The organism is Labrys miyagiensis (assembly GCF_030160835.1).
Lineage (GTDB): Bacteria > Pseudomonadota > Alphaproteobacteria > Rhizobiales > Labraceae > Labrys > Labrys miyagiensis.
Genome location: NZ_BSPC01000048.1, coordinates 1 through 57459, shown reverse-complemented (window position 1 = coordinate 57459; position 57459 = coordinate 1). Strand labels below are relative to the sequence as shown.

The following is a 57459-nucleotide window of genomic DNA, read 5'->3' as shown; positions in this document are numbered from 1 at the left end:
CCGAAGCGCTTGTCGCGGAAGAGATCGAAGACAAGCTGGTGGGAGGCGGCGCACCAGCAGCCATATTCCTCCCAGAAGAACAGCGGCGCGACCTCGCGGATCGCCCGATAGGTCGGATAGGGATCCTGCACGAAGACGGGATCGGCCGGGCTGAGGGCTACGCGCGAACGGGAGGTGTCGATCTTGAGGCTCGGAGGCAGGGGCATCCCGAAAGGCTAGGACATTCCCGGCACTGTGTCATCGCCATGAAAGCAATCCGCAGGAGAAGCTTGATCGACAGCGCCCATGCCAATCTGCCGGCGCAAGGCCGAGAGTTCAATTGACTCGCCACCCGGCGGATGGTGCAACTTAGATTTCGGGAAGCGGGGTCCCGTAATAATCCCGCAGCAGACGAAAGGGAGGACGAGATGAATAGATTTCTACGAACGGCCACCTATGTCACTGTACTTTGCGGCACCGTTGCGTATGCGCACGCTGACACCCTGACGATCGCCACGGTCAACAATGGCGATATGCTGCGTATGCAGAAGCTGACCGACGATTTCACCAAGGCCAACCCGGACATCCAGCTGAACTGGGTCACGCTCGAGGAAAACGCCCTGCGCGACAAGGTCACCCAGGATATCGCCACCAAGGCCGGCCAGTTCGACATCCTCACCATCGGCACCTATGAGGTGCCGATCTGGGCCAAGAAGGGCTGGCTTGCTCCGCTCGACTTCAGCAAGGACTATGACGTCGACGACCTCCTGCCGCCGATCCGGGCCGGCCTGAGCTATGAAAACAAGCTCTATGCCGCTCCCTTCTATGGCGAGTCCTCCTTCACGATGTACCGGAAGGACCTGCTGGCCAAGGCCGGGCTCACCATGCCCGACAAGCCGACTTGGGACTTCGTGGCCGAAGCCGCCAAGAAAATGGACGACAGGGCCAACGGCGTCTATGGCGTGTGCATGCGCGGCAAGGCCGGCTGGGGCGAGAACATGGCCCTGATCGACTCGATGGCCAACTCCTTCGGCGCCCGCTGGTTCGACGAGAGCTGGAAGCCTCAGTTCGATTCGCCGGAGTGGAAGAAGACGCTCACCTATTACGTCGACCTGATGAAGAACTACGGTCCGCCCGGCGCCTCCTCCAACGGCTTCCAGGAAAACCTCACTCTGTTCAACCAGGGCAAGTGCGGCATCTGGATCGACGCGACCTCGGCCGCCTCCTTCGTGACGGACAAGACCCAGTCGACCGTCTCGGACAAGGTCGGCTTCGCACAGGCTCCGAATGCGGGTCTGGGCAAGAACGCCAACTGGCTGTGGTCCTGGGCCCTGGCCATTCCCGCCACCTCCAAGAAGGTCGATGCGGCCCAGAAGTTCCTGGCCTGGGCCACCAGCAAGCCCTATCTGGAGCTTGTCGCCGCAAGTAACGGCTGGTCCAATGTGCCTCCGGGCACCCGTACCTCCCTGTACAACAACGACAATTACGTGAAGGCGGCCCCCTACGCCAAGATCGCCCTCGACTCTATCAATTCGGCTGATCCGACCAAGCCGACCGTGAAGCCGGTTCCCTATGTCGGCGTGCAATTCGTCGCCATCCCTGAGTTCCAGGGCATGGGCACCCGCGTGGGTGCGCTGTTCTCCTCGGCTCTCGCCGGCGCCGTGTCGGTCGATGATGCGCTGTCCCAGGCCCAGGAAGATACGACGCGCACGGTGACCAAGGCGGGTTACATCAAGTAGGCGTTCTGCGAAGACAAGAGGCTGTCCCGGTCTTCTTCGTGGCCGGGGCAGCCGGCCCCTCCTCGACCTTCTGGCCGTACGGCTGTTCATCGGCTGCCGAACTGCCAAAGAGCCTTGGCTGAGAGGTTAGGAATTCCTGGCGCCCAGTCATCACCACGAAAGATGTTTGCAAGCAGCGGAATCCGGCCTCCAGTGCACTGCAAAAGTCTCGTAGAAATCGGAACTTTTGCGACACATGGTTGAATCGCAGGGCAATGAATTGGGATGACTTGGACAGCTTTTGGCAACGGCAGCTCAATCGGCCTTATCGGCTCCGAGGGAGGGACAATTCTTCGAGACGAGGAGCATTCAGTGGGAGCGCGCATTACATTGGAGCAATGCAAATACTCTCCATTTGCAATAACGTGCGGCCTCTACGGCAATATGGTCCATACAATTTTCGTAGGGACCGAGAATGAAGGACAGACGAAGTTCGACGGTGTGAGATCCGAATTGGACTATCTGATTTCAATTTGGCCGAATCAGGACGCCCCACAGGAAGCTATTGATAGGTTCCATGAAGCGATCAACGGGTTTGTAGAGCGCTACCCGTAGCGACGCGATTCCGCGCGGGTTCACAGAACGCGGGAATTTTGCAACAGTGCCGTGAGGGTTCGGATGTTTGATTACAAGATCAATGACAACCATGCATTTAAGATTTTCCTGATATGGTTGCTGTTCACTTCTGTTGGGTTTATTGGCATGTACAGAATTTATCTTGGTAAAACAATAAGTGGAGCGATACTAAGCATAACTTATATTTTTTCCATCTTTCTATTGTTCAAATACGATTCATTAGAGGTCGCAATTTTCCCGATGTTGGCTATAATAATTTCTTCAGCGATCTGGCTCTTCGACGGCATTAGAATGTTTTTTCTAAAAAGCTGGCCAGCTTCGCGAAACTCCTGACTTTTGCCTCCTCAATTCCAATCCCTAAAATCGCTCGGCTTTCCCTGTCGCAATAGTCGGACGCATAAGTGCCGTTTTGCGAGCGACTTTTGCAGCTGGCCAAATCCGGGTTTCCGATCTCTGTCACGAATGTCTTTCGCAAGCCCTTGCCAGCCCGATATGCCGCAGGCAAGAAAGGGCCATGAGCACTCGCCCCGCGATCAATCCTGATCTCATCGACACCGCCACGCCGCCCATCCCGGAGGCTCAGGCCTGGGCTCGCGCCTATGACGGGGCGGCCGGCCCGCTGATCGATCTCTCGCAGGCCGTGCCGGGCTATCCGCCGCACGCCGAACTCCTGGAACGCCTCAGCCGCAACGCCGCCGAAGCAGCGACGGCAAGCTACGGGCCGATCGAGGGTGACACGGCCCTGCGCCAGGCCTATGCGGCGCATGTCTCCAGCCTCTATAGCGGGTCGGTCGATTGGCGCGATGTCGCCATCACCACCGGCTGCAATCAGGCCTTCTTCGTCGCGGCCCTCGCCACCGCCAAGGCGGGCGACTCCATCCTGCTGCCGAGCCCCTGGTACTTCAACCACAAGATGACCCTCGACATGCTCGGCATCGAGGCGCGGGCGCTGGCCTGCCCGCCCGAGAACGGCTTCGTGCCTGATGTCGAGAGCGCGGCCGAACTGATCGACGCCACCACGCGGGCGATCGTGCTGGTCACGCCCAACAACCCGACTGGTGCGGTATACCCGCCGCAGACCATCGAAGCCTTCGCCCGCCTTTGCCGAGAGCGCGGCCTCTTTCTCATCCTCGACGAGACCTATCGCGACTTCGTCGACGGCCGCCCGCACGACCTCATCGCTTCAGGCGATGCCGCCAACACGCTGATCTATCTCTATTCCTTCTCAAAGAGCTATTGCATTCCCGGTCATCGCCTCGGCGCCCTTGTCGCGTCGCAGACGGTCCAGACGCAGATCGGCAAGATCCTCGATACGCTGCAGATCTGCGCGCCGCGCACGGCGCAGGGGCCCGTGGCCTGGGCCATCGACGGACTGGCCGACTGGCGCGAGGCCAACAGACAGGAGATCGCCCGGCGCACCGACGCCTTCCGTGCAGCCTTCCAGGGGCTCAATGGCTGGAAGGTCGATTCCATGGGCGCCTATTTCGCCTTCCTGCGCCATCCCTTCCCCGGCCGGCCCGCGGCAGCAGTAGTGAAGGAGCTGGTCGAGAAGGCAGGCGTGCTCTGCCTGCCTGGCCCCTATTTCGGCCCGGGCCAGGAAGGCCATATGCGGGTTGCCTTCGCCAATGCAGGCGTGGAGCAATTGCAGGCGTTGAGGGAGAGGTTTTCGCGTTTCGGGGGCTGATAGCGCCGACTCTTCACCCTCCCCTTGATGGGGAGGGTCGGACGAAGTCCGGGGTGGGGCGACCCGCTTTCGTGCAGCAATCGAGTCGGGAATGTCGCGCTTCCCGCCCCACCCCGACGCTTTGCGTCGACCCTCCCCATCAAGGGGAGGGTGTTATGCGCAATTTCCATTGCCCTTCCGCGCCCGTCGCGATAGCCAAGCAGCATGCTCGAAGGTCTTCACCCCAACAATCCCACCCATGTCGCCCGCATCGTCACCGACGAGATGCGCGCGCGCCGCATCGCCGATTTGCTCGGCGAGAGCTTCGATCCCACCGAGACGGCCATCGCTGCCTTCGAGAGGGAAGACGGCACGGCCAAGCCGCCCTGGCTGGTCGAGGTGTATTTCCGCTCTCCACCCAATGAGGACTCGGTCAGGGACCTGATCGCTCTCGCGGCAGGGCCCGACATGGAGGTCGTCTTCGACAGTTTCGGCGACAAGGACTGGGTCGCGGCCTCGCTGGAGGGCCTCGCCCCGGTCCGTGCCGGCCGCTTCACCGTCCATGGCAGCCATGACCGGGCTGCCGTCCCAGCCAACACGATCGGCATCGAGATCGAGGCGGCGCTCGCTTTCGGCACCGGCCATCACGGCACCACGCGCGGCTGCCTGTTGGCCCTCGACGATCTCCTCAAGCGCCGGCGCCCCAGCCGCCCGCTCGACATCGGCACAGGCACCGGCGTGCTCGCCATCGCTGCCGCCAGGGCGCTGCATCTGCGCGTACTGGCCTCCGACATCGACCCCGTCGCCATCGCCACGGCGCGCAACAATGTCCGCTTCAACAAGGCTGGCGCCTATGTGCAGAGCTTCGTCGCCCGCGGCACCACGGCTCATGCCATGCAGGCGAACAAGCCCTTCGACCTCGTCTTCGCCAATATCCTGATGGGCCCGCTGGTGCGCCTCGCCGCGCCGATGAGCCGGCTGCTCGCCCCGGGCGCCACGGTGATCCTCTCCGGCCTCCTGCATGCCCATGCCAATGCGGCGCTCGCCGCCTATCGCATGCAGGGTCTCCATCTCATTCGCCGCATCCGGCTGGATGAATGGACGACGCTGGTGCTGTCCCATGGCGGAGGCAAGCCGAGGAAGGTCTGACCGGGAGCGCGGACTTCCAGTCCGCTCTTCCTCCTCTGCAAACGCATCGTTTACAGCATTCGCTGACCACCAAGAGCGGACAGGATGTCCGCGCTCCCAGGGATATCAACCAATGCCTTTTCAGTCCTTCGATGAAGTTTCCCAACCCTCTCTCGGTCCCGACCGCGTCAAGGCCCTGCGCGACAAGCTCGGCGAACTCGGGCTGGACGGTTTCGTGGTTCCCCGCTCCGACGAGCACCAGAACGAATATTGCCCGCCCTCGGAGGAGCGCCTGTCCTGGCTCACCGGCTTTGCGGGCTCGGCCGGCATCGCCATCATCCTGAAGGACCAGGCCTCGATCTTCGTCGACGGACGCTACACCGTCCAGGTGCGCGAGCAGGTCGACACCGGCCTGATCACCCCGCGCCACCTCATCGAGGAGCCGCCGGAAAAATGGCTGGGCGAGGTACTCAAGCCGGGCCAGAAGCTCGGCTATGACCCGCACCTTCAATCGATGAGCGAGGTTGAACGGCTTCGCACCGCCTGCGAGAAAGCCGGCGCAAGCCTCGTTCCTGTCAAGGAAAATCCGATCGACACGGTCTGGAAGGATCGCCCCGCGCCACCCCTGGCCCCCATCGTGCTGCACGATGTGGCCCTCGCCGGCGAAGATTCCGGCTCGAAGATCGGCAGACTCCAGGCCAAGCTGCGCGAGCAGAAGGTCGATGCCGTCTTCACCAATGACGCCCATGCCGCCGCCTGGCTCTTCAACATCCGGGGCGGCGACGTCTCCCATACGCCCCTGCCCCTCTCCTATGCCCTGGTGCCGGCCGAGGGACAGCCGACCCTGTTCGCCGATGGCCGCAAGCTCTCCAACGCCGTGCGCGACGACCTCTCCCACCACATGGCCATCGCCGAGCCGCGCCAGATCGAGGCCGTGCTCGCCGAGACGATGAAGGGCAAGACGGTGCGGCTCGATCCCAACATGGTGGTGGAGCATTTCGCGATCCTGGTCGAGCGCGCGGGCGGCAAGATCCAGAAGGGTGGCGATCCCGTGGCGCTGCTGCGCGCCGTCAAGAACGAAGCCGAGCGGGCCGGCACCCGCGCCGCCCATATCCGCGACGGTGTCGCCTTCGTGAACTTCCTCGCCTGGTTCGACCGCACCGTGCCTGGGGGCCAGGAGACCGAGATCTCGGCGGCCGAGGCGCTGGAGCGCTGCCGCACCGAGACGGGCGTGCTCAAGGATCTCTCCTTCCCGTCGATCTCGGCCGCCGGACCGAATGCGGCCATTCCGCATTACCGCGTCAGCCACAGCTCGAACCTTGCCATCAGCCCCGGCCTCTATCTCATTGATTCCGGCGCCCAATATGTCGACGGCACCACGGACATCACCCGCACCATCGCGGTGGGCACGGTGACGCCGCTGATGAAGGACCGCTATACCCGCGTGCTCAAGGGCCACATCGCCATCGCGACGGCCCGCTTCCCGAAAGGCGCCGCGGGCTCGCAGCTCGACAGCTTCGCCCGCGCGGCCCTGTGGGAGATCGGTACCGATTTCGACCACGGCACAGGCCACGGCGTCGGCTCCTATCTCTCCGTGCACGAGGGTCCGCAGCGCATCTCCAAGCTCGGCACCACCCCGCTGGAACCGGGCATGATCCTCTCCAACGAGCCCGGCTATTACCGCGCCGGCGAGTTCGGCATCCGCACCGAGAATCTCGTGCTGGTCGAGGAGGTCGAGATCGAGGGCGCCGAGCGCACCATGTACGGCTTCGAGACCGTCACCCTCGCGCCGATCGATACGCGGCCGATCGAGGTTTCGCTGCTGACGAAGAGCGAGATCGATTGGCTCAACGCCTATCACGCCCGGGTCTATGACGCGATCGCGCCGCTGGTCGACGATGCCGAGCGCGCCTGGCTGGAGCAGGCGACGGCGAGGATCGGGTAAACGGCGGCGGGTCTTCAGACTCGCCCCCCAATCAAGGCATCATCATCCGCAGCACCACCACGCTGACGACGCCGATCACGATCGTTACCAGCAGCGGCATGCGCGTGGCCGAGATACCCGCGATCACCGTTGCCGTGGTCTCTGCCGGGCCGGTGGCAAGGGCGACGGGCGCGATCACCGAGACGAGTACGGCCGCGGGGATGGCGTCGAAGGCGGCCTTGGGGCGTCCCGCCAGCTTCAGGCGGCCGGAGAGAAAGATGCCGGCGATGCGCGTACCGTAGGTCACCAGCGCCATGACGAGGATGGCGGCGACGACGTCGGGGTTAAGCGACATGGAGAGCCTCCTCGCCGTCGCGCCTGCTCGCCTCGGGCTTTGCCGCCAGATAGGCGGCCGCGATACCGGCCAGGGCACCGGCCGGCACATGCCAGGGCGCGCCGACCTTCGCATAGACGAGGGCCGCGACGGTGGCGCTGGTCAGGATGGTGGCGGCGGTGGTGCGCCCTTCCCAGAAGCCGGCGATCAGGCCGATGAACAGCGCGGTGAAGGCGAAATCGGCGCCGTAGCGGGCGGGATCGCCAAGGAGCTGGCCGACCAGGCTGCCGGCCGTGCTCCACACCAGCCAGTTCAGGTAGAAAAAGATCGCCATCGAGAAATAATAGAGTGGCGTCAGCACCGTCTGGCTGGCGCGCCGTTCGGACATCGCCCAGATCTCGTCGGCCAGGAAGAAGAAGCCGAGGAAGCGCTGGGCGGGCGAGAACAGCTTGGTCTTCGGGGTCAGCGAAGCGCCCATCAGGATGTGGCGGCAGTTGATCAGCAGCGTGCCGAAAGCGAGCGTCAGGATCGGTGCCGGCTGTGTCCATTGCTGCAGCGCCGAGAACTGCGCGCTGCCGGCAAACACGCTTGTCGACATCAGGGCGACTTCCGTGGGCGACAGGCCTTTCGACACGGCGATGGCGCCGAACAGGAAACCGATCGGCACCGCGGCGAGAGCCGGCGGGGCGATATCGATCAGGGCGGAACAGATTTCGGATCGGACAGACAAGATGGGGCTCCTGCTAGAGCCGCCTGATTAAGCACATCGGGATGCGGGGTCTTGGACAAAAGTTGCAATGTGATGTTAGACGCTACCGGTCGTGGCGTTCCTGGGACCGCAGGCGTCTCGCCTGCTCTTGGAAACGATGCACGTGTCGGAAAGGACGCCACTCGGAGTGCCGGCCTTCAGACCGGCATCTTGCCACATAAGCACAGGGCATGCCGGTCTGAAGACCGGCACACCGATCCTGCCTGCGCCTTGGACAGAGGAGAGGCGAGACGCCTGCGGTCCTGCCAGGAAGGACTCGCCGGTCGGCGCGAACTGGTGTGCCGATCTGCAGATCGGCACCTCTTCCCGAAAGGACACCGTTTCCGTGCCGATCAGGAGATCGGCACACTGTCACTGCGCCCGGAAAGCCCCTGGCGTCACGCCCATGCGAGCCTTGAACACCCGGTTGAGGTGGCTCTGGTCGCAGAAGCCGCAAGCGGCGGCGACTTCGGCCGGCCCCTCGCCGGCGGCGAGCAGGCGGCGGGCGGCGCGGTAGCGGCGGTCGAGCAGATAGGCGTGGGGCGTGGTGCCCATCGCCTTGCGGAAGGAGCGCACGAGATGGCTGCGGTTGAGCCCCGCCACCTGCGCCAGTTCGTCCAGCGCGACGTCGCGGTCGAAATGCTGGTCCAGATAGTCCCGCGCCTTGGTGAGCGGTCCGCTCTCATGGCCGAGCTTGATAGGCTCTCCCAGGCCGCCCCAGCGCCCCAGCATGGCGGAGAAGAAGCGCCCCAGCCGCGCATCGCGTTCGAGCAGCGTCACCTCGGGATCGGTGAGAGCGATCTGCAGTTTCACGAGCTCTCCGGCAAGATCGGCATCATCGACCACGGAATGATCGAACCAGGGCGTCCCCGGCACCGGGCGCCCGAAGGCATCCTCGGCAACCGAGCGCATCAGATCGATGGTCGGGTAGAGCACGCGATAGACGAATCCGTCATCGGCCGGTTCACCGTCGTGCAACTCATCGGGACAGACCACCGCGAAGCTACCGGGGCTGACATAATGGCGCGCACCGCGGTGATGGAAAGCCTCGCAGCCATCGAGAACGGCGGCGATGGCATAGGTTTCGTGGGTATGCGGGACGTAGCGGTGCCGACGAAACACGGCGCTCAGGCATTCCAGCCCGTCATAGCGCTGCTCGCGCCAGAACCGCACAGCGTCTCCCCGTTCGGCGGCATCTTCAAGCGTCGTAAAGGCGGTGGATTGCGGCTGCATGCCCTTAAGATAACGCAGCCGGCAACCCATTGCTTGGACGAAAGTTGCATCCGGCCGAAAAATCGACCCGACTTATTTCAGCGACAGGATCTGGCGCAGCGACCAGGCATCCTCGGCGCTGCCCTGTTTCGAGATGTTGAAGACGCGCCACTGGCCGCCTTCCTTCACCAGGTCGTAGAGGAGCTCGTCACGCTTGGGATCGTAGGTGTTGAAGCTCACCTTCACCTGCGCCTTGTCGCCCTGCACCTGCAGGGGCTCGATCTTCAGGTCCTTGATCATCGGATCCTGCGAGTCGCTCACCGGATCGAAATCGAGAGCCCCGACATCGCCCGACTTGGCTGACTCGTCGTTATCCTTCTTCACAGCCGAGGCGAGATCCTTGCTGAGATATTTCGCACGCAGCTTGGCATTGTCGATGATGTCGAGGCTCTTGGTGGTAGGCGTCTTGCCCGAATAGATCTGCTGCACTACCGCCTCGGGTGTCGTCTCGGCAGCCAGCGCCGGCGCCGCGAGGCCCAGCGCCAGCATCAGGCCGAAGGCAAGTTTATAGGTTCTGGTCATTTGCTTTGTTCCCTGCTCCATTCACGAGCTCGAACCATTCATCCTCATTGATGACGCGCACGCCGTGCTTTTGCGCATCTGCCAGTTTCGAACCGGCGCCAGGGCCGGCGACGACGAGGTCCGTCTTCTTCGACACCGAGCCAGAGACCTTGGCGCCGAGGCGGTCCGCCATGGCCTTGGCTTCGTCGCGGCTCATGCGCTCCAGCGAGCCGGTGAAGACCACGGTCTTGCCGGCAACCGGGCTTTCGGCCCGTGGCTTTTCGGCGTCGATGATGCGGACTTCCGCGGTCAAGCGTTCGAGGATGGCCAGATTGTGCGCTTCGCCGAAATAGGCGCCGATCGCCTCCACCACCGTCTCGCCGATCTGATCGATGGCGTCCATCTCGGCCGCCGCTTCCTCGTCCTTGGCGGCGATGCGCAACGCCGCCTGTTCGAAGGCCTGCCAGGAGCCGTAGGCGCGGGCGAGCTGGCGGGCCGTGGTCTCGCCGACATGGCGGATGCCGAGCGCATAGAGGAAGCGCTCCAGCGCGATGTCGCGGCGGGCATCGATGGCGGCGAAGAGATTGCGGGAGCTGGTCTCGCCAAAGCCTTCGCGATCCCTGAGCTTTTTGAGGTTCTGCTTGTCGCGTGCCGCCAGAGTGAAGATGTCGCCGGGCTCGCGGATCGGCAGCTCGGCGTCCTCGAAGAAGAAGGCGATCTGCTTCTCGCCGAGGCCCTCGATATCGAAGGCGCGGCGCGACACGAAATGACGAAGATGCTCGATCTTCTGGAAGGGGCAGGCAAACTCACCCGAGCAGCGCCGCACCGCGCCCTCTCCGCCCGTGACGGTCTCGTCGCGAACCACCGGCGTCTGTAGCGAGCAAGGGCAGAGTGCCGGGAAGACATAGGGTACGGCCTCGGCCGGACGCTTCTCCAGCACAGGTCCCAGGATCTGCGGAATGACGTCGCCGGCGCGCTGCACGATCACGGTGTCGCCCACACGCACGTCCTTGCGGGCGATCTCGTCCTCATTGTGCAGCGTCGCGTTGGAGACGACCACGCCGCCCACGGTGACGGGCTGGAGCTTAGCCACCGGCGTAAGCGCGCCGGTGCGGCCAACCTGGATCTCGATGTCTCGCAGGATGGTCGTGGCCTTCTCGGCCGGGAATTTGTGCGCGGTGGCCCAGCGCGGCGAGCGGGAGACAAAGCCAAGGCGCTGCTGCAAATCGAGCCGGTCGACCTTGTAGACAACGCCGTCGATGTCGTAGCCCAGGCTCGCGCGCTGGTCCTCGATCATGTGGTAGTGCCTGAGCAGGTCCTCGACGCCGTGGCAGCGCACCATCAGCGGATTGACGGTGAAGCCCCAGTCGGCAAAGGCCTGGACCACGCCGAACTGCGTATCGGACGGCAGCGTGCTCACATCGCCCCAGGCATAGGCGAAGAAATGCAGAGGACGGCTCGCGGTGATCGAGGCATCGAGCTGGCGCAGCGATCCGGCGGCGGCATTGCGCGGATTGGCGAAGAGCGGCTTGCCCGCCGCCGCCTGGCGCTCGTTCATGGCGCTGAAGTCGCTGTGGCGCATATAGACTTCGCCGCGTACCTCGAAACGGTCCGGCGCCCTGCCCTTCAGCGTGTTGGGCACGTCGCCGATGGTGCGGACATTGTTGGTGACATCCTCGCCTTCGGCGCCGTCGCCGCGCGTTGCCGCCACCACGAGCTTGCCGTCCTCGTAGCGCAATGAGCAGGACAGGCCGTCGATCTTGGGCTCGGCGGTGATGACCAGGTCATCCCCCTCGCCGAGGCCGAGGAAACGGCGGATGCGGCCGACGAACTCCTCGACATCCGCGTCCAGAAAGCTGTTGGAAAGCGACAGCATCGGCACGCGGTGGCGAACCTTGGCGAATTTCTCCGACGGCGCCGCGCCCACCTTGTTGGAAAGGCTTTCCGCCGTCCTGAGCTCAGGAAACTTCTGCTCGATGGCGCCGTAGCGCAGGCGAAGCGCATCATAGTCCGCATCGGAGATGACGGGCGCATCATCCTGGAAATAGGCCTGCTCCGCTTCCAGCAGCCTGGCGGTCAACGCCCCATAATCGCTGCGGGCTTCCTCGAGGGTGAGTTCGGAGACGGGCTTTGGATTGATCATGGAAATGCTTTACCGGCACGGAGAGTTGGCATTGGCTTAACACAACCATTCCAATCGGGGCAGAGGGTTGGTGGAGCGCTGGTTTGGTGTTCCGATCTCCAGATCGGCATCCTATCCTCACACGCCACGTCTCCATGCCGATCTGGAGATCGGCACACCAAACCAGCTCCTCATCGCCCACGGGAACAAGCGCTCGAACGGTGCCCTCCAAGGACGCGTAGTCAGCGCAGGCTTCGCCGACAGGGCGCGGCCTCGGTGTGCCGACCTCCAGGTCGGCATCTCTTTCCTGCTCACGTTGCGGTTCTCGTGCCGATCTGGAGATCGGCACACCGAGGCAATGCTTCAGCGCTACCGGAAGTGAGCACTCGACCAACGCCATTCAGCTGGCTCGCGGCACAATCCAGCCTGAACAGGATTCCGCTCGATATAGTCGATGGTCCTGGCCATCTGTTCTTCGTTGCGCATGTAGCGATCGAAGTAATCGCGCTGCCAGAATGGCCCGTCCAGCCGAAGTATGCGGTTAGCGCGTATCGCCGTGTAGCCTTTCCACGATTTGACGATATCGCCCAGCCTGTTGCCCTCGATCATCTCGAACAAGCTATGCACGTGATTGGGCATGACGCACCAAGCCCAAAGCCGATAACGCTCGCCATCGAACGCCAGCAGCGACCGTTCTACGAGATCAGCGATTTCGGGGATTTTCAACCAACAGGCCCCGCTGCCTCTATCAAGCTCTCGCTCGACACGTCGTCTATTGAACTCGTTGGTTCTGTCGGGATTGACGGCATTGGCCGGCAGGCTGTCCGCCAGGCGAAACGTGACGAACTGCGTTATTTCTGGTGAATCGAAGTGAGGCAGCGAATGCGGCTGATGCCATCCGAGATGGAGTGTTTCCTCAGTCATCGAGCCTCACGCAGGCTTGGTGTGCCGATCTCCAGATCGGCATCCTATCCCCACACGCCACGTTTCCATGCCGATCTGGAGATCGGCACACCGAACTACCCCTGCACCCCGCCCCCCAGCAGCCTGTCCGCGGCGGCCCTCGCCTCCTCCGTCACGTGCGCGCCGGCGAGCATGCGGGCGATTTCCTCCCGCCGCCGCGCGACATCCAGCGGCGAGACGCGCGTGGCGACCTTTTCCTTGCCCTGGGCTTCCTTGGCGATGAGGAAGTGGGTGGAGGCACGGGCGGCGACCTGCGGGGCGTGGGTCACGTTGATGACCTGCACGCGCTCGGCAAGCCGCGCCAGCCTCTGGCCGATAGCGTCGGCGACCGCGCCGCCGACGCCGGAGTCGATCTCGTCGAACACCAAAGTGGGCGCCGAGCCGCGGTCGGCCAGCGCCACCTTCAGGGCCAGCATGAAACGGGAGAGCTCGCCGCCGGAAGCGACCTTCATCATCGGGCCGGGGCGCGTGCCGGGATTGGTCTGTACCCAGAATTCGACGCGGTCGAAACCATCGGGCGAGGCCAGGGTCTTGTCGCTGTCGACATTGGTGGAAAACCTGGCGCGCTCCAGCTTGAGCGGGCCGAGCTCGCCATTGACGGCCTTGTCGAGATGGCTGGCCGTGGCCTGACGCTTCTGCGAAAGGGTGGCGGCCTCGGCCTCATAGGCCAGTCGGGCGGCCCGGTCTGCCTCCTCCAGCGCCCTGAGCTGGCCCTCTCCCTCATCGAGAGCCGCGAGATCGGCGGCGTAACGCTCGGCGAGGGCCGGAAGCCCCTCGACCATGACGTCATATTTGCGGCTTGCGGCCCGCAGGGCGAACAGGCGTTCTTCCAGCCTCTCCAGCTCGGCAGGATCGAAATTCGCCTCCTCCAGCGCGGTCTGCAGGGCGATGCGCGCCTCCTCCAGCGCATTCAGCGCCTGGTCGAGCGAAGCGATGGCGGGCTCCACCAGACGCGGGGCCTGGGCACCGCGCCGCTCGAGTCGACGGATGATGGCGGCCAGTGCCGGGCCGGGCGAGTCATGGCCGCCGACCCCGTCATGGGCCTCCTTGAGATCGACGGCGATCTTCTCGGCCTGCATCATCAGGGCGCGACGCTCGGCCAGCGCCTCTTCCTCTCCCGGCTGGACGTCGAGCTTTGAGAGTTCGTCCACCGAATGGCGCAGCCAGTCCCCTTCCGCCCTCGCCTTTTCGAGGCGCGCCCGATGCTGGGCCAGGGTCTGCGTCGCCTTGCGCCAGGCTGCGTGCCTGGCGGCGACACTGTCCGCCAGTTTTTCAAGGCCGCCAAAGGCGTCGAGCAGGGCGCGATGCGAGGCGGGATCGGTCAAGGCGCGGTCGTCGTGCTGGCCATGGATCTCCACCAGCGCCGCCCCGGTGGCCCGCAACACCTGCACGCTGACAGGCTGGTCGTTAATGAAGGCACGCGTGCGGCCGTCGGCCATCTGCACGCGGCGCAGGATGAGGTCGCCGTCATCTTGTATGTCGTTGGCCTTCAGCACGGCCCGCGCGGCATGATCAACGGCAATGTCGAACACGGCCGTCACCTGCCCCTGGCTCTGGCCGTGACGGACGAGCGTGCCATCGCCGCGCCCGCCGAGGGCCAGCGAAAAGGCATCGAGCAGGATCGATTTGCCGGCGCCGGTCTCTCCCGTCAGCACCGAAAGCCCCGAGGCGAAATCGAGGTCGAGCCGGTCAATCAGGACGATATCGCGAATGGCGAGCTGGACGAGCATGCGGTCTTATATCGTTCTTGGCGCTGCGTCGCATGCCAAAAGAGCGCGTCGCACACAAGGAAAAGGCCGGTCTCTCGACCGGCCCCTTCAACAAATCGAGATGAAAGCGCTCAGAGGGTGATGGCGTTGCGGAAGGTACGGCTCAGCCAGGAATCGGTGTCCTCGCGCGGCTCGAGGCCATGCGACTTCACGAGCGAATAGGCGTCCTTGTACCACTGGCTGTCGGGATAGTTGTGGCCGAGAATGGCGGCAGCCGTCTGCGCCTCGTTGCTGAGGCCCAGCGCCATGTAGCATTCGGTCAGGCGGCTCAGCGCTTCCTCGATCTGGCGGGTCTGCGCGTACTGCGCCACCACCGTCTTGTAGCGGTTGACGGCGGCCGTGTAGTTTTCCTGCTTCTGGTAGTAGCGGCCGATTTCCATTTCCTTGCCGGCCAGCTGATCCTTCACGACCTGGATCTTGAACTTGGCATCGTCAACATATTCCGACTTCGGATAGTCGGAGAGGATCATCTGGAAGCCGGCCAGGGCCTGGTTGGCGCGGTCCTGGTCGCGCGTAACGTCCGGGATCTGCTTATATTGCGAATTGGCCCAGATATAGGTGGCGTAAGCCGCATCCTTGTCCTTCGGCCACAGTGTCACATAGCGGCGCGCAGCCGAGATGGCATCGTCATAGTTTCCGGAGGAATAATTGGCGTAGGCGCTCATCAGAACCGCCTTCTTCTGCCAATCCGTCTGCGGATATTGCTTGTCGAGCGAGTCGAAGCGCTTGATCGCCTTGGAATAGTCGCCCCCCTTCATGGCCACGAGGCCCTGATTGTAGAGCAGGTCCGGCGGGTCGGTGGCCTGGGTGGTGTAGACCGGATCGTCATCCCACAGGCCGCAGGCAGCCAGCGGGATCGCCAGCATGGCGACCGCGAAGACGCGGACCGCAAGCCGCGTCGCGATCGCGCGGGAAGACGAGAGGGAACGCAGCGGCATCACTCAAACCTCTACTTCGACGAAAACCGGCGTCGCGGCACGCTTCCGGTGGATGATCCCATCCATCAGATTCGCACCACAACGTTAACACTTCGTGGCTCGACCTTGGCAGGCAACCATGGCCCCTCCATGGCGGAAAGGCCATTTGCCCGGTGGCAATTCACGCGCCCTTCTAGCCGATTGTAAGGCCAAGCGCCACCGCCTCGATCGATTTGTACAAAGCTTTGCTGCAATATCGCCAAAGAAGGCAAACGCCTTCGCGCTCAATTGGTATCGGGCGCGAAAGCGGCGGCTGCGAGCCCGCTGCTCAATTCGGCGTGGCCGCTCTCGCGGCGTACCGGTGCATCGACCATGGTCCAAGCGCTGTCATCGGCGAAGAGCGCCTCGAGCATCATGAAGTTGACGCGATGGCCGCCGCAATAGGAGCGGTACAGACCGATCAGCGGTGCACCGGCAAGGGCGAGATCGCCGACGGCATCGAGCATCTTGTGACGCACGAATTCGTCACCATAGCGCAGCCCTTCCGGATTGAGGATGCGATCCTCCCCCAGCGCCACCGAATTCTCCAGCGAGGAACCGAGCGCGAGGCCCCGCTCCCACAGCTGCTCGACATCCTTGACGAAGCCGAAGGTGCGCGCACGCGACAGTTCGCGGCGGAACGAGTCCGGCGTGAGGTCGAGAATGCGGCGCTGACGGCCGATCAGCGGCGACTCGAAATCGATCTCGACATCGAGACGGAAGCCGGCCGCGCTCTTGTCAGTGGGCAGGAGTTCGGCCCAGGCACGGCCCATCTCGACCCGCACCGGCTTGAGCACCTTGATCTGGCGACGGCGCGTCCGCAACGTGGCGATGCCGACCTGGTCGATCGCATCCACGAACACCGCCGAGGACCCGTCCATGATCGGAATCTCGGGACCGTCAACCTCGACCGTGACATTGTCGATGGCCAGCCCCCGCAGGGCAGCCATCAAATGCTCGACGGTGGCAACAGAACCGCGCACAGGGTCACCCACGACAGTGCACAGGCGCGTATCGATGACATTGGGATAATGAGCCAGGATCTCCCGCTCGCGCCCATTCTCGAGATGGGTGCGCAGGAAAACGATCCCGCTATTGGCCTCGCTCGGATGCAAGGTGATTGAGACAGGCTTGCCAGAATGGACACCGATCCCTTCAAGGGATACCCGGTCATTCAAAGTCGTCTGGAAACCAGATTTCATGTTCGTATTCCACAAGCCATCCGCCAACTGGGCGAAACTCAACCAAAACCAGACTGGCCTGTTTTCTCTTTTGACCCTTGGTCCTTGTCGACCACATCTGACGACGTGGACTCGGACCTTTCTTCAGAAATACGTAAAGCAGAACCCAAAGGTTTAGCCAAATCACGCTTTCTTACGGTCTGTAACACAGGCCTGCCTCATTCAGGCCGCTCACCCTAATTTCCGAATCCTTAATCATTTCAAAAGACTACGGCCCGGGTGGCGAGCCCGGGCCGTCGATGTTCAGTTGTATGGTTACAAATTCCTCACAGGCTGGAATTTGGTCTCAATTGGAGTGACGGCGCAAGAAGGCCGGAATCTCGAGCTGCTCGTCCTCAATCGAGCGAACCTGAGGAGCCGGGCGCGGGGCCGGCGGACGGCGCTGGGCTTCCGGCGGACGCGGCGGGGCCGGACGGGGCTCGGGCTGGCGCGCCACCGGCGCGGGGGCCGCTTCCACCTCCTCCGTCTCAGGACGGCCGAGACCGACAGCAGCAAGGCGCTGCAACAGCGTCATGCGCTTCTTGTCGGCGCTCGGGCCCTGATGAGCTTCGGGAGCACGCTGGGCGGCGATCTGGGCCTGCACGGGCATCGGCAGGTCCTGGATGCTCGGCATGCGAGGCGGACGCACCACGGCCTTTTCGGGCGCGGGCGGCACGAAATGGTCGGGCTCGGCATAATGCTCGGTCGGGCGCGGGGCTTCCTCGACCACCGGCTCACGGAAGAGAGTGGGCTTCGGAGCCAAAGGGCGCAGCGTCACGTCGTTGGCGACGGCCATCGGCGCGGGCTCGACTGGAGCCGGCGCGAGGACAGGCTGGGCGATCTCTGGCTGCACGGCTGCCGTCTCGACCATGATCGGGGCGGGAGCCGGAGCGGCCGGGCGGGGCGCAGCGACACGGGCAGCTTGAGCGGCCTGGGCCGCAGCCTGCTCGCGCACGCGGGCTGTCATTTCGGCGAGGCGCAAATCGTCCTTGGAGGGCGCGGCCTGCGGCGAGAGGGCCGAGTCGATGCCGGTGGCGACCACCGACACGCGCATGGTACCTTCCAGCGACGGATCCTGCGTGGCGCCGAGAATGATGTTGGCTTCCGGATCGACTTCCTCGCGGATGCGGGTGGCGGCTTCGTCGAGCTCGTAGAGCATCATGTCGGGGCCGCCGGTGATGGAGATGAGGAGGCCGCGGGCGCCCTTCATCGAGACATCGTCGAGCAGCGGGTTGGCGATGGCGGCTTCCGCAGCCAGGATGGCGCGGCGCTCGCCGGAGGCTTCGCCGGTACCCATCATCGCCTTGCCCATCTCGCGCATCACGGCGCGGACGTCGGCGAAGTCGAGATTGATCAGGCCAGGCTTGACCATCAGGTCGGTGATGGAGGCAACGCCCGAATAGAGCACCTGGTCGGCCATCGCGAAGGCGTCGGCGAAGGTGGTCTTGTCATTGGCGACCCGGAACAGGTTCTGGTTCGGAATGACGATGAGGGTATCGACGCTCTTCTGCAGCTCGGCAATGCCGGACTCGGCCAGGCGCATGCGGCGCAGGCCCTCGAAGTGGAAGGGCTTGGTCACCACACCGACGGTAAGGATACCGACCTCTCGTGCCACGCGGGCGATCACGGGGGCAGCGCCGGTGCCGGTGCCGCCGCCCATGCCGGCGGTGACGAAGACCATGTGAACGCCATTCAGATGATCGCGGATCTCGTCGATCACCTCTTCCGCAGCGGCGCGGCCAACTTCCGGCTGCGAGCCGGCGCCGAGGCCCTCGGTGACCTGGATGCCCATCTGCACGATGCGGTCAGCCTTCGAGAGAGTCAGCGCCTGGGCGTCGGTATTGGCGACGACGAAGTCGACGCCTTCGAGCCCAGCCTCGATCATGTTGTTGACAGCGTTGCCGCCAGCCCCACCAACGCCGAACACGGTGATACGCGGCTTCAGTTCCCGGATATCCGGCATCTTGAGGTTGATCGTCATGGTTCGCCTCTTTTGCAAAGGCCGCGTCTCCGCGCCCCTTAATTGACGTTCTTCAAGGCCTTACGACCCCTTCCTACCCCTTGAATCAGAAAGTTACTGATTTGCGAAGCAGGCTTTTGTGTATTCCGGCCGAAATTGACCGGTTTTTTTAAGTTCAAGCGGCCTTGAAAAACCGCTCGACCTTAGTAGTTCAAGGTACCCGTCCTGATTCGAAACTGGATTTCCTTTTTGAAATCAAGACTTAGAAACTGTGCTTCAACCACCGTCCCATCCGACCGAAATAACCGTCTGTTCCAGTGGCTTGAGCGCGCATCCGGACCTGCGGTTCGAAATGCTCAACTCCTGCGATCTGCGGGTAGACCAGAAGGCCCGCTGCCGTAGCGAAAGGTGGTCCCTTTGCGGCCTCCGGCATACCCGCGATACCGAGCGGGCGGCCGATGCGGACCTGACGGTCCAGAATCTTGCGCGCAAGCTCTACCGTGCCGGTAAGCTGGCAGGCGCCGCCCGTCAGCACGACGCGGCGGCCGGCCTCGGCCCAGGCGCCGGAATTGCGCAGGCGGTCGCGCACCATTTCGAGGATCTCCTCGATGCGCGGGCGGATGATGCGCACCAGGCGCGAACGCGGCACGTGATGGATGCCGTCGCCATGATCGTCCCCCACAGGCGGCACCGCGATGGTCTCGCGATCGTCGGACGGGCTGGCGATGGTGGCGCCGTAGAGGACCTTGAGGCGCTCGGCCTCCGAGAGCTTGGTCGACAGGCCGCGCGCCACGTCGGTGGTGACATGCGCGCCGCCGACCGCCAGGCCGTCCGCATGCACGAAGGCGCGATTGGCGAACACGGCCACCGAGGTGGTGCCGGCGCCCATGTCGATCAGGGTGACGCCCATCTCGGTCTCGTCGTCGACCAGGGCCGAGAGACCGGCGGCATAGGGCGTCGCCACCATGGCCTCGACGTGGAGATGGCAGCGCTCGATGGCGAGCATCAGGTTCTTGGCGGGCGAGGCTTCCGCCGTCACCACATGCATGTCGACGCCGAGCTGGCGGCCGAGCATGCCGCGCGGATCGCGGATGCCGCCGACACCGTCGAGCATGTGGCCGATGGGCAGGGAGTGCAGCACGGCACGGCTGTCGCGCACCGAATGGTTGGCGCCGGCATCGAGCACGCGATGGATGTCGTGATCGCAGACCTGATGGCCGCTGAGCTGGACGGAAGCGGAGTAGTGCTCGCTGTTGATGCGGCCGCAGGAGACGTTGACGATCACCGACTCCACGCGCACCCCGGCCATGCGCTCGGCGGCATCGACCGCGTGGCGGATGGCCTGCTCGGCCGCTTCCATGTCGACGACGGCGCCCGACTTCATGCCGCGCGAACGCTGATGGCCGATGCCCAGGATCTGGGCCTGGTGGCTGCGCCCTGGAAGCAGGTCCGCACCCTCCAGCGGGCGTAGGCGGGCGATCAGGCAGACGATCTTGTTGGTGCCGACATCGAGCACCGACATCACGCTGGTCCTGCGCGGCGCCAGCGGCTTCAGCTTGGGGGTCAGGCCGTTCTCGAAGGGGCTCATACCTTGTCCCCCTTCTTCTTCTTGGCAATGGCATCGGCCCGGGCCGCGGCGGCCTGTTCACTCAAACGAAAAGTAGCGCGATCGGGCATACGCATATCGACTGCCAAGATATCTTTTTCCAAAACCTTGGCGTTCCGTTCGAGGGCCGCCAAATTCTTCAAGGCCTGCTCGGGGTTTTCCTCCGGCAGCTTCACCACCACGCTGTTGTCGAGCGTGAGATTCCAGCGGCGCTGGGAGACCAGCGTGACGCCCTTCACCCGCCCGTTCAATTCGGGCGTGTCGGCCAGGGCGGCGATGATCTCATGGGCGTGCTTGTCGGCCCCCTCACCCACCACCAGCGGCAGGTCGGCGAAGCGCTGGTCGACGGCATTGTCGATCACCGTGCCGTCCTCGGCGATCACCATCACCGAGCCATCGCGCTGCCAGAGGGCATAGGGCTTGCGCTCCTCGATGGTCACCGAAAGCGTGGAGGGAAAGAGCTTGCGGACCTGGGCGGATTGGACGAGCGGCAGCTTCTCCAGCCCCTCGCGCGCCGCCTCTGCGTCCAGGAACAGCAGGGAGGAGGTGTTGGTGACGCCGGCCGCCGCAAAAATCTGCTGGTCGGTCAGCTCCCGCTGCCCCGTGACGGCCACGGTTTCGATGCGAAAGCCGCAGGCATTGGCGGCCATGTCGAGCGGGGTGCCGTACTGGGCCTGCATCTGCGGCCAGACCGGGCCTGTCTCGGCGCCATAGACGATGGTGCTGGCGAGAAAGGCGAGCGCCAGCGTCAGCCCCAGGCCGCGCGGCGGATTGGAAGCAAAGCGCTGCAGGCGCGTCGAGCGCAGATCCACCCAGGTACGGGTCGTGAATCCGGCTTGGCGCAAATCGGGCAGATTGAACAAACGCAGCATATGCTCGAAGCCAACGCTCTCTTGAGGAACCACCCGCGCGGGATGATCTTTTTGAAGGGCGGTTTCAGGAGCCCGCTCATTCTCCTCAAGCGGAAAATGTCACACGCCCCATTAAGGTTAGCTTTCGGACAAATCGGTAAACAATCGGTTACCAGCGCTTAAGGATTGCGTCTTTAGCGGCTGGAGGCGTTCGGAAAATTGCACGCGGGACGCTGCGACATGCCGTTACGGCAGATGAGCCGCGCGGGCCTCTCAGGCAGGCGTGCCGACGCGTTTGATCTCCCATTCGAGCTCGATGCCCGATTGGTTCCTGACACATTCGCGAACTGTCTCACCCAGAGTCTCAATATCGGCGGCTGAGGCATTGCCGAGATTGACGAGGAAGTTCGTATGCATCGGCGAAACCTGGGCACCGCCAATGGTCAGCCCGCGGCAACCGGCCTCATCCACCAGCTTCCAGGCCGAGTGCCCCGGTGGGTTCTTGAAGGTGGAGCCGCCCGTACGCGTGTTGACGGGCTGGGTGGAGGAGCGGGATTCGGTGATGCGCTGCATCTCGGCGAGGATCTCCTCGCGATCGCCCGGCACGCCCCGGAACACCGCTTCGGTAAAGACCACGTCCGTAGGAACCGCACATCTGCGGTAGGTGAAGCCCATCGCGGCGACATCGTAGGTGACGCGCGAACCATCGCGCGCAACCGCCCGCGCCGACACGAAAACGTCCTTGGTCTCGCCGCCATAGGCGCCGCCATTCATGCGCAGCGCCCCGCCGATGGCGCCGGGAATGCCGCGCAGGAAGGAGAGCCCCTTGATGCCGGCCTCGGCTGCCGCTCGCGCCACCTTCACATCCGGCACCCCCGCTCCGGCCTTGACGGCGAGGCCATCAACCTCGATGCCGCCGAAGCCCTTGCCGAGCCTGATGACGACGCCTTCGAGTCCGCCGTCGCGCACCAGGAGATTGGAGCCGAGCCCCACCACCATCCAGGGCACCTCCGACGGCAGAGCCGCCATGAACAGCGCGAGATCGTCCTCGTCCACCGGCGTGAACAGCACCTGCGCCAGGCCGCCAGTGCGGAACCAGGACAGCGGCGCCATCGGCGCATTGGCCTCGAGCGCACCGCGCAGGCCGGGCATCAGGAGACGCAGGGAGGAGGTGATGTCGGGAAAAGTCATCGAGGCGATCGGCGATTGGGAACGCGCGCTTTATTGCTTACATTCGGGGAAAAGCCCAGCGATTCTGCCGTGGAGTGCCATGAGCAAGCCTCAGACCTATGAAGAGCGCCTGCGCGCCATCCTGAGGGCGGATGAGGACCTCATGGTCTTCCTGCGCATCGCCCGTTCGCTCGGCCTGCCGCAATGGCGATTGGCAGCGGGCAGCATCTACCAGACGGTATGGAACCATCTCACCGGCCAGCCGAGGGGTACGGGCATCAAGGATTACGACCTCATCTATTTCGACGATGGCGACCTGAGCTGGGAGGCTGAGGATGCGATCATCAGGCAGTCCGAGGCAGCCTTTGCCGGCCGCTGGCCGGTGGAAGTCCGCAACCAAGCCCGCGTGCATCTGTGGTTCGAACAGCGCTTCGGCACCCCCTACCCGCAACTCAGGTCGGCGGACGAAGCCTTCCTCCATTATGCGGCGATCGTCCACGCCGTGGGCGTGCGGCTGGAAGCCGACGACTGCCTCGACATCGCCGCGCCTTTCGGGCTCGAAGATATGTTCGGCATGATCGTTCGCCCCAACCCCCATCGGGGGCTCGACAAGGGATTGGCCGCCAAGGCGGCCAAGGCAAAGGCGATCTGGCCGGAGCTTACCGTGATCTCGTGGGATTACCCCAGCGCCGCCAGTTCTCCCGGCAGCGCGTAAGCCCACTGGGTGATGTTGCCAGCGCCGAGGCAAATGACGTAATCGCCGGGCTTGGCCACCGAGGCGACGATGCCGGCGAGCGAGCCGGGACGGTCGAGGGCCACGACATGACGATGGCCGCGGGCGCGGATGCCGGCGACGAGGCCGTCCTTGTCGGCGCCTGGGATCGGGCTCTCGCCCGCCGCATAGACATCGGCGACGATGACCATGTCGGCATCGTTGAAGCAGGCGGAGAATTCGTTGAAGAGGCTGGCAAGACGGGTGTAGCGGTGGGGCTGCACCACGGCGATCACCTGACCGTTGGTCGAGGCGCGCGCGGCCTTGAGCACGGCGGCGATCTCCACCGGGTGGTGGCCATAATCGTCGAAGATGGCGACGCCGTTCCACTCGCCGGTGCGGGTGAAGCGCCGTTTGACGCCGCCGAAGCTTTCAAGGCCCTTGCGGATGGCGTCGGCATCCATGCCGAGATTATGGGCGACAGCAATGGCGGCGGTGGCGTTGAGGGCGTTATGGCCGCCCGGCATGGGCAGGCCGAGATCCGGGAGCTCGACGCTCGCGCCAGTCTTGCGGTCGCGGATCACCACGCGGAAGCGCGAGCGCCCGCCCGAAAGATCGAGATCGGTGAGGCGCACATCGGCCTGCGGGTTCTCGCCATAGGTGACGACGCGGCGGTCCTCGATGGTGCCGACGAGTTCCTGCACCACCGGGTGGTCCAGGCACATCACGGCAAAGCCGTAAAACGGGATGTTCTCCACGAAGGCGCGGAAGGCGTCCTTGATGGCATCGAAGGTCTTGAAGTGGTCGAGATGCTCGGGGTCGATATTGGTGACGATGGCGACATCCGTGGGCAGCTTCAGGAAGGTGCCGTCGCTTTCATCCGCCTCCACCACCATCCAGTCGCTGGAGCCGAGACGCGCATTGGTGCCGTAGGCGTTGATGATGCCGCCATTGATCACGGTGGGGTCGAAATCGCCGGCATCGAGGAGCGTCGCCACCAGCGAGGTCGTGGTGGTCTTGCCGTGGGTGCCCGCGATGGAGACGCAAGTCTTCAACCGCATCAGCTCGGCCAGCATCTCGGCGCGGCGAACCACCGGCAGGCGGCGCTCGCGGGCGGCGGCGAGCTCGGGATTGTCGCGCTTGATGGCGGTGGAGACGACAACCACCTCGGCATCGCCGAGATTCTCGGCGGCATGGCCGATGAAGGTCTTGACGCCCTTATCCTTGAGGCGCTTGACGTTGTAGTTGTCGGCCGCGTCCGAGCCCTGCACCGTATAGCCGAGATTGACCAGCACCTCCGCGATACCGGACATGCCGATGCCCCCGATGCCGACGAAGTGGATGGGGCCGATCTCGCGGGGCAGCTTCATGGAATCTCTCGGAAAGTTGGAATTTCGGTTCGTATAGGGGCGCGGGGAGCCGGAGGCAACAATGGGGGGCGGGTCTTCAGACCCGGCTCTTCCCGGCGGGAGGCATCAGACAGCAGCAGGGTCTGAAGACCCGCCCCCCCGAAGACTACATCGCGGCCAGCTTCACCACCCATTCCGCGAGGCGGTCCGTCGCGTCGGGAATGCCGGCCTGCCGGGCGTTCGCCGCCATATGCTCCAGACCGACGGGATCGGCGAGCAGCGCGGTCAGGTCGCTTGCCAGCGTTTCGGGTGTGAAGTCCGACTGCATCACCATCCTCGCCCCGTCGACGGCCGCCAGCGTCCGTGCATTGGCAGCCTGATCCTGATCGAGCGCTCCTGGCAACGGCACCAGGATCGACGGACGCCCGATCACCGAGAGCTCGGCGACGGTGGAGGCGCCGCTGCGGCTGACCACGAGATGGGCCGCGGCGATGCGGGCCGGCAGGTCACGGAAGAACTCTTCGATCTCGGCGCTGACGCCAAGCCCCGCATAGATCTGGCGCACCGCGGCCAGATCCTCCTTGCGGGCCTGCTGGACGATGTGCAAACGGCGTCGCAATCCCTCGTCTAGGCGGGCAATTGCCGGCGGCACGATCTTCGACATCACCGCCGCCCCCTGGCTGCCGCCGAAGACGAGCAGGGTGATGCGATCGCCCGTCGCGGGATAGGGCATTGCCGCCGCCGCGATCACAGCGGGGCGCACGGGATTGCCCGTGTGGATCAGCTTCGACTTCGGGACATTGTCCATCATCGACACTTCGGCAAAGCCGGTGGCGATGCGCGTCACCTTGGGCGCCAGCATGCGGTTGGCCCGGCCCATCACCGCATTGGCCTCGTGGATCATGGTGGGGATCTTGCGCCAGGTCGCGGCCGTCAAGGGCGGCACGGTGGGATAGCCGCCGAAGCCGATCACCACGGCCGGCTTCACCCGGCCCAGCATGCGCCAGGCAGCGAGGGTGCCGCTGCCGAGGCGCCAGAGCGTGTTCGCCATCGCCATGGGCGAGCGCGAGCGTACCGTCTCGGAGGGAATGACATGGATGTGCTGCCAGGCAAAGGTGCTGGTGTAGCGCTCCACCCTCTCATCGGTGGCGAGCTGGACGCTGAAGCCGAGCGGTACCAGGGCACCGGCAAGGGCCTCGGCCGGGAAGAGGTGACCGCCGGTGCCCCCCGCACAGAGCAGGATGGTCTTGCCGCTCACGATGCCAGCCCCACGCCGGCCTCGGAGGGACCACGATGGCGGTCACGGAAGGTGAAGGCGCTTTCCAGCATGTCGGTGCGCGGACGGCGGCGGGTAAGCGCGAGCACCATGCCCATGCCATAGGCCACCGAGATCAGCGAGGAGCCGCCATAGGAGATGAAGGGCAGCGTCATGCCCTTGGCCGGCATCATGTGGAGATTGACCATCAGGTTGATCGAGGACTGCAGGCCGAACAGCAAGGTGAGGCCGGCGGTGGCGAAGCGGCAGAACGGATCTTCCAGCCTGAAGGCGTGCCAGAAGCCCCGCAGCACGATCAGCGCGAACATGGCCACCAGGACCATGACGAACAGTAGGCCGAACTCTTCGCCCGTCACCGCCATGATGAAGTCGGTGTGGCAGTCCGGCAGGATCAGCTTGTAGGTGCCCTCGCCCGGCCCCTTGCCGAACCAGCCGCCGGAGAGAAAGGCGTCGCGCGCCACGTCCACCTGGAAGGTGTCGGTGCCCTCGGGCTTCAGGAAGCGGTCGATGCGCGAGGTCACGTGCGGGATGAAGTGATAGGCCGCCACGATGCCGACAGTGCCGATGCCGCCGAGCCCGACCATCCAGAACCAGTGCAGGCCGGCCATGAAGAACAGCGCGCCCCAGACGATGGAGATCAGCATGGTCTGGCCGAAGTCGGGCTGCATGATCAGCAGGCCCGCCGAACAGGTGAGCAGCAGGATGGCGAGGATGTTGCCGGGCACATCGGGCCGCTTGACGTTCTCGGAGAACAGCCAGGCCGCTAGCACCACGAAGGCTGGCTTGAGAAATTCGGAGGGCTGGATGCCGGCGATCCAGCGTTTGGAGCCCTTGACCTCGGCGCCGAACAGCAGCGTCGCCACCACCAGCATGATCGAGACGATGAAGACCGCCAGTGCGAGCCGTCGCAGGGCCTGGGGCGAGAGGAAGGAGACGCCCACCATCACCATCAGCGCCGGCGGGATCAGGATCGCCTGGCGGTTGACGAAATGGAACATGTCATTGATGCCGATGCGCTCGGCGACGGCGGGGCTCGCGGCTAGCAGCAGCACGATGCCGATCAGCATCAAAGCGAGGATGGTCATCAGCATCAGCCGATCGACGGTCCACCACCAGGAATTGAAGGCTGAACGTTCGGTACGCGAGGCCATGAAAGGGAGGTCCGTCAACTGAGGCAGATACGCCCTAGCAGTGCTCCCGACACGGTTTAGGAAGGGTTAAGTGGGGCCAGCTTGTGGCTCTTTCTCCCGGCCCGCGATGCGGAACCCGATGAAGAAGGAGATCGAGCGAGGTGGCCGGCAGCGGAATGCTGGGTTCCGCAGAACGGCTCGTGAATTTCTGCGAAGTATTGGAGCGCCGGGGCGATCATCACCCCGGCGCTCGAAAGACGACATGACGATCCAGGAGCTTCGCCCTCAGCCGTCCGACTTGAGCTTTCCAGCTACTGCCCAAGCATCTTTCGGAATCTCGGTGATGATGATCTCGACAGATTCCGGCGGGCAAACCAGGGTTTCGACGACGGCTCTCGTCGTCTCGCGGACAAAGGCACGCTTTTGCTCTTGTGTCCGTCCGGGATGCATTTCCAGTCGCAAGACAGGCATGATCATTTCCTTCTGAAAAGGCCCGATTGAGGGCCCTCAGGAGTGTCCCGCAAACCGATTTGGCGATAAACACGCATCTGGGTATTTCATTCCGAACCATATGGGTTGCAATCATGGACAGGCTGGCCGGCATGGCGATGTTCGTCACGGTTGTGGAACACGGCAGCTTCACCGCCGCCGCCGAGGCCAGCCGCGTGTCGGCGACCATGGTCGCCAAACATATACGCTCCATCGAACGTCGTCTGGGCGCCCGGCTGCTTCACCGCACCACCCGTCGCCACCAGATCACCGAAATCGGACGCCTCTATTATGAGCGATGCAAGAATGTGCTGGCCGAAGTGGCCATGGCCGAAGCAAGTGCCTCGGAATTGCAGGCCAGCCCTCGCGGGCGCCTGCGCCTCGTCGCGCCTGTGAGTTTCGGCAGCGAAAGCCTTGTTCCGGCGCTGGTGGACTATCTGCAACGCAACCTCGAGGTCAGCGTCGATCTCGTTCTCGACAACCGCACTCCCGATCTGATCAGCGAGGGTTGTGAACTCGGCATTCAAATCGGCGAGTTGAAGGACGTGAACCTGGTCGCGCGGCCGCTGAAACCCTATCGGCGCATTCTGGCCGCCGCGCCTTCCTATCTGGCCCGCCGCGGCCGGCCGGAACATCCCCGGGAATTGAGCGATCACGAATGCCTCGGCCACGCCTATTGGCGCACGCAAGGCGTCTGGCACCTCGTCGGTCCGGAAAACGAAACCTGCGCGGTGACCGTGAGCAGCCGTTTCACCACGAACCAGGGATCGGCACTGCGTGTCGCCGCGCTGCATAGCGCGGGCGTCGTGCTGCAACCGGAGCTGTTACTGCTTCGCGATCTTGAAGCGGGTCGACTCGAACCGGTTCTGCCGCAATGGTCTTACAAGCCGACGCCCATGCACCTCGTCTACGCGCCGGATCGCCGGCCCACCGCCATGCTGCGCAGCGCTATCGACTTTCTGGTAGCCCGTTTCGGCTGATGGTCGCCTTTTCCTGGGGCAATACAAGCCGCCGATCGCACGAAGCCGACCGCGAACCATGCCCGCCCTTCTGTGTTTCGACGCGTAGCTCGGCAGCCTCAGTCATACCTTCCCAATACCCGGCAGGGCCAGCACGGCGGCGCTGAACGCCTTGCCCCGTTCCTCGAAATTGCGGAACTGGTCGAAGGAAGCACAGGCCGGCGAGAGCAGCACCACCGGTTCGGGAAGGCCGGAGGCGACGGCATCGGCGGCGGCGAGCGGTACGGCCTTGTCGATGGTCTCCGCGCGCACAAACGGGACATGCCCATCCAGCGTCTCGGCGAATTCCTCCGTCGCCTCCCCGATCAGATAGGCCTTGCGGATCCTCGGGAAATACTCGGCCAGGGAGACGATGCCGCCGGTCTTCGGCTTGCCGCCGGCGATCCAGTACATGGCCTCGAAGGAGGAGAGCGCCTTGGCGGCGGCGTCGGCATTGGTGGCCTTGGAGTCGTTGACGAACAGCACAGGCCCGAGCCGGCCGACCTGCTCCATGCGGTGGGCAAGACCGGGGAAACTGCGCACGCCGGCCTGGATCTGATCGAGGCTGAGGCCTTGCGCACGCGTAGCCGCAAGCGCGGCGCAGGCGTTCTGCGCGTTGTGCGCGCCACGCAGGGAGCCGACGCCGGCGAGCGCGGCGACCTCGACCGCCCTGCCCCCTTCGGCGGAATAAAGCGTCTCGCCAATGGCATAGACGCCATCAACAAGAACCTTCTCCACCGAGATGCGGATGACCTTGCCGCCCTGGCGTTCGATGTCGTCGGCGATGGCCGCACACCAGGGATCGTCGACGCCGACCACAGCCGTCTTCGCACCCTGGACCAGGCGCGCCTTGACGGCGGCGTAATGCTCCAGAGTGCCGTGACGGTCGAGGTGGTCCTCGGTGACATTGAGCAGAATGCCGACGGAAGGATCGATGCTCGGCGCAAGGTCGATCTGATAGGACGAGCACTCGATCACATGCACGCGATCCGGCGCCGGCGGCTCGAGCGAGAGGATCGCCGTGCCGATATTGCCCCCGAGCTGGGTGTCATGGCCCGCCGCCGCGAAGAGATGGGCGATCAGCGCCGTCGTGGTCGATTTGCCATTGGTGCCGGTGATGGCGACGAAGGGCGCGCCCGGCGCCTGCAGGCGGCGTTGGCGCACGAAAAGCTCGATATCGCCGATCACCTCCACGCCGTGGCTGGCGGCAAGCCTCACCGTCCAGTGCGGCTCCGGATGGGTGAGCGGCACGCCGGGAGAAAGGATCAACGCGGCAATCGAGGTCCAATCGATCTCGGCGAGATTTTCTACCGACAGCCCCTTGGCGGCCGCCGCGTTGCGGCCGGCCTCGCCATCATCCCAGACGATCGGCCGGGCGCCGCCCGCGGCCAGGGCCAGGGCTGTCGCAAGGCCCGAGCCGCCAAGGCCGAACACGGCAACCACACGGTCGCCGAAACAGGTCACCGGAGTCATGCTTACCTCAGCTTCAGCGTGCCGAGGCCGACCAGCGCCAGCACGATGGCGATGATCCAGAAGCGGATGACGACCTGCGGCTCGCTCCAGCCCAATTGCTCGAAATGGTGGTGGATCGGCGCCATCTTGAAGACGCGCTTGCCGGTATAGCGGAAGGAGATCACCTGGATGATGACCGACAGCGTCTCGGCCACGAACAGGCCGCCGACAATCAGCAGCACGATCTCATGCTTGGTCGCAACCGCGATCGAGCCCAGCATGCCGCCGAGCGCCAGCGAACCGGTGTCGCCCATGAAGATCTGGGCGGGCGGCGCGTTGAACCACAGGAAGCCGAGGCCTGCCCCGATCATGGCGCCGCAGATCACCGCCAGTTCGCCGGTACCGGGCACGAAGTGGATCTGCAGATAGTTCGAGAATACCGCGTTGCCGGCGAGATAGGCGATGAAGCCGAAGCTGCCCGCCGCCACCATCACCGGCACAATGGCAAGGCCGTCGAGACCATCGGTGAGATTCACGGCATTGCCGAAGCCCACGATGATGAAAGCGCCAAAAACGACGAAGAAGTAGGAGAGGTTGAGAAGGAGTTCCTTGAAGAAGGGAAATGCCAGCGAGGTCGCCTGGGGGATCGCCTCGCCGCTGCCCCACAGGAGGCCGAAAAAGCGCGCTCCGCCCACTTCCGCCATCACGATCACCGCGATCGCCGCAATGGCGAATTCGAACGAGAGGCGGGATCGGCCCGAGAAGCCCTTGTGGCTCTGCTTGGTCACCTTCAGATAGTCGTCATAAAAACCGATGGCCCCGAAGCCGAGCGTGACGAGCAGCACCATCCAGACATAGGGATTGGTGAGGTTGCCCCAGAGCAGCACCGAGACCGTCAAGCCGGACAGGATCATCAGCCCGCCCATGGTCGGCGTGCCGCGCTTGGAGAGGTGCGACTGCGGGCCATCAATGCGGATCGGCTGGCCCTTGCCCTGCTTCAGGCGCAGCCAGGAGATCGTCCAGGGTCCGAAGAAGAACACGAAGAGCAATGCCGTCGCAATCGCCCCGCCGGTGCGGAAGGTGATGTAGCGAAAGACGTTGAGGACCTCGAAATGTTCGCTGAAGCGGCTCAGCAGGTAGAACATGGAAACCCTCTCAAACCCTCGGCCACGCCTGGCCGAATCAGGCCGCTCGCGGGAGCGACGTTACACCAAATAAACTTCAATCACGCCGTGCGGCGCGCGATGGCCTCGCGCGCCACGTCGTGATCCGAAAAAGGCAGGATTGTCTTGCCGACGATCTGACCGGGTTCATGGCCCTTTCCGGCAATGAGCAAGACATCGCCGTGACCGAGTTCGGCAACCGCGGTCTCGATGGCAAGGCGGCGGTCGCCGATCTCGATGGCGCCGGGTGCGGCAGCGAGCACGGCGGCACGGATGGCGGCAGGATCCTCGCTGCGCGGATTGTCGTCGGTGACGATCACCTTGTCGGCGAGGCGCGTGGCGATCTCGCCCATCATCGGGCGCTTGCCGGGGTCCCGGTCGCCGCCGCAGCCGAAGATCACCACGAGCTCGCGCTTGGCGAAGGGCTTCAGGGCTTCCAGCGCTTTTTCGAGCGCATCCGGCTTATGGGCATAGTCGACGAGCACGGGCGCTCCCTCCACGGTGCCGACCAGGTCGAGCCGGCCCTTGGCGCCGTGCAACTGTTCCAGCGCTGCGAAGACGGCCGCAGGCTCCCCGCCCGTGGCGATGCAGAGGCCAGCTGCCACCAGGGCGTTCTCCACCTGGAAACGGCCAGCAAGCGGCAGCTTCACGGCATGGGAGCGCCCGCGATGCTCCAGCATCAGATGCTGGGTGAAACCATCGATCCGGTTGGATAGCAGCCTGATGCCGTCACCGGCCTCACCGACGGTGATGAGGGCGAGCCCCCTCGCCTGCGCGGCCGCGATCACCGCCTGGGCTTCGGCATGATCGGCCGAGACCACGGCGCCGGCGCCGGTCGGCAGCAATTCCCGGAAGAGCCGGAGCTTGGCATCCAGATAGGCCTCGACCGTGGGGTGGTAGTCGAGATGGTCGCGCGACAGGTTGGTGAAGGCGCCGGCGGCAAGCCTGACGCCGTCGAGCCGATACTGGTCGAGCCCGTGCGAGGAGGCCTCCATGGCCAGATGCGTGATGCCCTTGCCGGCAAGTTCGTCGATCAGGCGGTGCAGTTCGACCGGATCGGGCGTGGTCAGCGAGCCATAGGTCTCGCCCCAGGGTGCCACCATGCCGATCGTGCCGATATAGGCCGCCTGGTGGCCGAGACGCTCCCAGATCTGGCGCACGAAGGCGGCGACCGAGGTCTTGCCACTGGTGCCCGTCACGGCTGTGATGATGGCGGGCTGGCGGTCATAGAAGGCAGCGGCGATCTCGCTGAGGGCCTTGCGGGCGTTCGTCACCATGAAGCTGGCGACCTGCCCCCCAAGCTCGAGCCTCTGCTCAGCCACCACCGCGACTGCGCCGGAGGCAACAGCTTGCGGCACATAATCCAGCCCGTCACTCTTGGTGCCGGGAATCGCCACGAAGACGAAGCCGGGCTTCACCTGTCGCGAATCCGCCGTGATGCCGGCCACGGCGATCCCGGCGATGCTTGGATCGAGGGTGTCTTTCGGCGCGATGTCGGCAAGGGTCTTAGTCATATGGGGTCTTGGTCATGAGGTGTTCGGCTGGCAAGGATTCAGCGGGGCGTCTTCTATAGACGGAAGCCCGGCAATGGAACCTTTCCATGACCGGGCTGTGGCGCAGGAGCCGTGACCTCCATCTTCTTGCCGGCCGCGCGCCTCAATGGGCGGTGAGCCAGGCCATGTTCAGCGCCTGGTCCTTCGGCGCGTAGAGCGGCGGTATGGCGTTCGGCACATCGTAGAAGCGCGGCTTCACGCCGAGCAGCGGAGCGACGCGCTCCAGGATCTTGCCGGTGGTGACGCCGCCGTTCCAGGCTGCCGTGGTGTAGCCATAGCTCTCCGGCACGGGCTGGGGCTCGTCATAGATCACCAGCACCAGATATTTGGGCTTGTCGAATGGGAACACCGCCATGAAGGTGGTGAAGTTGTGCAGCTTGTCCTTGGCATAGCGCCCGCCGACGAGCTTTTCGGCGGTACCCGTCTTGCCGCCGACCTGCAGGCCGAACCGGTCGGCGAATTTCGCAGAGCCCTTCGGATCGGTGGCGTTGAGGCGCAGCACATAGCGCATCACGTCCGAGGTATGCGGCTTGAGCACCTGGATCGAGGATGCCAGAGCATTATCCTCATTGCGCATCAGGAAGGTAGGCTTGATGAGATGGCCGCCATTCATCATTGCGCCCACCGCCATCAGCGCCTGCAACGGGGCAACGGCGATGCCGTGACCGAAGGAGATCGTGGCCGTACTCACCTCGCTCCAGCGCCGCGGCACGAGGGGCATGGCGTTTTCCGGCAGTTCCGTGACGAGGCGCGAGGTCTGCCCCATCATGGTGAGGAAGGCCTTCTGTGCATCGGTACCGAGCGACAGTGCGATCTTGGCGGCGCCGAGATTGGACGAATGCACGAACACCTGCGGCAGGCTGAGCATCGAGTAGGTGGCGTGGTAGTCCGTGATGGTGAAGCGGCCGAAATGCAGTGGATGCACCGCGTCCAGGATTGAGTTTGTGGTGAACCTGCCGGATTCGATGCCTTCGGCCAGCGTGAGGGCCTTGAAGGTGGAGCCCATCTCGTAGGTGCCGACATTGATGCGGTTGATCTTGTTGGGATCGAGCGCGTCGGCCGGATTGTTCGGATTGAAATCGGGCAGTGACACCAGGGAGAGCATCTCGCCGGTGTTCACGTCCATGATGGCGCCGGCAGACGCCTTGGCGCGGAAATGCGCCATGCCGTCCACCAGCTCGTCACGCATGATAGCCTGGGCGCGCAGGTCGATGGAGAGCTGCACCGGCTTCATGTCGTCCGAACTCGAAGCGTAGCCGAGCGCCTGCAAGTCGCTGAGGCCGCGCTTGGAATCGATATATTTCTCGATGCCGGCGATGCCCTGGTTGTCGATGTTCACGGCGCCCAGCACGTGGCTCAGCGTGGAGCCGTTGGGATAAATCCGCTTGTTCTCCATGATGAAGCCGACGCCGGGCAGGCCGAGCTTGTAGATCGAGGCCTGCTGCTCGGGCGTGATCTCGCGCTTCAGCCAGATGAAGCCCTTGCCGGAAGCGAGTTTGGTGCGCAGCTCGCGGGCATCGAGATCCGGCAGCTGGGCTGTCAGCAGTTCGGTCGCCTCATCGACATCGATGATCTTCTTCGGCTCGGCATAGAGCGAGGGCACCTGCACATCGGTGGCAAGGATGCGGCCGTTGCGATCGAGGATGGCGGGGCGCGCGGCGGCGAGCTGGTCGGCGGCGGAACGGCGCGCATCGAATTGCTGGTCTGGTTCGGCGCCGAACTGGGTCAGGCGAGCAAAGATCGCCACATAGATGCAGGCAAAGCCGGCCACGATCAGCACGATGCGGCTCGCACTCTTCTGCAGCTTGGTCATGCGGCGTGGCGGTGCAGCTCGCGCCGGAGCGGCAACCGGTTGGGGTACGATCTCGTGCGCCGTGGAGACGGCGTGCGCGGCCTGGTCCTCAACGAGAGTCTCGCCGCTCAAAGTCTCTTGGCTCATTGCGTCGATCCTGTCACCTGCGGCTGCCCGGCAAGGCCCAAACCTTCGAGTTTCTCGGCAATCAGATCACCCTGCTGCACCTTGGCCGGCAGGTCGGCGGGGGTGATGACCTGCGTGATCTTCATCGGCACGAGGTCGAGATGGCGCTTGGCCATGTCTCCCACCCGCTCGGGCTGGCTCATATAGGCCCATTCCGCCCGAAGCGCCTCGATCGAGCGGCGTTCGGCATCGATCGAGCGGCGAAGCTTGGCGACCTTCTCGGCCTGCAGGGTCGACTCATATTTGATCGAGTAGACGCCGATCGCCGAAGCCACCAGCAGGCCGACCAGGACGAGATTGAGGATGCGCGTCACCGGCTCCTCCCGGATTGAAGTTTCATGTCAGGCAGTCCGAGAAAGCTGGTACCGGTATTGCGGGCGGGCGCCTCGCTGCGAATGGCGAAGCGCAGTTTGGCGGAACGGGCGCGTGGATTGGCTTCCGCCTCGGCGGGGGAAGCCGCGACAGCGGCCCGATGGGTCTGGATGAAGGTTGCCGGCGGCACCGCGGTCACGGGCGCATGGCGCGAGCCGCCGGCCTGGCTGCGGGTACGGTCGGCGAAGAAGGTCTTGACGATGCGGTCTTCCAGCGAGTGGAAGGTAACGATGGCTAGGCGCCCGCCCGCCTTCAGCACGCGCTCGGCGGCAAGCAAGGCTTCACCCAGTTCATCGAGCTCGCCATTGACGGCGATGCGCAGGGCCTGGAAGGCGCGCGTGGCCGGATGGATGTCGCCCGGCTTGGAGCGGATCACACGCCCACAAAGGTCTGCGAGCTGCATGGTGCGCGTGAAGGGTTCCTTCGCCCTGTCGGTGACGATGGCGCGGGCCAGCGCATTGGCGCGGCGCTCCTCGCCGAGGACGAAGAAGATGCGCGCCAAGGTTTCTTCCGGCAGGGTTGCCACCAGATCGGCCGCGCTAGGCCCCTCGCTCGACATGCGCATGTCGAGCGGTCCGTCACGGCGAAAGGAAAAGCCGCGTTCGGCCTCGTCGAGCTGCATGGAGGAGACGCCGATGTCGAGCACCGTACCGTCTACCCCGCCCTCGCCCAACATCGGCGCGAGCTCGTCGAGATTGGAAAAGCGGTCCTCGACCAGCGTGAGCCGCCCCTTCATAGCCTCCACGAGCGCCATGCCATTGCTTATGGCGGTGCGATCACGGTCGATTGCAAGCACGCGCACACCGGGCGCGGCATCGAGAATAGCTTTGGTATAGCCACCGGCGCCGAAGGTGCCGTCGATGAAACGCTCGCCCGCGCGCGGAGCCAGTGCCTCCAGCACCTCGGCGAGCATCACCGGCACATGCCGGGCAGCATCGTTGGAGGGCATGGACGGTGCGGACATGGTACTCTCGGACAGCTTGATTGCGGACGAACTTGCCCGCAAATCGAGCGAATTTCTCCGATCCCATTAACGCCGATGAAAGGTTAATGAACGGTTCGCGGCGCCGTGAAATCCCGCGTGAAATTCCCTTACGTCATGCAAATCGATGGTATAACAGGCCGCCGATTTCCCGCATCGCGCTTACCTCTTTCGTCGCCTCGCAAAGCCATGCACAATCGCGCCAATTCACCGCACTGGTGTGGAGATTCGGTCCCGATGTCGACTTCCGCAAAAGCGCTCCTCCTGAGCGCCGGCCTTGCCCTCGCTTTGCCCTGCAGCGGCGCCCTGGCGGACGATTCCGTGGCCAATCTCGATGCTGGTGGCCTAGTTCTGGGCAAGAACGACCAAATCGAGCTAAGGGCCGAGGATGTCTTTCTTTCCGCCAAGCAGATCCGCGTCGCCTACCGCCTCTACAACAAGGACGACAAGGACCTTCCCCTCGCCGTCTCTTTCGCGCTGCCCGATATCACCGGCGAACAGGACCTCGCCGTCGCCATCCCCGATCCCGGCTCCGCCAATTTCCTCAACTTCCAGACAAAGGTTAACGGCCGGCAGACGGAAGCGACGCTGGAGCAGCATGCCTTCTTCACCCCTGACGGCGGGCAGGAAACCGAGATCACCGATCTGCTCAAGGGCCTGAACATTCCGCTGATGCCGCTCGGCGATGCCACCGTGGCGGCCATCCGGCAGCTCAGCGCCGAGGATCGCGCCAAGCTCACCAGCACCGGCTATGCCAGCATCGAGGGCGACAGCGTCACCCCGCTTTGGACCCTGCGCTCGACCTTCACCCGCCAGCAGGTCTTCCCGGCAAGGAAGGAGGTGCTGCTTCAGCACAGCTTCACCCCCAGCGTCGGCACGGCATCAGGCGTCTATTTCGACAAGGCCAATCTCACCGGTGAATCGCTGGCGCAATACCAGAAGAAGTACTGCACCGATGACGGCTTCCTGCGCGCCGCCGACCTCCTGACCAAGCGTATCGCCGAAGCCAAGGCCAAGGGCGGCGAGATGCCCGACGATCTCAAGGCCCAGCAGACCTATTTCGGCTACGCCATCGCGAAAGACAGCCTCGGCCCAGTCGGCCGCTTCGACCTCACCATCGACAAGGCCTTTCCCGACAACCTCGTCTCCTTCTGCGCCGACGGAGCGAAGAAGATCAGCAGCACGCGCTATGAACTGAAGAAGACGAACTACACCCCGGACAGGAATATCGACGTGCTGATCCTCGACAAGCATGTGGGGAAATAGGCCGCACCGCCCTCACGGTCCCGCCTTGCTCACCGTCGCGCCCTTGTCCTCCACCCGCGAGCATGCGGCGAGCCCCACTTCGTCGGCGGCCGTTTTCACGCCTGCCAGCGCCTTGGCGTAGACCTCGCCGGGCTTCAGATCGACGGGGTTCTTGAACAAGGTGCGCGGGCCCTTGTCATCCTTGTACCAGCCGGCATCGATGCAGCGTACCGTGGCCGTGCAGCTATTGGTAATGCTGATCTCGACCGAGGGCTTGCCGTCGACGCTTTTTAAGCTGGCGGCACGCTCCACGCAGTCGCCGGCGTAATCCGGGCGCGCAGGCACCGGGTTCGGTGCCTTGAGGTCGATCATGGCAGCGCGGATCCAGTCATAGGAGTCGGCGATCGGCGCCGGGGCGGAACTGCCCTGGCATTTGAGATCGGCGCGCGAGTTCACGCCGATCTGCCGCGGTGTATCGGCACCGTCGCTCAGGATGATCGGGCCGCCGGAATCGCCGCTGCACACCGAATAGGCGGCCTTCTCGGGCGCGGCGAGCAGGATGTTGGAATATTCGAACACGCGCAGGCCGCCGAGATCCTTGCGCTTGAGCCGGATATCGAGCTTTTTCTTGCCCTTGGGCGTGATGATATCGCCATAGCCCAGGCTGTAGCCCGAGATCGTCCGCGAGAAATGGCCGTCGGTCTTGTACGTGGTGGTATAGTCCAGCGCGACGGGCTTGTAGCCGTCGGGGACATCGCGCGACAGCTCGATCACGGCAAGGTCCGCCTCGTGCTGGTCCTGCCACCACAGCGCGGTCTTCTCGGCTGGGCCAGTATCGTCGAAATAACGCGGATTGATCCTTACATCCGCAGCCGGGATGCCCTTGCCCCCGCGCTGGAAATGCCGCATGTCCGTGCCGAAATAGACGGTCGTCGCGCCGGCCTTCGGCGCGACACAATGCGCCGCCGTCAGGATGAAGCGCCGGTCGATGATGCTGCCGGCACAATAATAGAACACCGAACCCTGCCGCGTGGCGATGAAGGCGACATATTTGCCATAGGCATCGGCGTCATCGACATAATGGAAGCTTGGATCGGGAGGCGGCGGGGACGGCTTGGCGCCCCAGGACGCCGATGACCACAGCGCCAGTGACATGGCAGCGCTCGCCGCGGCCAGGACCAGGGTGAGCATCCGCTTCATTCGCATCGTCATTTCCGGCCGAATCCAGATCTCGTTCCGTCCGTCAAGACTTACAGCAACGCACTGCTGGAGACCATTACGCGAGGTCGCGGGAACATGAGGCGCGTGCCGTGCAAGGTAAGCGTCGCACGCGGCTTGCGCATCATCCGACAATCCTGACGATGGCCGATGTCGTCAGCGTGCAGATCGGTTTAAGCAGGAGGTAGGGCAATACGCGCCAGTCGAAAGAGACTTCCCGGCTGTCACGCCTCGTCTCCGCTTCCCGTTTCCACCGGTCATAGAGCCGATAGCGCAGGGCCCAGAAATAGCGGTTGAGGGAAAGAGCCGTTTTCAGGAAGCGTTCGTCCGCGGGCTTGCGCTGGATCGATTTGATCTCCTGCCAGATCACCTCATCTGCCACAGAGCGGTTGGTGTCGTTGGCTCCGAGTTGACGCTTGCCGATACCGCCAACGCCGGTATTGGCCATGATGCGGACCGTGTCGCGGCAATTGGCCGAGGCCGCATGCATCAGGAGCGGATGCATCACCACGACGTCGCCGGCCTCGCCGGTCAACTGCACCACGCTGTCCTGTCCTTCCTTTCGCGAAATATAGCCTTCGCAGAACGCCACCATGTCCTGGCGCTTGACGGGCTCGTCCATCGATCCGAGCAAGCGGGCGACGATCCGGTGCGAGCCGGCCGCAACGAGCGTGCAGGCACCGTCCTGCCTGGAGTCGGTCAGCAGGAATGCGGGTACGAAGGCGCAGTTCCTGTCATGGATGTCATGGGCCTCGGCGGCGCGGTAACCGAGATCAACATGCCAACGACCGACAAGGGGCGATGGCTTTTGCGAGGATTTCACAAAGCCTGGAAATGTGATGAAGAAGTCGCCATGACTGCGGAAATGCGTCGAATCCCAGCCATCCCTTCCGAAAAGTTTATTCAATCCGGCGGTGAGCCTGGATGTTATCATCCTGTCGAAAACGACGCTGGCACGTCTGTTCAAGACAAACCTGGCCTTGTAGGGCGCTTTCGGGTCGACTTGATGTTCGCTTTTCAGCATTTCGAGAATCAAATTCTCACATAACTTTGCAGTATCTTTTGTAAAGGCGGCCTTGATAATCATGTATCCGTCGCGCTGGAACTGCTCCAGCTGACGATCGGAAATTACGTCCAATTGAGTAATAGCACTCACCATATGCAGTAACTCCACACCCTATCTACCTCTTTTGATACTAGCAGAAAAATGCAGCATGGTTGTGGACCTTCACTAAGCGCGCCGCATAAATTTTGAGCTTGTGGTACCTGGTGCCCAACCCCGCGCCAGAGGTTGGGTGCTCACTTTTCTCGGAGGAACCACGCGGCGCCTCCCGTTAAGCCGGCGCAACGCCGACTGGCGAGGCTCGCGGCCGGGAAAGCGCCCGCATCGCCACACCGCTCTGAACCTGACGTCCCAAATGCACGATCCATGCCAAGGCGAAGCCACCCCGCACAGGCCGGAGCCTGTCAAACCAAAACTGAACACGATTTTGTGACCACGACGGAGTCGAAACTCACGCAAATAAAATATTACCGCCAAAAAATACGAATCTATTTGATTATTATCAGTAATTTAACTTAAATATTCACACGATATATCTCAATTAGTGTATCTTAATCCCTCAGTGTACAAATAGTATACATGAACTAGAGTCAACTATCGCCATGGTTGAGGATTATAAGCTTCCGTCCCTTCGGCAAATCAGCTATCTGCTTGTTCATTGATACCGCATTGCCGGGCTCGACAGAGCCAAAGAACGCATATTGAAAAGGATTATCGGGTGAAGAGGATCTCCGTTCTCATTGCCTGCGTCTGTGGCAACAGATATGTAGACATAGATGCAGTTCGTTCATTTTTAAGCATCGCTCTCGAACTAAAAAAGAATAAGATCGAAGTCGACTTTCTCGGTCAATCGGGAATTCCTCATCTGGAACATGCAAGGAACGCGGTTGTCAGCTACTTTCTAAGTGGAAATTGCACGCATCTCCTTTGTCTTGACTCGGACATGGAGGTTCATCCGAAAACAGTGCTACGCATGCTGCAGTTCAGCGAGACCTACGACCAGCCCTTCACGGCGGCGCCCTATGTCTCGAAGGGCTATGACAACGAGAAGGCGGCGAGGGTCTTCGCCCGCGATCTCGAGGACTTCCACGCCTCCACCGTCCGTTGGAATGTGGTGTTCGAGGATCCGTCTGTGCTCAGTGGCCAGTCACGCCTGGGCGAGATACGCAACGGCTTCGCGCGGGCGCTACGCGTCGGGGCCGGCGCCATGCTGTGCCGGCGCGACATGCTCGAGAAGATGGTCAACCGCTTCAAGAGCGGCGGATACCAGTATCACAATGTGCCCTACCGCCTGTATCCGCTGTTCAACATTCCGGTGGTGGACGGGCAGGCGGTCGGCGAGGACTATGCTTTCTGCGACCGCTGGCGCGAATGCAGCGGCGAATTGTGGGTGGATACCACAGCCACCATCAACCATCACGGCTACCATTCCTATCACGGCAATCTGCAGGAAAGCCTGGAACTGCGGCGCCGCGCCAAGACGAAAATCCCTGAACCGGGCGCCATGCCGCAGCCCGTGAACGGCTGAGCCTGCCCGCGATGCGTCCGGCGCCCTCAGGCGCTGCGAGCGAAGACGCGCCAGATCATCAGCACCAGGATCGAGCCGATGATGGCGCCGATGAAGCCGGCCTTGTCGCCGGAACTGTACCAGCCGATCTGCTGACCGAGCCAGGTCGCCAGGGCGGCGCCCACGATGCCCAGCACGGTGGTGAGGATGAAGCCGCTCGGATTATGCGGCCCCGGCGACACGAAGCGGGCGATCAGGCCGACGATGAAGCCGATGACGATGGTCCAGATAATGCTCATTGCCGAATTCCAACACGATTTGCTGCGCAATCTGGCGGGATTTGACGACAAAGACAAGAATGGACGCGCTGGGAGCGCGGACGTCCCGACGACACTCAAGAGAGTGTCGTCGGGACGTCCGCGCTCCCAGAGAGAGAATACTAGCTGGCCTGTAAGCCGGGTTCTGTATGGCCCGCTTGCGCGAACGTGGCGGCCATTCTTCTGGGGCTGCCGTCACCGGCAACCTCGATGCAACCAACCCGGACGGCAGCGCGGAAATGCGCTTCGGCGCGCCCGAAGGCCGCCGCGGCCGTCCCTATTCGGTCTTGCTCCGGGTGGGGCTTGCCGTGCCGCCTCTGTTACCAGAGGCGCGGTGCGCTCTTACCGCACCCTTTCACCCTTACCCCGGCAAGTTCAAAAAATGAAACCCTGCCGGGGCGGTTTGCTTTCTGTGGCGCTTTCCCTGAGGTTGCCCCCGCCGGCCGTTAGCCGGCACCCTATTTCCGTGGAGCCCGGACTTTCCTCCATTCCAGAAGCTGAGCCCTGGAACAGCGGCCGCCCGGCCAGCTAGCCGCGCCTGTCTGACGCGATGTCATCAGGACGTCAACAAAGAAAAAGCCGGCGCAGAACGCCGGCTGAGTGTGTCTTGGGGGGAATGAAGCATTCGCAGGCTTGTGTGTAAGGGGTGGCGTCGAGTCGCGATGTGCGAAAACGCACAGGATGAGTTCGAAGGGTTCTGGTTGGACAGCGGTTCCGTGCAGATCTGGCAGTGCGACCCAAAAACAAGCGCGACGCGAAGCCTCCCCCACGAAGCTGGGGGAGGCTAGCGTTGCGCTTTTCTCCTATCCTTTCACACAAGACCTCTGCGCTCCCAGCCTACCCCCGCCTGGCGATGAGATCGCGCAGCGTCTCGATGGTGGAGGCGTCACAGATGCCATCCACCCGCTCCGGCCGGAAATGGCGCTGGAAGGCGCTGACGACGGCCTCCGTCAGCTCGTCATAGACGCCGGTGATCGGCAGGCCGTAGCCATAGAGCGAGAACATCGCCTGCAGGGCCTCGATCGGCTGGCCGGCCTCGCCGGGCGAGAAGAAGCGCCCTCCCCTGATCGGCGCCGACGGCACATGGAGGCCGACGCCCTCGGCCGCGAGGCTCGCCCAATCGAAGCGTTCGCCTGGATCGGTCTTGCGCAAGGGGGCGATGTCGGAGTGGCCGAGGACATGCTGGGGCAGGATGGCGTGCCGGCTGACTATATCGCTGCAGAGCGCCCGCACGGCGGCCATCTGCACCGCTGGAAAATCGCGATAGCCCCATTCATGGCCTGGATTGACGATCTCGATGCCGATCGAATGGGAATTGATGTCGGTAATTCCCTCCCAGTTCGACTGCCCGGCATGCCAGGCGCGCCGGGCCTCCGGCACCATCTGGATGATCTCGCCATCCTCGCCGACGAAATAATGACAGGAGACCTGCGCAGCCGGATCCGCCAACCGCTCCAATGCGCCCTGACCACCCGGCATGCCGGTGTAGTGCAGGATCAGCATCGACGGGCTTGCCGTACCGACGCGTTCGCCGTGGTTGGGCGAAGCGACGCAGCGGCGGACAAGGGCGCTATCGGGAAGCAAGAAGCGATTTCTCCGCAGGACGGCAAATGGCGCGGCCAACGGAGATTCGCAGCACGCTCTATGGCTCTACGCCATCCATCGCGGTCGATAAAGCGCAGATGCCGCGCACACTCAGAGCCAATTTACTTTCTTGAGTACCCAAAGGGTCAGCACGGAAATGGCCAGCGTAACGACGACGATGATGACGAAGGCCCAAGTGTCGTTCACCCCTGGAATGCCGCCGACATTCATGCCGAACAGACCGGCGATCACGCTCGGTGGCAACAGCAGGGCCGCGAGGGCCGCCAGGCGATTGGAATTGCGGGCGATGCGTTCGCTGATCACGGTGCCCAAGTCGTCATGCAGGATGGTGGTGCGGTCGCGGATTGCGTCGAGATATTCGATGAAGCGCATGAGCTTGTCGGTGACCTCGCGCAGCCGCAGCTTGTCACGCTCGGTGAGCCAGGGCGCGTCGTCATGCTCCATGCGGTTGAGGGCGTCGCGCTGCGGGGCGAGATAGCGCCGCAACTGCACCGAGCGGCGGCGCAGCAGTTTCAGGCGCTCGCGCACCTCGCTGGCCTCGCCGTTGAAGATCAGTTCGTCGAGTTCATCGACCTCCTCGTCCATGCTGTCGAGCACCGGCTCGAGGTCGCGCACCAGTTTGTCACCGATCATGGCCAGGAGATCACCGGTATGGTTCGGCCCCTTGCCCTTGTGCAGCGCCTTGCGGATGTCGCGCAGCGCCGTCATGTAGTGTCCCTTGTCGCGTAGCGAGATCACGCGATTGCCGTCCACCCACAGATGCAGCGGTATGAGATCGGGGTCGGCGGGCTTCTCGGTTTCCGCCACTTCCTCCGGCGAGGTGGCGCAGACCCCACGGAGGATAATGAGCAGACCGTCATCCACAGGCTCGACCCGGGGCCGCGACTCCTCCTCGAGCAGCGCCTCGGCGATCACGGGATCGAAGCCCGCCTTGTTGTTGATCCAGTCAACCGCAACAGGATCGTCGCGCTCCAAATGGAGCCAGATCATGCCCTGCTCCGGCCGCCAGACACTGGCCTCGGCCCAGCCAATCTGCCGGCAGCCGCCGCGGCCATCGAGCAGCAAGGCAAAGCGCAGCCCCGGTTCAACGCCGTAAGCTGTGGCCAGTGAAGTTAGCTCCACCATGGCGCCCCTGGGATAATTGACCGCCCCTCAGGAACTCTCGGAGCGGTGACAAATTAAACAACACAAAAGCTTGTCGCCACGTGCCAATCGACTTTAGCAGGTCGGCCAGCGCTGGCAAGACAAGGAGCCGTTCACCCCGCCGGGAGGGCCTTCCGTCTAACGCTGGATGCCGCTAGGTTGCCTTCCCTCCCCGCCCCCTTGCGGCTCCCCTTCCAGTTGGCCGAACGATCCATCATGGACCTCACCATTGCCGAGCTCACCGAGCGTTTTCCCGATTTTCGCGTCGCAGTCCTCATGGCGGAGGCGTTGACGATCACACCCGCGCGTTCGCAAACCCTGGCGAACTGGATGGCCGCCCGGGAGAGCGCTTGCAGGGAGCGCCACGCCGGCATGGAGCTCTCGGCGATCCCAGGCGTCGCGGCCTGGCGCAGCGCCTACAAGGGCTTCGGCATCAAGAAGACCAGCTACCGATCCTCGGTGGAGCGGCTGATCAAGCGCGTGCTCGCCGGCGACAGCCTGCCGGCCATCAACAGCTTCGTCGACATCTACAATGCCGTGTCGCTGGAGCATGGCTTCTGTATCGGCGCCGATGATCTCGACAAGATCGCCCCGCCCGTCGCCTTCCGCTTCTCGCGACCCGATGACAGCTTCCTCGACATGGGCGCGGAGGCCGGCGAGGATCCGAACGATCCGCCGAAGGACGGCGAAGTGGTGCTCGCAGACAACCGCCACGTCCTGTGCCGGCGCTGGAACTGGCGCCAGGACATGCGCTCGGCGATCACAACGGAGACGAAGCGGGCGCTGATCACGGTGCAGGCCAATGGCTGGGGCGATCTGGAGGCGGCGGCCGAGGAATTGGCCCGCCGGCTTTCAGCCGAGTGTGGGGCGGAAGTGAGGATCGCCTATGCCGGCAAGGACCAGCCGACGGTGCCGATCCTGTGACAGGAGAAGACCGGCACACCCTCAGGCCGCCGCCTTCTCCACCTTCGGCCTCAGGCCGAGGAGATGGCAGATCGCGTAGACGAGATCGGCCTTGTTCATGGTGTAGAAGTGGAAGTCGCTGACACCGCGGTCGACGAGGTCGAAGACCTGCTCGGCGGCCACCGCCGCCGCCACGAGTTTGCGGGTGGCAACATCGTCGTCGAGGCCCTCGAAGCGTTCGGCCAGGCGCCGGGGCACGCTGGTGCCACAGCGCTCTGCAAAGCTGCGCACCTGGTTGAAGTTCTGCACCGGCACGATGCCGGGCACGATCGGAATGTCGATGCCTGCCTCGCGGACCCGGTCGACATAGCGCAGATAATGCTCGTTATCGAAGAAGAACTGGGTAATGGCGCGGTTGGCACCGGCATCGACCTTGGCTTTCAGAATATCGATGTCGAAGGCGATCGAGGGGCTTTCAGGATGCTTTTCGGGATAGGCCGAGACGGAGACCTCGAAATCGCCGAGCGACTTGATGCCGGCGACGAGATCGGCCGAGCTGGCATAGCCGCCTGGATGCGGCTCGTAGCGCGCGCCAACGCCCGCTGGCGGATCGCCGCGCAGCGCCACGATGTGCCGCACACCGGCCTCGGTGTAGGACCGGATCACATCGTCGACAGCCTCACGCGTGGCGCCCACGCAAGTGAGATGCGCCGCCGGGCGGATGTCGGTCTCGCGCACCATGCGGGAGACGGTGCCATGCGTGCGCTCGCGCGTGGTGCCGCCCGCGCCATAGGTGACGGAGGCAAATAGCGGGCCGAGCGGAGCAAGCCGCTCCACCGCTTCCCAGAGCAAGGCTTCCATCTCGTCGTTCTTCGGCGGGAAGAACTCGAAGGACACATGGATACCGCCGCGTGAGGGCAATGCATGACCGGCCATCACGCCACCTCCTGACCAAGAGAAATTCTGTCGGAGACCCGGCGCGGGTCACGCCCGGTCCAGATCGAAACTGTGAGGCTTGCGGGCCCCTCGCCCGTCTCCACCTCGCGCCAGTCTTCCGGCTGCAACTGCGCCGCCTCGAACCAGTGTTCGATGGTCTCGCGAGCAAAGCCGAGGCGGCGATGGGCGAAGTCCTCACGCATGAATTCGAGCTCATGCGGCGAGAAGTCGACGATCACCAGCCGCCCCCCTGGGCGTAGCGCACGGGCGATTTCGCGCAGAGCCCGGGCGCCGTCGTCGAGATAATGCAGCACCTGATGGACGATGATGAGATCGTAGGCCCCCGGCTCCACCGAGAGCGCGAAGAGATCGCCCTGGCGCACCACCGCGTTGCGGATGCCGTTGCGCTCGAGATTGGCGCGGGCAATCACCAGCATTTCGGCGCTGGCGTCGATGCCGACAGCACGCGTGGCCAGCGGGGCGAAGAGTTCGAGCATGCGACCGGTGCCGGTGCCGATGTCGAGAAAGGCGTTGACGGGCTGCGTGCCCACCACCCTCTTGAGCGCCGCCTCGACCGCCTCGTCCGAGGCGTGCAAGGCGCGGATGCGATCCCAGTCGCCGGCATGGGCGCGGAAATAATCGGCGGCGACGGCGGCGCGGGTGCGGCGCACCTCGACGAGACGCGAACGATCGCGGGCGAGGGTGCGGTCGCTGCGATCGAGCCCCACCAGGATCTGGGCAAAGAGCTCGGATTTCAGCGTGCCCTCCGCCAGACGGAAGAAGGCCCAGGCGCCCTCGCGGATGCGCTCGACCAGACCGGCCTCCACCAGCAGCTTGAGATGGCGCGAGATGCGCGGCTGCGACTGGCCGAGGATCTCGGTGAGGTCGGTGACGTTGAGCTCGCCCTCCGCCAGGATGGCGAGCAGCCGCAGGCGCGTCGGCTCGCCCGCCGCTTTGAGCGCACCCAATACCGTTTCGAAGGGAGCTGGAGTCACCATCCGCCTGCCATCGCCTCTCACATAAAGATATGTTTATGTGATTTCCGAAATTGTGCAAGATTTTTGTTTCAGAACCGACGGTGGTGTGTGCGATGGCGACTTTTAGGGAGAAAATACCGGGAGCGCGGACATCCTGTCCGCTCTTGGAAACGATACTGGTTCAGGATGAGGCAGGGCGAATGGGGAGCGTTCCTGGGATCGCAGGCGTCTCGCCTGCCTCTTCCTTTCCTACGAACGTTTCGTTTCCAAGAGCAGGCGAGACGCCTGCGGTCCCAGGAGTGACTCCAGCGCTTGTGCGCTTTTCTGCGGACGGAGCGCTTCCAGGAGCGGACAAAATGTCCGCGCTCCCAGCTACCCCCGCCAGACCCACTGCTCCGGCACGCGTACGCTGAATTCCTCGCCGGCCGCGATGATCCCCGGCCTGTCCACATAGGCGACCACGCCGCGCAGGCGCTTGGCGGCGGCGGCGAAGCGCAATGCCAGCCCGTCGGATCCCGGCAGGTTGCGCTCTACCTCGGCCCCAGCGATTCGGCAGGGTGCGTTCTGGTCCGTCACCGCAAGCACGGCGCCGGAGGGGAAGAACAGCCTTGTGCCGCGTGGGATGAAGGAAAAGTCTGGCAGCCCCTCCACCGTGAGATTGGCACCCAGCCATTCGGGCTCCACCCTTTCGATGCCGAGATTGGCGGCGATGACGGCGAGTTCCTCCATCGAGACGATCGAGATCTGGCGCTCGTTCTGGATGGCCTCGCCGCGCTTGAACCAGGGCACGCGCACATCGGCGGGACGCAGGAAGCCGGCATGACGGTCGCCCGGGATGCCCTCATGGGTGAGTTCGAGAACGGACAGCCGCTCTGCCTTGATCGCCTCGCCTTCGGCAAGGCCGAGCGCCGCCACCCGGCCCCTGCGCTTGATAGCGGGCACGATGGCGATGCCGGGGATGGTGCACTGGGCCTGTTCGGACATAAATCTCCCTTCGCGATGATCCGTGTTTCGGTCACGCCGCTTTCTTCCAGCCCATGGCCAGCAACCCCGCGCCGATCATCAGGGTCCCGCCCGTGCGGTTGACCAGGCTCTGGATGCGCGGCTTGCGGATGGTGGAGCGCGCCATCGCCGCCATCAGCGCATAGGTGCTGGCATTGAGCGTGGCGAGGATGAGGAACGTCGCCTCAAAGATCACCATCTGCATGGCGATCGGCCGCGCGGTATCGAGAAATTGAGGCAGGAAGGCCACGAAGAAGATGATGCTCTTGGGGTTGAGGGCCGTCACCACATAGGCATGCAGGAAGATGCGCAGCGGCTGTCCGACCGGCTCGCTCGCTTCACCGTCCTGCGGCGCCGATACCGGCGCGCGCCACAGCTTGATGCCGAGATAGATGAGGTAGGCGGCGCCGATCCATTTCAACACCGTGAACACCGCCGCGGATGTCGCAAGCAAGGCGCCGAGGCCGAGCATCGAGGCGGTCATGGCGGTGAAATCGCCGAGGGCCACGCCAGCCACCGTCGCCCCCGCCGAGCGCCGGCCATGGCCGAGGGCGTAGGAAATCACCAGGAGGATCGTCGGCCCGGGAATGGCGAGGAGGACCGCCGAAGCGGCGGCGAAGGCAAGCCAGTGATCGAGGGACATGGGAAGGCTCCAGTGTGGGGCGCCAGCAATCCATGGGTTGCCAGGAATTGCAAGCCTGGGAGCGCGGACGTCCCGTCCGCTCTTGAATCTCGGCTTCCGCAAAAAAGGTGGAGCGCCGGTGACAGGCGCCCCGCCTTTTTCCTTGAACATTATGCTTCAAGAGCGGACGAGACGTCCGCGCTCCCAGATTACGCCCCCACCTTCACCGCCGCGCGATTGGCAATGCGGCGCTGCTCGACCGAGAGCGCCAGGCGCTCGAGCACCACCACCGTGGTATCCCAGTCGATGCAGCCATCGGTGATGCTCTGGCCATAGGTCAGCGGCTTGCCCGGCACCTGGTCCTGGCGGCCGGCCACGAGGTTGCTCTCCACCATCACGCCGATGATGCGGTTGTCGCCCGCAGCCACCTGCCCGGCAATGTCCTCGACCACCAGCGGCTGGTTCTCGGGTTTCTTCGAAGAGTTGGCATGGCTGGCATCGATCATCACCAATGGCGGCAGGCCGGACTTGGCGACATCGGCGCAGGCCGCCTCGACGCTGGCGGCGTCGTAGTTCGGCGTCCGCCCACCCCGCAGGATGATGTGGCAGTCCTCATTGCCGGTGGTCGAAGCGATGGCCGACTGGCCGTCCTTCGTCACCGCCATGAAATGATGCGGCTGCGAGGCCGACTTCACCGCATCCACCGCGATGCGCACATTACCGTCCGTGCCGTTCTTGAAGCCGACGGGGCAGCTCAGGCCGGAAGCGAGCTCGCGATGGATCTGGCTCTCGGTGGTGCGCGCGCCGATCGCACCCCAGGCGACGAGGTCGGCGATATATTGCGGCGTGGTCATGTCCAGGAATTCGCAGGCCGCCGGCAGGCCGAGATTGTTGATGTCGAGCAGCACCTTGCGAGCGATTCTGAGGCCCTTGTCGATCTGGAACGAACCGTCGAGATCGGGATCGTTGATCAGGCCCTTCCAGCCCACCGTGGTACGGGGCTTCTCGAAATAGACCCGCATGATGATTTCCAGCGAGGAACCCAGGCGCTGGCGCAGCTTCACCAAACGATTGGCATAGTCGAGGGCGGCCACCGGATCATGGATCGAACAGGGACCGATCACCACCGCGAGACGGTCGTCGCTGCCGCGCAGGATATTGTGGAAGGCGGTGCGGGACTCGGTGACGGCGCGGGTGGCTTCCAGCGTGCGCGGATGCTCGCCCATCACGGCAGAAGGCGTGGTCAATGCCTTGATTTCACGGATGCGAAGATCGTCTGTGGTGCTCAACATGGGGTCAGTTCCTTGGCCTGGATTCCAAAAGATGTTCTTGGGGATGGAGAGTTGGGTCCCAGCCGGCGGCACAAAAAAACCGCCAGATGGGCTGGCGGTTGTTCGGGTCTGATTTGCTGCAATCTTCAGATCGAGCGCACCCCTACCTCCGCCAGCGGCCTGCGAAAGCCAAAATACCAGTAAAAGAAGGGGGCGGATGCAAGGGTCATGACGTGCATATAGTCGCGCAGAAGAGCTTTGTCACCTGCCTTTTGCAAGGCACGCCTGTCTCTTTCGAATTACGCTACGGGATGGACGCGCCAAGACGTCAGACCGAAATCGTCTTCTCCCCCGCCATCTCCTGCACTCTCGCGGCGGTGGCCTCGCCGAGAATGCGATGGGCCTGCTCGTCATAATGGATGCCGTCGACCGGGCTGACCGCAACGAGCTTGCCGGCGTCCAGGAAGTCGGCGCCGTGCTTGCGGGCGACGGCCTCATAGAGCGGCGACAGGGCCATGGATTTCTCGACGCCACCGGCGAACATGGCGCCGAGGAAGCCGACCAACCGGATCGGCGGCGGGCCGACGATCAGGAGCTTTGCCGGCGGGGCGCCGAGATTGGGTGTCGCCCTGATGATGCTGGCGAGGATATCGATACCGGCGGCGACATCCTCGGGGGGCGCGCCGAAGCGGGCCTTGAGGTCATTGGTGCCGAGGCCGAGCACGATGACGTCGAGCGGCCGGTGGCTTTCGAGGCAGGCGGCAAGATAGCGCCGGCCATTCTTGAAGGTGCCTTCGATGAGGTCGTCGCGGATGGTGGTGCGGCCGGGCAGCCCCTCCTCGACGACGTGCCAGGAATGACCGAGGATCTTGCGCATCACGCCGGGCCAGCGCGTCTTGGCGTCGAAGCGGCGCTCGTCGCCAGGCCCGCTCATCGGGGGCGTGCCATAGGTGTTGGAATCCCCGAAGCAGAGAACGTTCTTCACAATATTCCTCCAAGTGATTGATAGCCGAGATATATAGGCGTTCGTAGGATCGGAGACGTCTCGTTGCACTTCCGTCCAGGATGCCAGCCAGAATCGGTGTGCCGGTCTTCAGACCGGCATGCCCTGGACCTATGTGGCAAGATGCCGGTCTGAAGACCGGCACACCATGGCGCCCTTTTCTGTACTCGCCGCGGTTTCAAGAAGTAGCTGGAAGCCTGCGCTCCCAGTGCCCTACCTCTTCACCACGATGAAGATGCGGGGGAAGGCCAGCACCACCTTGCCGTCACTGCGCGGCGGATAGGCATGGGCGATGCGGGCGGTGTAGTCCTCCAGATAATGCGGCTGCTCCTCGGGATCGAGCAGGTCGAGATAGGCGCGAAGCCCCGTCGCCCGTACCCACGAGACGATGGCCGCCGCATCGTCGAGCACATGGAAATAGGTGGTGCGCCAGATGTCGATGGACGACGCGTGGCCGGCGAACAGGTTGTAGTAATCCTCGGCCGGCAGGATGCGCTCGCGAATGCGGCCACCCTCGGCGATCTTGGCCGCCCAGGGGCCGAGGATGGCGGTCTCGCGCATCAGGCGGTGGGAAGGCTCCTCCAGATTGTCGGGCATCTGCACGGCCAGGACACCGCCAGGCGCTGCTTGCGCGAGCAGGCGCGGCAGCAGCGCGGCATGGCCGGGCACCCATTGCATCACCGCGTTGGCGAAGATCAGGTCGGGTGCCTTCTCGGTGTGCCAATGTGCGGCATCACCCTTCTCGAAACGAGCCGACGGCAGGCGCTTGCGCGCATCCTCGATCATGTTGTCGGACGTATCGAGGCCGAGCACATCGGCGCCGGGCCAGCGTTCCGCCAGCAATTGCGTGGAATTGCCAGGGCCGCAGCCGAGGTCCACCGCATGGGTCACGCTGTCGAGAGGCACGCGGCCGAGAAGGTCGTGGGCGGGGCGGGTGCGCTCGTCCTCGAAGCGCAGGTAGAGGGAGGGATTCCAATCAGCCATCAACAATACTCGAATGACGGGCCGGCCGGGGTGCCGGCGCGCGGGCACCATGACGCGCACCGGCCGGCGAGGCCAATCAATTAATCAGGAAACCGCCATCGACGGGCATGGTCACGCCATTCACCATGGAGGCCTTGTCGCTAAGCAGGAAGGCGATGGTCTCGGCGCATTCGATCGGCTCGAAGAAGCGGCCGAGCGGGATGCGTTTCAGCATGGGATCGGCCTTGGCGGGATCGCTCCAGGCCTTCACCGCCATCGGCGTCAGGACGATGGTGGGACAGACGGCGTTGACGCGGATGCCCTGGCGCCCGAGTTCGTTGGCCATCACGGTGGTGAGGCTGTCGAGCGCGCCCTTGCTGGCGCAATAGGCCGCATGATCGGCAAAGCCGAGGGAAGAGGAGATGCTGGAGACATTGACGATGGCGCCCTTCTTGCCGCGAGCGATCATGCTTTTTGCCGTCTCCTGCCCAAAGATCATGGCGGCAATCACATTGACCGCCATCAACTCCTGGATGGCGCCAACGCTGGTCTCCAGGAAAGGTTCGAGGCTGGTGGTGCCGGCATTGTTGACGAGACGGTCGATCGGCTGGATGGCCTTGGCAACCGCCCTCACCGCCTCGGGATCGGCAAGGTCGACGGAATGCGTCTCGGCATCGATCTCGGCGGCCAGGCTGGCGAGATCGTCCTTGCTTCGACCGATGGCAACAACCTTGGCGCCCCGCTCCGCCAGCAATTGCGCCGTCGCCCGGCCGATCCCCTTGGTTGCACCCGTCACGACAATGCGTTCGCCAGCGAATTCCATTCCGTCCTCCCTTGCCTGTTTTGTTCATCGTAGCGAGCGCAGGAGCGCTGACAAGTCTGACAAATGATGAGCCACGGGTCCGAATTGTGGTTAAGGCGAGCGCAGGCAACGTCATTCCGGACTACCGGAGGGAGACCCGGAATCCATGAACACTGTCCTGCGAAGGTTGTGTTCATGGATTCCGGCGCTCCGCTTCGCTCCGGCCGGAATGACGACGCCGTCCTAACCGCTCTACCGCCCCCAATAACCACCAAAAGCCTCTAGCTTTCTCGTCCCAACTCAGCTATTGCGCCCGGCCCTTCCCCATTTCAGGTTCAGCCATGCCGGACACCTCGCACACGCGCGGGCAGAACGCGCCGCTTTCCATCGGCATTGATTTCGGCACCAGCAACACGGTGGTCGCCTTCGCATATGCGGATGGGCGCGCCGAGGCGCTGACCTTCGACCATAACGGCCAGACGCTGCAGGGCTTCGTCACCGCCCTGTGTTTTTGGGATGAACGCAAGGGTGGCTCGCTCACCACGCGGGTCGAAGGCGGCCCCTGGGCCATCGACCAGTTTCTCGATGGCAGCGCCGCGCTGCGCTTCATCCAGTCCTTCAAGACCTTCGCCGCCAGCGCCACCTTCCAGGAGACGCGCATCCTGCGCGAGCCCTATCGCTTCGAGGACCTGCTCGCCACCTTCCTGCGCACCTTGGTCAAGCATGCGGACGGCCGGCTCGACCTGACGGCCTCCAACATCGTCATCGGCCGCCCCGTGACCTTTGCCGGCCGGCGGCCGGACGATGCGCTGGCCATGCAGCGCTACCGCACGGCCTTCGAGCGCCTCGGCGCCAAGGATCCCGCCTATGTCTACGAGCCCGTGGGCGCCGCCTTCTTCTACGCCCGCCAGCTCAAACGCGACTCGACCGTGTTGGTCGCCGATTTCGGCGGCGGTACCAGCGACTTCTCGGTGATGCGCTTCGAACAGGTGGCCGGCCAGTTACGCGCCGAGCCGCTTGGCCATGCGGGCATCGGCATCGCGGGGGATGCCTTCGACTATTGCATTGTGGATCGCATCGTCGCCCCGCGCCTTGGCAAGGGCGGCCACTTCCGCTCCTTCGACAAGGAATTGTCGATCCCCAACCACTACTACGCCAACCTCGCGCGCTGGCACCAGCTCGCCTTGATGAAAACCAATGGCGATCTCAACGGTTTGCAGGACCTCCTGAAATCGGCGGTCGAGCCCGACAAGCTCAGGAAATTCATCGAGATCATCGAATTCGACATGGGCTTTTCGCTCTACAGCGCGGTGTCTAGAACCAAGATCGCTCTCTCCAGCGAGGAGGAAGCCCGCTTCTCCTTCAAGGGCGGCGACATCGCCATCGAAGGCAAGCTGCGGCGGGAGAGCTTCGAGCGCTGGATCGCGCCTGGTGTGGCGAAGATCGCGGCGACACTCGACGAAGCCCTGAACCGAGCCCATGTCGAAGGCACAGCCATCGACCGCGTCTTCCTCACAGGCGGCACCTCCTTCGTGCCGGCCATCCGCAGGCTCTTCGTCGAGCGTTTCGGCGAGGAGCGGCTGGTCTCGACCGACCAGTTCGAGTCGATCGCCTATGGCCTGGCGCTGATCGGCCAGGATGTGCAGAAGGAGCGCTGGGCGGTGACCGGGAGCGCGGCATGACTTCCACGGGCATCCTGCCCGTTCTTGAACCGCTGTGCCTACGGGAAAGGAAGAACGGGCAGGATGCCCGTGCACCCGGAGAATGGCGCCGGGCGACACAACTACCGCCCGGCGCCATCTCCGCCTTACGCCGCTTCCGGCAGGCTCGCCATGTCGATGACGAAGCGGTACTTCACATCGCTCTTGAGCATGCGGGCATAGGCCTCCTCGATCATTTGGATCGGGATGATCTCGATGTCGGAGACGATGTTCTTCTCGCCGCAGAAGTCGAGCATCTCCTGGGTCTCGGCGATGCCGCCGATCAAGGAGCCCGCGAAGTTGCGGCGCTTGAAGATGACGCTGAAGGCAGAGACCGCCAGCGGCTTCTCCGGCGCGCCGACCTGCACCATGGTGCCATCGCGCTTGAGCAGCCCAAGATAGGCGTTGACGTCGTGATCGGCCGCCACCGTGTCGAGGATGAAGTCGAAGCTGGTGGCATGCGCCGCCATTTCCTCGGCGTTCTTCGAGATCACGACTTCGTCGGCGCCGAGGCGCTTGGCGTCCTCGCTCTTGCCTGGCGAGGTGGTGAACAGCACGACACGGGCACCCATGGCATGAGCGAGCTTCACGCCCATATGGCCGAGACCACCGAGGCCGACGACGCCGACCTTCTGGCCTGGGCCCACCTTCCAGTGGCGCAGCGGCGAATAGGTGGTGATGCCGGCGCAGAGCAGCGGAGCGACGGCGGCGAGGTCGAGATTCTCGGGCAGGTGCAGCACGAAGTCCTGGTCGACGACGACATGGGTGGAATAGCCGCCCTGCGTCATGCCGCCGAGATGGGCGTCGGGGCTGTTATAAGTGCCCGTGAAGCCGTTCTCACAATATTGCTCCAGCCCGTCCTTGCAGTTCGAGCAGGTGCGGCAGGAGTCGACCAGGCAGCCGACGCCGGCGAGCTCGCCGACCTTGAAGCCGGTGACCTCGGCTCCGATGCGGGTGATCTCGCCGACGATCTCGTGGCCGGGCGTGCAGGGATAGACCGTGTTGCCCCATTCATTGCGGGCAGCGTGCAGGTCGGAGTGGCAGACGCCGCAATAACGGATCTTGATCTCGATATCGCGGGGGCCTGGATCGCGGCGGTTGATCTTGGCAAGACCAAGCGGCTGGTCAGCCGCGCCCGTCGAAAAGCCCGTGCAAACAAACATCGATATGTCCTTGAAAAAGCCGTCCAAAATTGGCGCAGCCTCGCAGAGGCGACGCGAATGTTTGGCCGGGTTTTGAATTGAGGATGTCGGTACGATAGAAAGTGGAGCTACCCTCCACTTACGCCACTATAGTCCGACCCTTGCTGCAGCGCAAACGAGATTTTTGCGACGCGATCGTTCCCGGCTGGTCAGTCGAAAGTGTTGAGAGCCCGTCCGTTCTGCCATGCCTGCCGGCGCCGGGTCCAGCGGCTCAGGGCGGGAATGAGGATGAGGAAGAAGGCGAAATAATAGGGCGCGAGGATGCGGACGGCCCAATTCGACAACTCTGTGACCTCCTGTGCGCCCAACCAGCCCATAAAGACCCAGCACAGGGCCAGAAGCGCGCACAGGCCCATGAAGAGGCGACGCGCCGGACCAAGCCGGCACCGGGCAGCGCCGATCCAGGGCGCGATGAGAGGCGGCAGCGTCGCAGCGAACATCAGGAGGATGCCGGCAAGCTTGCCGGGGAGGCACCGCAGCATGGCGTAGACGGGCAGGAAGAACCACTCGGGTATGATCGAAGGCAGGGCCTGTGCCGACTCGGCGGGCAGGACCGCCTCCTGCAGGTTGGACAGCATGGCTGCCGTGGCGCCCAGGCCCATGGCGCAGACGGCCGGCAGCAGCAGGCGCCAAGACATCACCCGTTGCGAGCCTTGCCGGTGCATCAGGACGATGTCGAGGACGAACACCATGCTTCGAAGAACGGCCAGTCCTGCCCCGAGCGGCGCAAGCCAGCCCGCGATGGCCAGAACTTCGCTCGCAGATTGCTCGCCGAGGTGGTTGGCGAGGACGGTCGTGAAATATCCTCGCATCTGTCCCCAAGGCATGACATAGCCGAGGAAACCGCCGAACACGGCGCCGACCCAGCTCAGATTGAGGGCCAGCCAGCTCAATCTGCGTCCCCTGTCGAAGATGCCGTCGTAGATGGATACCCACAAATGGATATAGAGACAGAGGAAGAAGGCACTTCCGCCCCCCGGCAGGCCGCGAAGACCAGCCACCAGCCCCTGCGTACCGAAATAGAGGATCAGGACGAGGCCGACCCGGCGGGCAAGCGTGGCGGGCTGAAGGGGAGCAGTGATCATAGCCAGCGCGTTTTACCTTCAGGTTGAACCACCGAGAACCGCAGGCTCGCCATCTCGATGACGACGCGATATTTCATTGCACCGGAGCGTTTCATTTTCAGATCGAATCACCAAGAATCGCAAAATACGTTTGATGCCAACGAGTTAATTTGCGAGTCCGCTCCTGCCTGAACGCATTTTCCTTTAGAGAGCATACTCACATCGCGGAGATCCGGTTCATGTCGGACAACATTATTCAGGGCGTCATGACGGGCACTGTCCGCGACAATCGGGATCCGGACGCGGAAGGCCGCGTGCAAGTGATTTATTCCTTGCCGGGCCAATCTCAAGCCACTCAATGGGCGCGGATGGCGGTACCCGTGGCAGGCGGCGATCGTGGCTTCTATTTCTTGCCCGACATCGGCGATGAGGTGTTGTTGGCCTTCGAGGGTGGTGACCCGAGACGACCCTACGTGGTGGGCGCGCTGTGGAACGGTCGCGACCGCCCGCCGGCCACCAATGGGGACGGCAAGAACAATATCCATCTGATCCGTACGCGAAATGGCAGCCAGTTGACCTTTAACGATGGTGATGGAAGTTCGGTGCGGATCGAGCTCAACGACGGCAAGAAAGTCGAGCTCGACAATGCTGGCCTCCGGCTCGAAGACAGCGACGGTAACCGCCTTGCGATCGACAGCCAGAACGGATCGATCGTCATTTCAGCGACGAAGACCCTCACACTCAAGGCGCCCGACATAACGGTTGAGGCTTCAGGAACTCTGAAAACATCGCCCGAAGCGATGGGCAAGTCCAAGCGCAGGCCGTAAGGCGAGACCTTGAGTGAGAAGCGTGCCCCTGTCCGGATCGGCGCGCGGAACCGCGACGTCTAGTGTCCCGATTCTGAAGTTTGAGCGATTTTATTTGTTCGCAGACAGAAACGCT

Annotated in this window: 50 protein-coding genes and 1 other RNA gene (1 of these 51 only partly in view); 11 read left to right on the top strand and 40 right to left on the bottom strand. The window is 63.8% G+C overall.

All coding sequences use genetic code 11. From position 1 onward, the window contains the following. Window positions 1-206, bottom strand: the beginning of a protein-coding gene (locus QQL24_RS21470; RefSeq protein WP_284314340.1) for a cytochrome P450. Its footprint begins 1066 nt before the window's first position; only the first 206 of its 1272 coding nucleotides appear in the window; its start codon is at window positions 204-206; its stop codon lies beyond the left edge, outside the window. Between the two features lie 201 nt (window positions 207-407). Between QQL24_RS21470 and QQL24_RS21465 the strand changes: the two genes are divergently transcribed. From QQL24_RS21465 to QQL24_RS21450, 4 genes are all read left to right on the top strand, one after another. Beyond that, window positions 408-1718 carry an ABC transporter substrate-binding protein gene (locus tag QQL24_RS21465; RefSeq protein ID WP_284314339.1) on the top strand — a complete coding sequence of 437 codons (1311 nt, stop codon included), beginning with the start codon at window positions 408-410 and terminating at the stop codon, window positions 1716-1718. Between the two features lie 1129 nt (window positions 1719-2847). Further along, a complete protein-coding gene (locus QQL24_RS21460) occupies window positions 2848-4017 on the top strand; it encodes an aminotransferase (protein ID WP_284314338.1) in 1170 nt (389 codons plus the stop codon). A gap of 204 nt (window positions 4018-4221) precedes the next feature. Beyond that, window positions 4222-5145: a 50S ribosomal protein L11 methyltransferase gene (locus QQL24_RS21455; RefSeq protein WP_284314337.1), complete on the top strand. Its 924-nt coding sequence runs from the start codon at window positions 4222-4224 to the stop codon at window positions 5143-5145. 112 nt (window positions 5146-5257) lie between these two features. Next, the gene (locus QQL24_RS21450) at window positions 5258-7069 is read left to right on the top strand and encodes an aminopeptidase P family protein (RefSeq protein WP_284314336.1); all 1812 of its coding nucleotides are present in this window, start codon (window positions 5258-5260) and stop codon (window positions 7067-7069) included. Between the two features lie 31 nt (window positions 7070-7100). Here QQL24_RS21450 and QQL24_RS21445 read toward each other — a convergent pair whose 3' ends face one another. The 13 genes from QQL24_RS21445 to murB form a co-directional block, all read right to left on the bottom strand. Next, window positions 7101-7403, bottom strand: coding sequence for an AzlD family protein (locus QQL24_RS21445; RefSeq protein WP_284314335.1), 303 nt, complete (start codon window positions 7401-7403; stop codon window positions 7101-7103). Further along, the gene (locus QQL24_RS21440) at window positions 7393-8112 is read right to left on the bottom strand and encodes an AzlC family ABC transporter permease (protein ID WP_284314334.1); all 720 of its coding nucleotides are present in this window, start codon (window positions 8110-8112) and stop codon (window positions 7393-7395) included. Before QQL24_RS21440 ends, QQL24_RS21445 begins: the two co-directional genes overlap by 11 nt. A gap of 390 nt (window positions 8113-8502) precedes the next feature. Then, entirely contained in the window at window positions 8503-9363 is an 861-nt protein-coding gene (locus QQL24_RS21435; protein ID WP_284314333.1) for an AraC family transcriptional regulator, read from the bottom strand. Window positions 9364-9435: 72 nt separating this feature from the next. Further along, window positions 9436-9924: a DUF3828 domain-containing protein gene (locus QQL24_RS21430; RefSeq protein WP_284314332.1), complete on the bottom strand. Its 489-nt coding sequence runs from the start codon at window positions 9922-9924 to the stop codon at window positions 9436-9438. Continuing rightward, on the bottom strand, window positions 9908-12046 hold the full coding sequence (gene ligA, locus QQL24_RS21425) for an NAD-dependent DNA ligase LigA (protein ID WP_284314331.1): 2139 nt from the start codon (window positions 12044-12046) through the stop codon (window positions 9908-9910). Before ligA ends, QQL24_RS21430 begins: the two co-directional genes overlap by 17 nt. A 348-nt stretch (window positions 12047-12394) precedes the next feature. Beyond that, window positions 12395-12949, bottom strand: a complete 555-nt coding sequence (locus QQL24_RS21420; protein WP_284314330.1) for an REP-associated tyrosine transposase — start codon at window positions 12947-12949, stop codon at window positions 12395-12397. A gap of 95 nt (window positions 12950-13044) precedes the next feature. Continuing rightward, complete coding sequence (gene recN / locus QQL24_RS21415; RefSeq protein WP_284314329.1) at window positions 13045-14718, bottom strand: DNA repair protein RecN; 1674 nt, start codon at window positions 14716-14718, stop codon at window positions 13045-13047. A 110-nt stretch (window positions 14719-14828) separates the two neighbouring features. Continuing rightward, window positions 14829-15695, bottom strand: a complete 867-nt coding sequence (locus QQL24_RS21410) for an outer membrane protein assembly factor BamD (RefSeq protein WP_284314328.1) — start codon at window positions 15693-15695, stop codon at window positions 14829-14831. A 263-nt stretch (window positions 15696-15958) separates the two neighbouring features. Then, complete coding sequence (lpxC, locus tag QQL24_RS21405) at window positions 15959-16915, bottom strand: UDP-3-O-acyl-N-acetylglucosamine deacetylase (protein WP_284314327.1); 957 nt, start codon at window positions 16913-16915, stop codon at window positions 15959-15961. 325 nt (window positions 16916-17240) lie between these two features. Next, window positions 17241-18914, bottom strand: coding sequence for a cell division protein FtsZ (gene ftsZ, locus QQL24_RS21400; protein ID WP_284314326.1), 1674 nt, complete (start codon window positions 18912-18914; stop codon window positions 17241-17243). Between the two features lie 241 nt (window positions 18915-19155). Further along, window positions 19156-20481 carry a cell division protein FtsA gene (gene ftsA / locus QQL24_RS21395; protein ID WP_284314325.1) on the bottom strand — a complete coding sequence of 442 codons (1326 nt, stop codon included), beginning with the start codon at window positions 20479-20481 and terminating at the stop codon, window positions 19156-19158. Further along, window positions 20478-21371 carry a cell division protein FtsQ/DivIB gene (locus QQL24_RS21390; RefSeq protein WP_284314324.1) on the bottom strand — a complete coding sequence of 298 codons (894 nt, stop codon included), beginning with the start codon at window positions 21369-21371 and terminating at the stop codon, window positions 20478-20480. The genes ftsA and QQL24_RS21390 overlap by 4 nt, the downstream gene beginning before the upstream one ends. Before the next feature lie 252 nt (window positions 21372-21623). Beyond that, entirely contained in the window at window positions 21624-22541 is a 918-nt protein-coding gene (murB, locus tag QQL24_RS21385) for a UDP-N-acetylmuramate dehydrogenase (RefSeq protein ID WP_284314323.1), read from the bottom strand. A 79-nt stretch (window positions 22542-22620) separates the two neighbouring features. On the opposite strand from murB, the gene QQL24_RS21380 reads away from it, so the two are divergent. Continuing rightward, window positions 22621-23235, top strand: coding sequence for a nucleotidyltransferase family protein (locus tag QQL24_RS21380; protein ID WP_284314322.1), 615 nt, complete (start codon window positions 22621-22623; stop codon window positions 23233-23235). Here QQL24_RS21380 and murC read toward each other — a convergent pair. From murC to QQL24_RS21360, 4 genes are all read right to left on the bottom strand, one after another. Beyond that, on the bottom strand, window positions 23199-24602 hold the full coding sequence (gene murC, locus QQL24_RS21375) for a UDP-N-acetylmuramate--L-alanine ligase (RefSeq protein WP_284314321.1): 1404 nt from the start codon (window positions 24600-24602) through the stop codon (window positions 23199-23201). The two genes, QQL24_RS21380 and murC, sit on opposite strands and share 37 nt — an antisense overlap. 145 nt (window positions 24603-24747) lie before the next feature. After that, window positions 24748-25842 (bottom strand): undecaprenyldiphospho-muramoylpentapeptide beta-N-acetylglucosaminyltransferase, encoded by a 1095-nt coding sequence (murG, locus tag QQL24_RS21370; protein ID WP_284314484.1) that lies wholly within the window; start codon window positions 25840-25842, stop codon window positions 24748-24750. Beyond that, window positions 25836-27008 (bottom strand): FtsW/RodA/SpoVE family cell cycle protein, encoded by a 1173-nt coding sequence (locus tag QQL24_RS21365; RefSeq protein ID WP_284314320.1) that lies wholly within the window; start codon window positions 27006-27008, stop codon window positions 25836-25838. The genes murG and QQL24_RS21365 overlap by 7 nt, the downstream gene beginning before the upstream one ends. A gap of 264 nt (window positions 27009-27272) precedes the next feature. Beyond that, window positions 27273-27458, bottom strand: a complete 186-nt coding sequence (locus QQL24_RS21360) for a 4-oxalocrotonate tautomerase (RefSeq protein WP_284314319.1) — start codon at window positions 27456-27458, stop codon at window positions 27273-27275. Window positions 27459-27571: 113 nt separating this feature from the next. On the opposite strand from QQL24_RS21360, the gene QQL24_RS21355 reads away from it, so the two are divergent. Next, window positions 27572-28456, top strand: coding sequence for a LysR family transcriptional regulator (locus QQL24_RS21355; RefSeq protein WP_284314318.1), 885 nt, complete (start codon window positions 27572-27574; stop codon window positions 28454-28456). Between the two features lie 102 nt (window positions 28457-28558). Here the strand turns inward: QQL24_RS21355 and murD are convergent, their stop codons facing one another. The 6 genes from murD to rsmH all read right to left on the bottom strand — a co-directional run bounded on the left by murD (window position 28559) and on the right by rsmH (window position 35956). Next, entirely contained in the window at window positions 28559-29947 is a 1389-nt protein-coding gene (gene murD, locus QQL24_RS21350) for a UDP-N-acetylmuramoyl-L-alanine--D-glutamate ligase (RefSeq protein ID WP_284314317.1), read from the bottom strand. Window positions 29948-29949: 2 nt separating this feature from the next. Continuing rightward, window positions 29950-31071, bottom strand: a complete 1122-nt coding sequence (mraY, locus tag QQL24_RS21345) for a phospho-N-acetylmuramoyl-pentapeptide-transferase (RefSeq protein ID WP_284314316.1) — start codon at window positions 31069-31071, stop codon at window positions 29950-29952. An 80-nt stretch (window positions 31072-31151) separates the two neighbouring features. Continuing rightward, on the bottom strand, window positions 31152-32603 hold the full coding sequence (locus tag QQL24_RS21340; protein WP_284314315.1) for a UDP-N-acetylmuramoyl-L-alanyl-D-glutamate--2,6-diaminopimelate ligase: 1452 nt from the start codon (window positions 32601-32603) through the stop codon (window positions 31152-31154). A gap of 142 nt (window positions 32604-32745) precedes the next feature. Next, the gene (locus tag QQL24_RS21335) at window positions 32746-34581 is read right to left on the bottom strand and encodes a peptidoglycan D,D-transpeptidase FtsI family protein (protein WP_284314314.1); all 1836 of its coding nucleotides are present in this window, start codon (window positions 34579-34581) and stop codon (window positions 32746-32748) included. Beyond that, on the bottom strand, window positions 34578-34934 hold the full coding sequence (gene ftsL / locus QQL24_RS21330; protein ID WP_284314313.1) for a cell division protein FtsL: 357 nt from the start codon (window positions 34932-34934) through the stop codon (window positions 34578-34580). The genes QQL24_RS21335 and ftsL overlap by 4 nt, the downstream gene beginning before the upstream one ends. After that, complete coding sequence (rsmH, locus tag QQL24_RS21325; protein WP_284314312.1) at window positions 34931-35956, bottom strand: 16S rRNA (cytosine(1402)-N(4))-methyltransferase RsmH; 1026 nt, start codon at window positions 35954-35956, stop codon at window positions 34931-34933. The genes ftsL and rsmH overlap by 4 nt, the downstream gene beginning before the upstream one ends. A gap of 255 nt (window positions 35957-36211) precedes the next feature. On the opposite strand from rsmH, the gene QQL24_RS21320 reads away from it, so the two are divergent. Then, complete coding sequence (locus QQL24_RS21320) at window positions 36212-37240, top strand: DUF4424 family protein (RefSeq protein WP_284314311.1); 1029 nt, start codon at window positions 36212-36214, stop codon at window positions 37238-37240. A 12-nt stretch (window positions 37241-37252) separates the two neighbouring features. On the opposite strand, the gene QQL24_RS21315 is transcribed toward QQL24_RS21320, so the two are convergent. Both QQL24_RS21315 and QQL24_RS21310 read right to left on the bottom strand, forming a co-directional pair. Continuing rightward, a complete protein-coding gene (locus QQL24_RS21315; RefSeq protein WP_284314310.1) occupies window positions 37253-38425 on the bottom strand; it encodes a S1 family peptidase in 1173 nt (390 codons plus the stop codon). A 136-nt stretch (window positions 38426-38561) separates the two neighbouring features. Further along, the gene (locus QQL24_RS21310) at window positions 38562-39596 is read right to left on the bottom strand and encodes a phytanoyl-CoA dioxygenase family protein (protein ID WP_284314309.1); all 1035 of its coding nucleotides are present in this window, start codon (window positions 39594-39596) and stop codon (window positions 38562-38564) included. A gap of 877 nt (window positions 39597-40473) precedes the next feature. On the opposite strand from QQL24_RS21310, the gene QQL24_RS21305 reads away from it, so the two are divergent. After that, entirely contained in the window at window positions 40474-41028 is a 555-nt protein-coding gene (locus tag QQL24_RS21305; protein ID WP_284314308.1) for a hypothetical protein, read from the top strand. 26 nt (window positions 41029-41054) lie between these two features. Here the strand turns inward: QQL24_RS21305 and QQL24_RS21300 are convergent, their stop codons facing one another. From QQL24_RS21300 to QQL24_RS21285, 4 genes are all read right to left on the bottom strand, one after another. Then, window positions 41055-41306 carry a GlsB/YeaQ/YmgE family stress response membrane protein gene (locus QQL24_RS21300; RefSeq protein ID WP_284314307.1) on the bottom strand — a complete coding sequence of 84 codons (252 nt, stop codon included), beginning with the start codon at window positions 41304-41306 and terminating at the stop codon, window positions 41055-41057. Between the two features lie 136 nt (window positions 41307-41442). Continuing rightward, window positions 41443-41856, bottom strand: an RNA gene (gene rnpB / locus QQL24_RS21295) — RNase P RNA component class A. 305 nt (window positions 41857-42161) lie between these two features. After that, the gene (locus QQL24_RS21290) at window positions 42162-42908 is read right to left on the bottom strand and encodes an N-acetylmuramoyl-L-alanine amidase (protein ID WP_284314306.1); all 747 of its coding nucleotides are present in this window, start codon (window positions 42906-42908) and stop codon (window positions 42162-42164) included. Window positions 42909-43019: 111 nt separating this feature from the next. Beyond that, window positions 43020-44054: a CorA family divalent cation transporter gene (locus QQL24_RS21285; RefSeq protein ID WP_284314305.1), complete on the bottom strand. Its 1035-nt coding sequence runs from the start codon at window positions 44052-44054 to the stop codon at window positions 43020-43022. Window positions 44055-44288: 234 nt separating this feature from the next. Here QQL24_RS21285 and QQL24_RS21280 point away from each other — a divergent pair, with 234 nt between their 5' ends. After that, entirely contained in the window at window positions 44289-44996 is a 708-nt protein-coding gene (locus tag QQL24_RS21280) for a B3/B4 domain-containing protein (protein WP_284314304.1), read from the top strand. 21 nt (window positions 44997-45017) lie between these two features. Here QQL24_RS21280 and metF read toward each other — a convergent pair whose 3' ends face one another. The 8 genes from metF to QQL24_RS21240 all read right to left on the bottom strand — a co-directional run bounded on the left by metF (window position 45018) and on the right by QQL24_RS21240 (window position 52572). After that, complete coding sequence (metF, locus tag QQL24_RS21275) at window positions 45018-45911, bottom strand: methylenetetrahydrofolate reductase [NAD(P)H] (protein WP_284314303.1); 894 nt, start codon at window positions 45909-45911, stop codon at window positions 45018-45020. Continuing rightward, window positions 45911-46909, bottom strand: a complete 999-nt coding sequence (locus QQL24_RS21270; RefSeq protein WP_284314302.1) for an ArsR/SmtB family transcription factor — start codon at window positions 46907-46909, stop codon at window positions 45911-45913. The genes metF and QQL24_RS21270 overlap by 1 nt, the downstream gene beginning before the upstream one ends. Before the next feature lie 351 nt (window positions 46910-47260). After that, on the bottom strand, window positions 47261-47872 hold the full coding sequence (locus QQL24_RS21265) for an MOSC domain-containing protein (protein ID WP_284314301.1): 612 nt from the start codon (window positions 47870-47872) through the stop codon (window positions 47261-47263). 31 nt (window positions 47873-47903) lie between these two features. Then, window positions 47904-48533 carry a LysE family translocator gene (locus QQL24_RS21260; RefSeq protein WP_284314300.1) on the bottom strand — a complete coding sequence of 210 codons (630 nt, stop codon included), beginning with the start codon at window positions 48531-48533 and terminating at the stop codon, window positions 47904-47906. Window positions 48534-48721: 188 nt separating this feature from the next. Continuing rightward, window positions 48722-49804 carry a 3-deoxy-7-phosphoheptulonate synthase gene (locus QQL24_RS21255; RefSeq protein ID WP_284314299.1) on the bottom strand — a complete coding sequence of 361 codons (1083 nt, stop codon included), beginning with the start codon at window positions 49802-49804 and terminating at the stop codon, window positions 48722-48724. Between the two features lie 307 nt (window positions 49805-50111). Further along, a complete protein-coding gene (locus QQL24_RS21250) occupies window positions 50112-50768 on the bottom strand; it encodes an SGNH/GDSL hydrolase family protein (protein ID WP_284314298.1) in 657 nt (218 codons plus the stop codon). Between the two features lie 231 nt (window positions 50769-50999). Then, the gene (gene tam, locus QQL24_RS21245; protein ID WP_284314297.1) at window positions 51000-51770 is read right to left on the bottom strand and encodes a trans-aconitate 2-methyltransferase; all 771 of its coding nucleotides are present in this window, start codon (window positions 51768-51770) and stop codon (window positions 51000-51002) included. A gap of 76 nt (window positions 51771-51846) precedes the next feature. Next, window positions 51847-52572 carry an SDR family oxidoreductase gene (locus tag QQL24_RS21240; RefSeq protein WP_284314296.1) on the bottom strand — a complete coding sequence of 242 codons (726 nt, stop codon included), beginning with the start codon at window positions 52570-52572 and terminating at the stop codon, window positions 51847-51849. Window positions 52573-52892: 320 nt separating this feature from the next. On the opposite strand from QQL24_RS21240, the gene QQL24_RS21235 reads away from it, so the two are divergent. Beyond that, complete coding sequence (locus QQL24_RS21235; protein ID WP_284314295.1) at window positions 52893-54233, top strand: Hsp70 family protein; 1341 nt, start codon at window positions 52893-52895, stop codon at window positions 54231-54233. A 125-nt stretch (window positions 54234-54358) separates the two neighbouring features. On the opposite strand, the gene QQL24_RS21230 is transcribed toward QQL24_RS21235, so the two are convergent. Together QQL24_RS21230 and QQL24_RS21225 are read right to left on the bottom strand one after the other, a co-directional pair. After that, complete coding sequence (locus tag QQL24_RS21230) at window positions 54359-55414, bottom strand: NAD(P)-dependent alcohol dehydrogenase (protein ID WP_284314294.1); 1056 nt, start codon at window positions 55412-55414, stop codon at window positions 54359-54361. 188 nt (window positions 55415-55602) lie between these two features. After that, window positions 55603-56538 (bottom strand): cytochrome b family protein, encoded by a 936-nt coding sequence (locus QQL24_RS21225; RefSeq protein WP_284314293.1) that lies wholly within the window; start codon window positions 56536-56538, stop codon window positions 55603-55605. A gap of 218 nt (window positions 56539-56756) precedes the next feature. On the opposite strand from QQL24_RS21225, the gene QQL24_RS21220 reads away from it, so the two are divergent. Beyond that, window positions 56757-57344, top strand: a complete 588-nt coding sequence (locus QQL24_RS21220) for a phage baseplate assembly protein V (protein ID WP_284314292.1) — start codon at window positions 56757-56759, stop codon at window positions 57342-57344. Window positions 57345-57459 lie beyond the last annotated feature (115 nt).

Excerpts from the sequence above, each read along its gene's own strand:
- QQL24_RS21465 (WP_284314339.1), top strand. The coding sequence starts at position 408 with ATGAATAGATTTCTACGAACGGCCACCTATGTCACTGTACTTTGCGGC.
- QQL24_RS21460 (WP_284314338.1), top strand. The coding sequence starts at position 2,848 with ATGAGCACTCGCCCCGCGATCAATCCTGATCTCATCGACACCGCCACG.
- QQL24_RS21455 (WP_284314337.1), top strand. The coding sequence starts at position 4,222 with ATGCTCGAAGGTCTTCACCCCAACAATCCCACCCATGTCGCCCGCATC.
- QQL24_RS21450 (WP_284314336.1), top strand. The coding sequence starts at position 5,258 with ATGCCTTTTCAGTCCTTCGATGAAGTTTCCCAACCCTCTCTCGGTCCC.
- QQL24_RS21445 (WP_284314335.1), bottom strand. The coding sequence starts at position 7,403 with ATGTCGCTTAACCCCGACGTCGTCGCCGCCATCCTCGTCATGGCGCTG.
- QQL24_RS21435 (WP_284314333.1), bottom strand. The coding sequence starts at position 9,363 with ATGCAGCCGCAATCCACCGCCTTTACGACGCTTGAAGATGCCGCCGAA.
- QQL24_RS21430 (WP_284314332.1), bottom strand. The coding sequence starts at position 9,924 with ATGACCAGAACCTATAAACTTGCCTTCGGCCTGATGCTGGCGCTGGGC.
- ligA (WP_284314331.1), bottom strand. The coding sequence starts at position 12,046 with ATGATCAATCCAAAGCCCGTCTCCGAACTCACCCTCGAGGAAGCCCGC.
- QQL24_RS21420 (WP_284314330.1), bottom strand. The coding sequence starts at position 12,949 with ATGACTGAGGAAACACTCCATCTCGGATGGCATCAGCCGCATTCGCTG.
- recN (WP_284314329.1), bottom strand. The coding sequence starts at position 14,718 with ATGCTCGTCCAGCTCGCCATTCGCGATATCGTCCTGATTGACCGGCTC.
- QQL24_RS21410 (WP_284314328.1), bottom strand. The coding sequence starts at position 15,695 with ATGCCGCTGCGTTCCCTCTCGTCTTCCCGCGCGATCGCGACGCGGCTT.
- lpxC (WP_284314327.1), bottom strand. The coding sequence starts at position 16,915 with ATGAAATCTGGTTTCCAGACGACTTTGAATGACCGGGTATCCCTTGAA.
- ftsZ (WP_284314326.1), bottom strand. The coding sequence starts at position 18,914 with ATGACGATCAACCTCAAGATGCCGGATATCCGGGAACTGAAGCCGCGT.
- ftsA (WP_284314325.1), bottom strand. The coding sequence starts at position 20,481 with ATGAGCCCCTTCGAGAACGGCCTGACCCCCAAGCTGAAGCCGCTGGCG.
- QQL24_RS21390 (WP_284314324.1), bottom strand. The coding sequence starts at position 21,371 with ATGCTGCGTTTGTTCAATCTGCCCGATTTGCGCCAAGCCGGATTCACG.
- murB (WP_284314323.1), bottom strand. The coding sequence starts at position 22,541 with ATGACTTTTCCCGACATCACCTCCTCCCTGCGTCTCCTGATGCCCGGC.
- QQL24_RS21380 (WP_284314322.1), top strand. The coding sequence starts at position 22,621 with ATGAGCAAGCCTCAGACCTATGAAGAGCGCCTGCGCGCCATCCTGAGG.
- murC (WP_284314321.1), bottom strand. The coding sequence starts at position 24,602 with ATGAAGCTGCCCCGCGAGATCGGCCCCATCCACTTCGTCGGCATCGGG.
- QQL24_RS21365 (WP_284314320.1), bottom strand. The coding sequence starts at position 27,008 with ATGGCCTCGCGTACCGAACGTTCAGCCTTCAATTCCTGGTGGTGGACC.
- QQL24_RS21360 (WP_284314319.1), bottom strand. The coding sequence starts at position 27,458 with ATGCCTGTCTTGCGACTGGAAATGCATCCCGGACGGACACAAGAGCAA.
- QQL24_RS21355 (WP_284314318.1), top strand. The coding sequence starts at position 27,572 with ATGGACAGGCTGGCCGGCATGGCGATGTTCGTCACGGTTGTGGAACAC.
- murD (WP_284314317.1), bottom strand. The coding sequence starts at position 29,947 with ATGACTCCGGTGACCTGTTTCGGCGACCGTGTGGTTGCCGTGTTCGGC.
- mraY (WP_284314316.1), bottom strand. The coding sequence starts at position 31,071 with ATGTTCTACCTGCTGAGCCGCTTCAGCGAACATTTCGAGGTCCTCAAC.
- QQL24_RS21340 (WP_284314315.1), bottom strand. The coding sequence starts at position 32,603 with ATGACTAAGACCCTTGCCGACATCGCGCCGAAAGACACCCTCGATCCA.
- QQL24_RS21335 (WP_284314314.1), bottom strand. The coding sequence starts at position 34,581 with ATGAGCCAAGAGACTTTGAGCGGCGAGACTCTCGTTGAGGACCAGGCC.
- rsmH (WP_284314312.1), bottom strand. The coding sequence starts at position 35,956 with ATGTCCGCACCGTCCATGCCCTCCAACGATGCTGCCCGGCATGTGCCG.
- QQL24_RS21320 (WP_284314311.1), top strand. The coding sequence starts at position 36,212 with ATGTCGACTTCCGCAAAAGCGCTCCTCCTGAGCGCCGGCCTTGCCCTC.
- QQL24_RS21315 (WP_284314310.1), bottom strand. The coding sequence starts at position 38,425 with ATGCGAATGAAGCGGATGCTCACCCTGGTCCTGGCCGCGGCGAGCGCT.
- QQL24_RS21310 (WP_284314309.1), bottom strand. The coding sequence starts at position 39,596 with ATGGTGAGTGCTATTACTCAATTGGACGTAATTTCCGATCGTCAGCTG.
- QQL24_RS21305 (WP_284314308.1), top strand. The coding sequence starts at position 40,474 with ATGCTGCAGTTCAGCGAGACCTACGACCAGCCCTTCACGGCGGCGCCC.
- QQL24_RS21300 (WP_284314307.1), bottom strand. The coding sequence starts at position 41,306 with ATGAGCATTATCTGGACCATCGTCATCGGCTTCATCGTCGGCCTGATC.
- QQL24_RS21285 (WP_284314305.1), bottom strand. The coding sequence starts at position 44,054 with ATGGTGGAGCTAACTTCACTGGCCACAGCTTACGGCGTTGAACCGGGG.
- QQL24_RS21280 (WP_284314304.1), top strand. The coding sequence starts at position 44,289 with ATGGACCTCACCATTGCCGAGCTCACCGAGCGTTTTCCCGATTTTCGC.
- metF (WP_284314303.1), bottom strand. The coding sequence starts at position 45,911 with ATGGCCGGTCATGCATTGCCCTCACGCGGCGGTATCCATGTGTCCTTC.
- QQL24_RS21270 (WP_284314302.1), bottom strand. The coding sequence starts at position 46,909 with ATGGTGACTCCAGCTCCCTTCGAAACGGTATTGGGTGCGCTCAAAGCG.
- QQL24_RS21265 (WP_284314301.1), bottom strand. The coding sequence starts at position 47,872 with ATGTCCGAACAGGCCCAGTGCACCATCCCCGGCATCGCCATCGTGCCC.
- QQL24_RS21260 (WP_284314300.1), bottom strand. The coding sequence starts at position 48,533 with ATGTCCCTCGATCACTGGCTTGCCTTCGCCGCCGCTTCGGCGGTCCTC.
- QQL24_RS21255 (WP_284314299.1), bottom strand. The coding sequence starts at position 49,804 with ATGTTGAGCACCACAGACGATCTTCGCATCCGTGAAATCAAGGCATTG.
- tam (WP_284314297.1), bottom strand. The coding sequence starts at position 51,770 with ATGGCTGATTGGAATCCCTCCCTCTACCTGCGCTTCGAGGACGAGCGC.
- QQL24_RS21240 (WP_284314296.1), bottom strand. The coding sequence starts at position 52,572 with ATGGAATTCGCTGGCGAACGCATTGTCGTGACGGGTGCAACCAAGGGG.
- QQL24_RS21235 (WP_284314295.1), top strand. The coding sequence starts at position 52,893 with ATGCCGGACACCTCGCACACGCGCGGGCAGAACGCGCCGCTTTCCATC.
- QQL24_RS21230 (WP_284314294.1), bottom strand. The coding sequence starts at position 55,414 with ATGTTTGTTTGCACGGGCTTTTCGACGGGCGCGGCTGACCAGCCGCTT.
- QQL24_RS21225 (WP_284314293.1), bottom strand. The coding sequence starts at position 56,538 with ATGATCACTGCTCCCCTTCAGCCCGCCACGCTTGCCCGCCGGGTCGGC.
- QQL24_RS21220 (WP_284314292.1), top strand. The coding sequence starts at position 56,757 with ATGTCGGACAACATTATTCAGGGCGTCATGACGGGCACTGTCCGCGAC.